The organism is Trinickia dinghuensis (assembly GCF_003367175.1).
GTDB classification, from domain to species: domain Bacteria; phylum Pseudomonadota; class Gammaproteobacteria; order Burkholderiales; family Burkholderiaceae; genus Trinickia; species Trinickia dinghuensis.
Map to the genome: position 1 here is coordinate 88,713 of NZ_QRGA01000007.1, position 56,848 is coordinate 145,560.

Here is a 56,848-nt window from a genome sequence, read left to right on the forward strand (position 1 = left end):
CGACGACAATCTTACGAAACATACAGGTCTCTCTTGTTCGTTATAGAGGATCGTATATTACGCCTGGTCGAGGGCAAATCATTGACGCGGTTGGGGGTTTCTCCGAATTTCCGGTATTGGCGCCCGGCACTATGGGCTAGGTTTCATCGGAAGTACACTAGGCGTTGCTAAAACCTAACCATTTGCTTTCCGCCGAACAACGGCCGATACCTCGGAGATCGACATGCGAACCAGCGCGCGCAACCATTTCAACGGCAAAGTCACCGCAGTCAAGGCGGGGGCCGTCAATGACGAAATCACCCTGAATGCGGACGGTGTCGAACTCGTCGCCATCATTACGCACGGAAGCGCCGCGTCGTTGGGGCTCAAACAAGGTTCGGATGCGTTTGCGCTGATCAAGGCGTCGTCGGTAGTGGTGATGGTGGGGGCGGACCCGAGCAAGGTCTCGGCCCGCAATTGCGTCGAGGGCACGGTGGCCTCGGTCGAAAAGGGCGCGGTCAACGCCGAAGTCGTGATCAAAGCGGCTGGCGGAGCGCAGATCGTTTCCATTATCACGAACGACAGCGTCGATCGCCTCGGCCTTGCCGCCGGCAGCAAGGCATCGGCGATCTTCAAGGCGTCGAGCGTGATCGTCGGCGTGGCGTGAACCCGCCCGTGAAGCTTTGCGCCGGCTACTGATATTCGGTGGCTGGCGAGTAGTGCCATCCCACCGCGTTCGACTACACTTAAGCACCCCCAGCCGAACCGTCCGCCCTCCCATGGCGCACCTCTTTTTCGCCGCTTCGATCCAGCGGCACATCGCGATGCCCGAACGCGACGTCACCGCGCGCTCGGTCGACGAGGCATTGTCCGCGGTCTTCGCCGACGAGCCCCGTCTGCGCGGCTATATCCTCGACGATCAAGGCGGCTTGCGCAAACATTTGTCCGTCTTCGTGGATGGCAGGCCGCTGCGCGATCGCCACCGTTTGTCGGATCCGGTCGAAACAGACAGTCGTATTTACGTCGTGCAAGCGCTTTCCGGCGGCTGATATCGCAGGAATGCATCGCACGAAGTCATCGCACGAAGGTATCGCAAACACACCAATTACATCGGAGACACGACCGTGAACGACGACCGCTTGATCGTTGGCACCCGCAAAGGGTTGTTCGTTTTCGAACGGGACGATGCGAGCGCGCGTCGCTGGAAGCAGGTCGCGCTTCACTTCATCGGCGAGCCCGTTACCTCGGCGCTGGCCGATCCGCGCGACGGCACGCTTTACGCCGCGCTCAATCTCGGTCACTTCGGCGTCAAGCTGCACCGTCTGCCTGCCGGTGCAACCCAATGGGAGCCGTGCACGGCGCCGGTCTATCCGCCGCAGCCTGCGGCCGAAGCGGTAGTGGATGCGGCGGCGTTTGCCGATCCTGCCGACGGATCCGCCGCTGCTGCCGCGCAACCGGCGCGCGAGGACAGCCGCTCCGATGAGCAAGAACCCCTTTGGTCGCTCGAACAGATTTGGACGCTCGAGCCGGGCGGCGCCGACGAACCCGGCACGCTCTGGGCCGGCACGATCCCAGGCGGGTTGTTTCGTTCGGACGACCGCGGCGATACCTGGACCTTGATCCGCTCGCTATGGGATCGGCCCGAACGGCGCGAGTGGGGCGGTGGCGGCTACGACCACGCGGGCATTCATTCGGTGCTGGTCGATCCGCGCGATAGCCGCCACGTGACGATCGGCGTTTCGTCCGGCGGCGTTTGGCAAACGTTCGATGGCGGCGATACCTGGCGTCCGACATCGAAGGGCATGGAAGCCGATTACATGCCGCCCGAGCGCCGGTTCGAAGAGAACGTCCAGGACCCGCATCGCGTCGTTCAATGTCTGGCCGTTCCGGAGCGGCTTTGGACGCAGCATCATTGCGCGATCTTTCGCTCGACCGACGGCGGCGAGCAATGGACGCGCATCGAGGCGCAGCCGTCGAACTTCGGTTTTGCGGTAGCCGTTCATCCGCACGACCCCGACATTGCGTGGTTCGTGCCCGCGGTGAAGGATGCGTGCCGTATTCCCGTGGATGGCGACTTCGTCGTCACGCGCACTCGCGACGGGGGCCGTACATTCGAGCGCTTCTCGCAGGGCCTGCCGACGCCACCTGCTTATGATCTGGTCTATCGCCACGGGCTCACCATCGATGCGACAGGCACCCGGCTTGCAATGGGCTCGACGACGGGCGGGCTATGGGCCTCCGACGATTCTGGAGAGCGCTGGCACGAAATCTCGGCGCATCTGCCGCCTATCTATCACGTGAGCTTTGCCGGAGCCTGACATGATTTCCAGACCGCACCGGCATGTTGCCGATTCGGGATATGCCGTGATGCGTCTAGGCGTCACGCTCGCGCTGATGACCATCGGCAGCAGCAGTATGTATGTGCTGTCCGTCATGTTGCCTGCCGTGCAGGCCGATTTCGGCAGCAGCCGTTCCGATGTCTCGCTGTCGTACACGCTGCTGATGGTCGGCTTCGGTGTCGGCGGTGTGGTGATGGGCCGCTTGGCCGATCGCTTCGGTGTGATGTGGCCGTTGCTGCTCGGCGCGGTAGGCTTGGGCTTAGGGTATCTGGCCAGCGCGATGTCCGGCAGCGTCATGATGTTCGCGCTTGCGCAGGGCGCGCTGGTCGGACTGTTGGGCAGCAGCGTCGTGTTTGCTCCGCTCGTTGCCGACACCTCGCTCTGGTTCGTCAAGCGGCGGGGCTTGGCCGTGGCCATCTGCGCGAGCGGCAATTATCTGGCCGGTGCCATCTGGCCGCCGGTGGTCCAGCATTTCGTCGGCATCGCGGGATGGCGCTCGACCTATATGGGGATGGCACTTTTTTGCAGTCTCTCGATGGCGGCGCTGGCGCTGCTGCTTCGAGAGCGGCCTCCCGCAATGGAGCCGGCGGCGCGGCAGCATGCGGATGGCGCGCCGGAAGCGGCGGCCGCGATACGACCCTTCGGCTTTTCGTTCGGCACGGCTCAGGGTCTGTTGTGCGTAGCGGGTGTGGCTTGCTGCGTTGCCATGGCCACGCCACAGGTCCACATCGTCGCCTATTGCGGCGACCTCGGATATGGCGCGGCGCGCGGTGCGCAGATGCTGTCGGTCATGCTGGGCTTCGGCATTGCAAGCCGGTTGATCTCGGGCTTGATTTGCGATCGCATTGGCGGAGTGCGTACGCTGCTGCTGGGCTCGGTGTTGCAATGCGTCGCGCTGCTGCTCTTCTTGCCGTTCAATGGGCTCGTGCCCTTGTTCGTGGTGTCGGCGCTGTTCGGCTTGTTTCAGGGCGGCATCGTCCCGTCGTACGCGATCATCGTGCGCGAGCATTTTCCGGTTCGGGAAGCCGGTGCCCGAGTCGGCACCGTGCTGATGTGCACGCTGCTCGGCATGGCGCTCGGAGGCTGGCTCGCCGGCAAGATGTTCGATCTCACCGGCAGCTATCACGCCGCATTTCTGAACGGCGTCGCCTGGAATCTGCTCAACATGGGCATCGCGCTGACGCTCTTGGTGCGGGTGCGGCGACTGTCCCGCCGCCGCGAAGCGGCATTCGCGGTGACGGGAACGTAGCAGCCCGCTCCACGCCGATTCAAGCCCGGCCCGCTGAATGAGCGGGCACTCGCGCACAAGCACTATCGCACCCCGCTGTCCAACCGACAATTCGTTGTGCATGCAACGTAAATTGTTGCACAAGCAACCAATTACCCATGCCATGCAGCACGTTCGTTCGCATTGATCTGCGACAAACGAAGCCATCGATGCGGCGACATTTTTTCTCCTCAAGTATTCGTCGTACCCGTCGTTAAAGGTACGGGAAAGGAATGTTTTACGTAATTGATAGCTAACTGCGCAGGTGTTGAGTAATGGTTTCCGATGGTGCCGTGTCAGGGAGTGCTGTACTCGACCGCTTTGCATGTTCAGCTTTGAGCACGATCGGCGCGTTGTCCTTGTGGTTCGTTGCCGGATGGCAATGGAGCACGGCGGCCGCTGTTGCCAGCGTTGTGCTGTTGATTGTCGGGCCCCTATTCGACGGTCGTCGAAGCAAACGTTTCGCGAGCGACAACGTTCAACTGCAAGCCTTCGTCGAAGGCACCGCACAGATTGGTGAAGACCTTCTCCCCGTCTGGAGCGCGCATCTGGAAAGCTCGCGCTCGCAGATGGAGGTCGCCGTCTCCGCATTGACGACGCGCTTCGCCGCGATCGTTCAACGTCTCGATCAAACGCTGAAAGCTTCCTCGCAAGACGGCGACGATGCCATCGCGCGCCTGTTCGCGCAAAGCAGCGAACAGCTCGCGAGCGTGCTCGGCGCATTGCGCGACGCCATGGCTAGCAATCAGACGATGCACGACGAAGTGAAGGCGTTGAACGGCTTCATCGCCGAGCTGCAAAGCATGGCAACGGAAGTGGCCAGCATCGCCTCGCAAACGAACTTGCTCGCCGTGAACGCGGCCATCGAAGCTGCCCATGCGGGCGAGCAGGGTAGAGGTTTCGCCGTGCTCGCCAACGAGGTGCGCAAGCTCTCGACGATGTCCGGCGAAACGGGCCGGCGCATGACGGCCAAGGTCGAGACGATCGCCGAAGCCATCGCCACTGCATCGGATGCCGCTCAAGCGTCCGAGCGCCGCGGCTCGGATTCGTCCGTGGTGGCCGAGTCGGTTATCACCGGCGTACTCGGACAACTACGCACCGTCACCGATCGGCTCGAGACATCGGCAAACACGCTTAAAGAAGAGAGCGCCGGCATTCAAACGGAGATCTGCGACATGCTGGTTCAGTTGCAGTTTCAGGATCGCGTCAGTCAACGCATGGCGCACGTGCGCGACAGCATGGATCAATTGCCGCCGCTCCTGACCGACAGCCGCCGGCAGTTCGAAGAATCGGGTGTATTGCACGCCGCCGATGCGTGCGCGCTGCTCGCCGCACTGCAACGCAGCTATGCAATGGACGACGAGCGCATCACGCATGGCGGCAGCGCAGCGCCGGCCGCCGCGACTGCGACTGAGGCCACGGACGACGTGACCTTCTTTTGATCAATCGATATAAAACGCTACGGGGAAACACTTTGGCCAAGACCATCATGATCGTCGACGATTCCGCTTCGCTGCGTCAGGTTGTCGGCATCGCGCTGCGCGGCGCGGGCTATGACGTCATCGAAGGCAGCGACGGGGTCGATGCATTGAAGAAGCTGACGGGACAGAAGGTCCACCTCATCGTCAGCGACGTGAACATGCCGAACATGGACGGCATCTCGCTGGTCAAGAAGGTGAAGGAGATGCCGGCCTACAAGTTCACGCCGATCGTGATGCTGACGACGGAGTCTCAAGAAGAGCGCAAGCGCGAAGGCCAAGCGGCCGGCGCAAAAGCCTGGGTGGTCAAGCCGTTCAATCCGCCTCAATTGCTCGCGGTGGTTCAGAAGCTCGTGCTGCCTTGAACTTGGCCAGCACAACGACACGAGCCCGTACGTCCCCTCATTGAAGGCCCCCATCTTGAACGCGTCCCCCTCAGTGTTCGCCATCGAAGGCGAGCTGACCATCTATCGCGCCGCCGAACTCCACGCCGAGTTTCAGCGGGCCGTAATTGGTACCGGTTCCTTTTTTCTCGATCTCTCGGCTGTCACGGAGTTTGACAGCGCCGGCGTGCAGTTGCTGCTGGCGGCGCGGCGGTCCGTACTCGCCGCCGGTGGCGAGTGGCGCATCGCCGCATCGAGCGATGCGGTTCGTGAAGTGTTGGACACCTTGGGCCTTTATGCGGGCCTTGCGGATACCGGTGTGAGTACCGGCGCCGATACCGGTGCCGATACCGAGACGGCGCGAGCGTCGTCCGCGCATTGCTGACCCGTGCGCAGGAGACACCGATATGGCCATGAACATGGATGACGCGCTGCAGATCTTCTTCGAGGAAGCGCATGAGCTGCTCACAGAGATGGAAGCGGCGCTTCTGCGTTTGAGCGAGCAGAGCGGCGACGCGGAATCGATCAACGCGGTGTTTCGCGCAGCGCATACGATCAAAGGTTCGGCGGGACTGTTCGGTCTCGACGACATCGTCGCATTCACGCATCGTGCGGAAGGCGTACTCGATCGGGTACGCGCCGGGCAGATCGTGCTCGACGATGCGCTGATCGGTACGCTGTTGGCGAGCGGAGACTACATCGCACGGCTTGTCGGCGCCGTCGAGACGGCCACGCCGCAAGTCGACGATGAAGTCGTGTCTGTCGGGGCGGACCTGAGCGCAAAGCTCGAGCGCTATTTGGAATCGCAGGCTCGGGCTGCGTCCGGCGGCGAGGCCGGCGAGGCATCGAACACGTCGCGGCGCAACGAGGCTGAACGCGATGGGGTGCATGGCTGCGACGCTGCGTCGTGCGCCCGTGAGGCCGAGGCCAGCATCGCTCGCTGGCGCATCGCCGTTCGCTTTGGCGCGGACGTTTTCCGCAACGGCATGGATCCGTTGTCGTTCATTCGGTACCTTGGCACCCTCGGCGAGATCGAGCGAGTCGTCACGATCGCCGATCAAGTGCCGGTGCTCGACGAGATCGACGCCGAAACCTGCTACTTGGCCTTCGAAATCGACTACGCGACGCAAGCCGATCGAGCCGCGATCGAAGGCGCGTTCGAATTCGTGGCGGACGATTGCGTGCTCGACATCGCGCGTATCGACGATCGACGTTGTGCCGGATCAGAGGCGGATCAGGGCGTATCGGATGCAACCCCCGACGTCGAGTTTGCGGGCGCTTCCGCCACGGAGCAGCTAACGACGGCGATCGCATCCGCAGCGTCTGAAGTATCGGCCGCTTTGACGGCTTCGACCGGCTCAACCGCCGCGACCGCATCGCCCGCACAAAGGCCCTCCGCTAAATCCCCGGCCGGCCCGGCGCCCGCCGAGCGCCAATCCATGCGCGTGGACGCCGACAAGATCGATCACCTGATCGACCTCGTCGGCGAGCTGATCACCGCTGCGGCAAGCGCGAGCATGCTGGCGAAACGCACGCACAACGTCGAACTGCAAGAGTCGACCGCCACGCTCTCCCAGCTCGTGGAAGGCGTGCGCGACAGCGCGCTGCAACTGCGTATGGTGAAAATCGGCGGCACGTTCAGCCGTTTCCATCGCGTGGTGCACGACGTCGCGCGCGAACTGGGCAAGGATATCGAGCTGCGCGTGAGCGGAGAGGACACCGAACTCGACAAGACGGTCGTCGAGCGCATCGGCGATCCGCTCATGCATCTCGTGCGCAACGCGATGGATCACGGCATCGAATCGCGCGAGGCGCGCGCCACATGCGGCAAGCGCGCGCACGGCACGCTCTCGCTCAATGCGTATCACGACTCCGGCAGCATCGTCATCGAAGTGAGCGACGACGGCGGCGGCTTGGACCGCGACCGAATTCTCGCCAAGGCCATCGAAAGGGGCCTCGTGGAATCGGACCGCCAGATGACCGACAGCGAGATTCACGCGTTGATCTTCGAGCCCGGCTTTTCCACGGCCGACCAGGTCACGAAGCTGTCGGGCCGCGGTGTCGGCATGGACGTCGTCAAACGCAATATCGAAGAGCTGCGCGGCAGCGTCGACATCAAGAGCCGGCTCGGCGAAGGCACGACGGTCGCCGTGCGGGTCCCGCTGACGCTCGCGATCATCAACGGCTTCCAAGTCGGCATCGGCCGCTCGGTCTTCGTCGTACCGCTCGAAATGGTGGACGAATGCGTCGAGTTCACGGCCACGGGCGAGCACGACTACACCGATCTGCGCAGCGCCGTCCTGCCGTTCATTCGGCTGCGCACGTTGTTCGAAGTCGCCGGCGAGCCGCCGGCGCGTCAAAACATCGTCGTCGTCAAACACGCGAGCCAGAAGTTCGGCATCGTTGTCGACAGTTTGATGGGCGAAACGCAAACCGTCATCAAGCCGCTCTCGAAGATCTTCGCGCAGGCGCGCGGGATCAGCGGCTCGACGATTCTCGGCAGCGGCGAGGTCGCTTTGATCCTCGACGTTCCTATGTTGCTGCAGCAAATCCAAATCCAACAGTCCACGGCGGCCCCTGTCCCCGCGGGCGATCTTTGACCCGCGCTTGTCGCCAATCATAGACCGTACCAACAAAGCGCTCCCGATCGAGAAGGAAATCGTATGTTCAAGAACATGAAGCTCGCGACGAAGCTGTTCGGCTCGTTCGCCATTCTGCTCGTCTTAATGAGCGGGCTCGGCGTCTACGCGCTCGTGCAGTTGTCGAACGTGAACGACCAGGCGACGCGCCTTGCGCAGCAGGCCGTGCCCGCCGTGCGCGACGTGACGCAAATCAAGGCCGGCGTCAACCGGATGCGCGTGCTGCAATTCCGCCGCATGTCGACGAACGACGCGGCTGAAGCCGCCTCGGCGGACAAGGAACTCGCCCAGCGCGCCAGCGAAACGCAAAAGCTGCAGGACGAGCTCGGCAAGCTGCTGGTGACCGCGGAAGCAAAACACGAAAACGACAATCTGAAGGCTGCGCTCGACGCGTTCCTTTCCGATCAAGCGACGCTCTTCAGCCTCGTTTCGCAGGGTAAGACTCAGCAGGCGGCCGACTATGCGAACGGCGATCTCCAGAAGGAATACGACGGACTGCGCACGACGTCGGATCGATTGGCCGACGCGGCCATGCAAGAGGCCGACAGCAACGCGGCCTATGCGGACGTCGTCTACGCAGGCGCGCGCGTGTGGACGATCGGCATCCTCGTCGGCTGCGTCGTGCTGGCATTGGGGATGGCGTTCCTCGTGACCCGTGCGTTGACGCGCCAGCTCGGCGGCGAGCCCGGCTACGTCGTGAAGATCGCGAACAGCGTCGCCAGCGGCGACCTGACGATCGCCGTCGACGTGCGCGCGCACGACACGACGAGCGTGCTCTTTGCGATGAAGTCCATGGTCGCGAAGCTGTTGCAGGTCGTCACCGAGGTCAACAGCAGCGCCGAAGCGTTGGCCGGTGCGTCGGAAGAAGTCAGCGCGACGGCCCAATCGCTGTCGCAGGCCTCGAGCGAGCAGGCGGCGAACGTCGAAGAGACCAGCGCTTCGATGGAAGAGATGACGGCGTCGATCGCGCAGAACACCGAGAACGCGCGCGTCACGGACGGCATGGCGGCAAAATCGGCCGGCGAGGCGACCGAGGGCGGTGAAGCGGTGAAGGCCACGGTCACGGCGATGAAGCAGATCGCCGAGAAGATCGGCATCGTCGACGACATCGCCTACCAGACGAACCTGCTCGCGCTCAATGCGGCGATCGAGGCGGCGCGCGCGGGCGAGCACGGCAAGGGCTTCGCGGTGGTGGCCGCCGAAGTGCGCAAGCTGGCCGAGCGCAGCCAAGTCGCCGCGCAGGAAATCAGCACCGTGGCGAGCACGAGCGTTGGCCTTGCCGAACGCGCGGGTTCGCTGCTCGATGCGATGGTGCCTAACATCAAGCGTACGTCGGACCTGGTGCAGGAAATCACGGCGGCTTCCGAGGAGCAATCGTCTGGCGTGTCGCAGATCAATGCAGCGGTCACGCAGATGAGCCAGACGACGCAGCACAACGCGGCGAGTTCGGAGGAGCTTGCCGCGACCGCGGAAGAGATGAGCGCGCAAGCCGAGCAGCTGCAGCAGGCGATGTCGTTCTTCACCGTGACGCGCTCGGACCGCTCGGTCGCGACCGGTACCTCGGCGCCGCGTCGTAAGCCCAGCGCGAAACGCTCCGCCGGCGGCATGTCGATGGGGATGCTGAAGCCCGCGTTTGCCGGTGCGATGGCGGTCGCCGACGACGGCGCGCCGGACGAGTCGCAATTCGCCCGCTTCTGAGAGGTTCGGACATGAGTGCATTGGCCGAAGCTCAAGCGGCCGCACCGGGTGCCGCATTGGCACTCGGCGAGCCGGCGCAGTACCTGACGTTCATGCTGTCGGGCGAGACGTTTGCGATCGGCATCCTGGCGATCAAGGAAATCATCGAATACGCGGGATTGACGGAGGTACCGATGATGCCGGCCTGCGTGCGCGGCGTGATCAACCTGCGCGGTTCGGTGGTGCCGGTCGTCGACTTGCTTGCCCGGTTCGGCCGTACGCCGAGCCCCGTGACGAAGCGCACTTGCATCGTCATCGTCGAAACCGACGTCGGCGGCGAGCGGCACGTAATCGGCGCAGTCGTCGATGCCGTCAACGAAGTGCTCGAAATCGCGCCGGGCGATATCGAGCCGCCGCCCTCGTTCGGGGCGCGGCTGCGCATCGAGTACATCGCCGGCATGGGCAAGGTGCGCGGCAAGTTCGTCATCTTGCTCGACGCGGATCGCGTTCTGGCGATCGACGAACTCGGCAGCTTGGGGACGTTGTCGCAGTGAACAATTTGACGAATGCCGAGTTCGCCAGCTTCCAGCGCTTCATCTATGCGGCGGCCGGCATCAACTTGTCGGTGGGGAAGAAGGCGATGGTCGTGGGCCGGTTGACGCGACGCTTGCAAGTGCTCGGCCTCGACAGCTTCGCGGCGTACTCGCGGCTGCTCGAAAGCGGCGCCGATCGCGAAGAGGTGCAGACGGCGATCGATCTGCTGACGACCAACGAGACGTATTTTTTTCGCGAACCGAAGCACTTCGAATTGCTGCGCTCGCTGGCCGCGAACGCAGCATCGGCGTCACAGTCGATGCGGGTGTGGAGCGCCGCGTGCTCCAGCGGCGAGGAACCCTACAGCATCGCGATGGTGCTCGCGGACCGGCTCGGCCACACAGGCTGGGACGTGTTCGGCACGGACATCAGCTACCGCGTGCTGCGGCGTGCGCGTACCGCGCACTATCCGCTCTCGCGCGCGAAGCTGATTCCGCCGGCCTATCTGAAGCGGTTTTGTTTGCGCGGCACCGGCGAGCACGACGGGACGATGCTCGTCGAGCGATCGCTGCGCACCCGCGTCAACTTCGCGCAAGTGAACTTGAACCGGGATCTGCCGCAGATCGGCAGCTTCGACATCATCTTCCTGCGCAATGTCTTGATCTATTTCGATCCGGCGACGAAGCGCGACGTCGTCTCGCGCGTGCTTACGCGCCTGAAGAACGGTGGCTATTTCTGCATCGGGCATTCGGAAAGTCTCAACGATATCGACGACACCCTTGAGCAGATCGCGCCGTCGATCTATAGAAAACCGCCGCCGGACGGTTCGAGATGAAGCCGGTCAACGTCCTGATCGTCGACGATTCGGCCGTGGTTCGCCAAGTCGTCGCGGGGTTGCTCGCGGCGACGCCCGGCATCGCGGTGATGGCGGCCGTTGCCGATCCGCTGCTTGCGATCGAACGCATGCGGCGGCAATGGCCCGATGTGATCGTGCTCGACGTCGAGATGCCGCGCATGGACGGCATCACATTCCTGCGCAAGGTGATGCAGGAACGCCCGACGCCGGTGGTGATCTGTTCGACACTGACGGAATCCGGCGCGAAGACGACGCTCGATGCGATGGCCGCCGGCGCGGTGGCGATCGTGACGAAGCCGAAACTCGGTATCAAGCAGTTCCTGCAGGATGCGGCGGACGACCTCGTGGCCACCGTGAAGTCGGCGGCGCGTGCGAACGTCAAGCGGATCGCCGTGCGCGCGGCGGCGCCCGCTGCGGCGATGCAGCCGAAGCTGAACGCCGACGTGATGCTCTCCCCAGGCGGTGCACCGGCGCCGATGGCGCGCACGACCGAACGCGTCGTGGCGCTGGGCACGTCGACGGGGGGCACGCAGGCGCTCGAAGAAGTGTTGACCGCGTTGCCGCGCGTCTCGCCGGGCATCGTGGTCGTGCAGCACATGCCCGAGAAGTTCACGGCCGCGTTTGCCGCGCGGCTTGATTCGATCTGCGCCGTGACGGTGAAGGAGGCGGAGCGGAACGACCGCGTGCTGCCGGGCCAGGTGCTGATCGCGCCGGGCGGCCGGCATATGGTGATGAGGCGCAACGGGGCGTTCTATTACGTCGATATCGTCGACGGGCCGCTCGTGAATCGGCATCGTCCGTCGGTGGACGTATTGTTCCGCTCGGTGGCGAAGGCGGCCGGCGCGAACGCGCTCGGCGTTATCATGACCGGCATGGGCGACGACGGCGCGGCCGGCTTGCTGGAAATGCGTACGGCTGGCGCGCAAACGGCCGCTCAGGACGAGCAAAGCTGCGTCGTGTTCGGCATGCCTAAGGAGGCGATCCGCCGCGGCGGCGCGGCGCGGACGATTCCGCTCGGCATGATCGCGCAGGAAATCGTGCGGCTTTGAAAGTCGATCCGCACGTGCGGCGCGTTAGCGCTTTGAGCTAGCGTGCCTTCAGTTTCCACAAGGCATCGAGCACGTGCTGCGTTGCGCGCTCGACTTGCCCCGCGCGATGGGTGATGCCGAGTTCGCGCCATAGGGCAGGACGCAGCGGGCGCATCGCGATGCGGGCATCCGATTGCGGCGCACCCGCTTCATGCGGCAGCAGCGTCGCGCCATAGCCGGCGGCGACCAGGCTCTTGATCGCGTCGTTGTAGTTCAGTTCGATTCGCGCCGTGGGCCGATAACCGCCTTGTGCGAACCACTCCGACGTGAGCCGCGAGAGCCGCGTGTTCGCATCGTTGAGAATGAGCGGCTGCGTGGCCAGCCATGACGGCGTGATGCGTGCCGGTAATTTCCAATCGGCGGGCAGGAACGCCATGACGGGATCTTTGCGCCACGGCCGGATGGAAAGCCCGGCAGCGGCCGATTGCGGCAGTGCCACGAGCCCCACGTCGAGCGTGCCTTGCGCAAGCCGGGCGAGCGTCTCCTGCGACGTGAGCACGGCGATCTGAACGTCGATTTCAGGGTGACTGTCGCGCAGTTGCGCGATGGCCTGCGGTAATAGATGCGCGATCGCGCCGGTCGATGCTCCTAGGCGCACGCGGCCCGCCAGCCCCTGCACCTGCCGGCTGACGTCGTCGAGCGTCGCCTCGACCTCGACGAGCAGCCGCCGCGCACGCGCGACCAATGCTTCTCCGATCGGCGACGGCCGCACGTTGCCGCGCTTGCGCGACAGCAGCGGCGCGCCGATCCGGCTCTCGAGTTCGGCGATATGAAGGCTCACCGTGGGCGGTGCGAGATGGAGCAACTGCGCCGCGGCCGCGAACGAGCCGTAGTCGGCGATGGCGACGAGCGTGCGCAGGCGGTCGAGGCTGATCTCTCGCATCGGGACTCTCCGGTTCTCACGTTCTTTCAGGTTCAGGAAAGCTGAATTTATCGATCATGAAATTCAACTTTTCCTATTGTAGGGCGTGGGCGCACGATACGGTCTTCTTATCCGGCTATCGAATGCGAGGGGGCGGCCACCATGCGGTTACAAACGGTTTTCATCGACGGCGACCAAGGCACGACGGGCCTGCAGATCCACGAACGTCTGCGCGGTCGGACCGATTTCCGGCTGGTGACGCTGCCGGCCGATGCTCGGAAGGATGCGCGGCGTCGAGCGGAAGCGATCAACGAGTGCGATATCGCGATCTTGTGTTTGCCCGATGCGGCTGCGCGCGAAGCGGTCAGCTTCATTCGCAATCCGGAGGTGCGCGTGATCGATGCCAGTTCGGCGCATCGGACGCAGGCGGAATGGGTTTATGGATTCCCGGAGATGGCTGAGCGGCAGGCGCGGGAAATCGCGCGCGCTCGGCGGGTCACGAATCCGGGCTGCTATCCGACCGGGGCGATTGCGTTGTTGCGGCCGCTCGTGGAGGCGGGTTTATTGCCGCGCGACTACCCGGTGACCGCTCACGCGATCTCGGGCTATTCGGGAGGCGGGCGTTCGGCGATCGACGAATACGAATCGAACGACGTAACGATCGCCGCACCCTTCAAGGTCTATGGTCTCGCACTCGAGCATAAGCACACGCCGGAGATTGAACGGTATGCGGGGCTCACGCATCGTCCGTTCTTCGTGCCGGCCTATGGGGCTTATCGACAAGGGATCGTGCTGACCGTGCCGATCGAATTGCGGCTGCTTGCGCCGGGCGTGGACGGAGAGCGGTTGCATGGATGTCTTGCGCGTCACTACGAGGGTGCGCGTCATGTCGACGTGATGCCGCTCGCCGATGCCCGCGCGATGGCACATCTCGATCCGCAGGTGTTGAACGGAACGAATGACCTGCGGTTGGGCGTGTTCGTGAATGCCGAGCGGGGGCAGGTTCTGCTGTCGGCGGTGTTCGACAACCTCGGCAAGGGCGCCTCGGGGGCGGCCGTGCAGAACCTGGAGTTGATGCTCGCGGCATGAGGCCGCGAGCTTGGGCCTTGCTACCGTGCGGCTCCGGCGAGGCTCGCTTCGCCGACGTCCGCGTCCGGCGCCGCGCCTTCTCCCGCATCCATCGGCTGCCCGCGATGTTCGCCCCCAAGCCCGATGAGCACCGAGATCACCACGGCCACAATCCCGGCCACGATGGCCATCGCCATCCCGTAGTTGTCGCCGTTACGATGCGCGATTGTGGCCTGGATCGTCGCGTTGCCCGAAGCGAGCAGATTGCCGAGCTGATAAACGAGCCCGGGAAACGTCGCCCGCACTTCCGGCGGCGACATTTCGTTCAAGTGCGCAGGAATCACACCCCAGGCGCCTTGCACCGAAATCTGCATCAGGAAGGCACCGATCGCGAGCGGAATGCTGCCGCTGGCAAAGGCCCACAACGGCAGCACGGGCAGGGCAATCAGCGCGGCAAAAGCAATCGCCTTGCGGCGCCCGATCTTCTCCGATAGCGCGCCGAACACAATGCCGCCGATGATCGCGCCGATGTTGTAGGTAATCGCGATCGCGCTGACCGTATGCGTCGAGAGCTTATGCTGCACGAGCAGGAACGTCGGATACATATCCTGCGTGCCGTGGCTGAAGAAGTTGAATGCCGTCATCAGCACGATCATGTAGACAGCCAGCTTCCATTCGCGGGCCAGCACGGCAAGGATGCTCGGACGCGCGCCGGCGCGCTGGCCGCGCTCCCACGAGGGCGATTCGGGCACGTTGCGGCGGATGAACAGCACGAGCAGCGCCGGCACGATGCCGATCATGAACATGCCGCGCCAGCCGATCGAGTCGTGCAGGAGGCCGAACACGACCGAGGCGAGCAGATAGCCCGACGGATAGCCGGCTTGCAGAATGCCCGACATCACGCCGCGCGACTTCGCCGGAATCGACTCCATCGTCAGCGCCGAGCCGACGCCCCATTCGCCGCCCATCGCGACGCCGAACAGGCTGCGCAGCACGAGCAGCATCGTCAGGCTCGTTGCGAAACCCGAGGCCAGATCGAGCAGCGAAAAGAGCACGATGTTGAGCATCAACACGGGGCGGCGCCCGAAGCGATCCGCCATGCGGCCGAAGATCAGCGCGCCGAGCGGACGCAGCGCGAGCGTGAGTGTGAGCGCGATCGTCACGCTCGTGATTTCGGTGCCGAAGGCTTTGGCGATGTCCTTGAGGACGAACACCATGAGAAAGAAGTCGAATGCGTCGAGTGTCCAGCCTAGATAGCTGGCGAGGGCGACGCTGCGTTGCTGCTTGGTCCAAACCATGAATCTGTCTCCTGTCGAATGATCGTCGTGGGTGGTCTTGGCGAGGCATTGCGCCTTTCGCCGTGGCGCCCAATAACGCAGGAGACATGCCAATGCTTATATCAAGCTAACACCTTGATTTAATGAGGCTAACAATGGACCTGAGAAAGAGGCTCGCGCGGAAATCCGCCCAGCGAGGCTCGATCGCAGGGCGGAAATCGTGATGAGTAAGGGAAGCGTAAACCCTAGAGCGAGGGCGAGCGGAACGAGGGAGAAAGCGATGATGATGGCGACAGTGACGGCCCTCGCTTCGCCGCCCTTCAACGAAAATCGTCCGACGTGATCGCGAGCCGCCGCATCTTGTCGTAGAGCGTCTTCTTCGGCAGTCCCAAGCGTTCGCAGGCGAGCGCCGCGCGTCCTTGGCAGGCGCGCAGCGCTTCTTCGATCAAATGCCGCTCGAACCGGTTCACCTGTTCCTCGAGCGTGCGCGGTGCCGCGCCGACCGATTCGTCGACGTCGCCGACATCGGCAAGCAGCCCGAGCGTGAAGCGCTCCGCAACATTGCGCAATTCGCGCACATTGCCGGGCCAGCTGCGCGACATCAGCGTGTGCATCTGCTCGGCGCTTGGGGCCTCGGGAACGGGACGTCCATAGCGCGCCGATGCCTGCAGGACGAAATGCTCGAACAGCAGCGGAATATCCTCGCGCCGCTCGCGCAGCGGCGGCACTTCGAGCACGACGACGCCGAGGCGGTAATAGAGATCGTCGCGAAACCGCTGTTCGCGTGCGAGCGCCAACAAATCGGCCTTCGTGCCGGCCACGATCCGGCAATTCATCGGCAGCAGCTCGTTCGATCCCACGCGCTCGAACATGCGCTCCTGCAATACGCGCAGAAATTTCGCCTGCAGCGACATTTGCATCGTCTCGATCTCGTCGAGAAAGAGCGTGCCGCCGTCGGCATATTCGACCTTGCCGATGCGGCGCTTGAGCGCCCCCGTGAACGAGCCGGCCTCGTGGCCGAACACTTCGCTCTCGAACAGCATCTCGGGGATGCCGGCGCAATTGATCGCGGCGAAGTTCGCATCGCGGCGGCGGCCCGCCTCGTGCAGGGAGCGTGCGACCACCTCCTTGCCCGCACCCGTTTCGCCGATGACGAGAACGTTGGTATCGGTATCCGCCAGATCGAGAATGACGCGGCGCAGGCGCTCGATCGCCGGCGATTGGCCGAGGATCTTCGCTTCGATCCGGTCGCGGCCGCTCACCTGACGCCGCAGCGTGTCGAGTTCGAGTGTCAGATGGCGCTTGTCGAGCGCGCGCTGCGCGACGTCGGCGAGATGCTCGGACGAGAACGGTTTTTCGATGAAGTCGTAGGCGCCGCGCTTCATGGCTTCGACGGCCATGGCGATATCGCCGTGGCCCGTGACGAGGATGACCGGCAACTGCGCGTCGATCTCGCGCACTTGCTCGAGCAGGGCGAAGCCGTCGATGCCCGGTAGGCGCACGTCGGTCACGACGATGCCCGGAAAGCCGAGGCGGAGGTGCCGCACGGCCTGCTCGGCCCGCTCGAACGCTTGCACTTCGATGCCGCGCAGCTGCAGCGCCTGGACGCCGCCCAGCCGCACGGCGGGTTCGTCTTCGACCAGCAGTACCTTGAGCCCCTCGTGCACCTTGTGCGCTTCCATCATGATTCCTCGTTCGCTCCGCCGTCGGCGTCGGTGTCGTCGGCGGCCGCGCGGTGTGTTTCGGTCTGCGTTTGCCGGGCGGCTTCGCCGGCGAGATCTTGCCCGCGCGCGCGGCGCAAGCGCAAGGTGAACGAAGCGCCGCCGTCCGCCGCGACGTCGTCGGCTTTCAGCGTGCCGCCGAGTTCTCGCACGATGCCGGCGGAAATGGCAAGGCCGAGCCCGAGGCCGGCGCCAGGCGGCTTCGTCGTGAAAAACGGCTCGAACAGCCGGACTCGCACCGGCTCCGGGATGCCCGGCCCGGTGTCGGCCACGACGATTTCGACGAAGGCATCGTCGGCTGCATCGTCTCGAACGGCGATCGAAAGCTGCCGCGCGGGGCGCTCGAGCATGGCGTCGAGCGCGTTGGCGAAGAGATTGACGAGCACCTGCTCGAGCCGGTTCGCATCGGCGAGCACGAGCAGCTCGCCGCGCGGCGAATCGGCATCGGGCAAATCGCGGACGACTTCGACCGCTTCCTTGCGCAGCCGCAGCTCGACGAGAAAGAGCGCATTTGCGAGCGCGCGTTCGACGGGCACGGGCGTCAGCTCGGCCGAGCCCTTGTGCGAGAAACGGCGCAACTGGGCGGTGATCTTGCCCATCCGTTCGATGAGCCCGGCGATCACGCGCAGATTGTTCTCGGTTTCGTCGGGGCGTCCGCGTTGCAGAAACAGCAGCGCGTTGTCCGAGAGCGTGCGCAGCGCGGCGAGCGGTTGATTGAGTTCGTGCGTGATGCCGGCCGACATCTGGCCGATGAGCGCCATCTTGCCCGCTTGCACGAGTTCTTCGAGCGTGGCTTTGAGCGTCGCCTCGGTACGCTTGTGCTCTGTGATCTCGTTGCGCAAGCTTTTGTTGGCGCGCGCGAGCGCCCCGGTGCGGCGGGTGACTTTGCGCTCGAGTTCGTCGTTCATGCGTTCGAGCGTTTCGCGCATGGCCAGACGCTGCGCGATGACCTTGCGGCGTTGCAGGACGTACAGCGTGCCGATGGTCGCCAGCGACAGGCCCAACGCCGCGACGAGCGCCGCGTAGCGCGCACTCTTGCGGGCGGCGGCGATATCGGTCAGCGACATGATGCGCCAATCGGTGCCGGCCACGGTTCGGCTCACGACGACGAAGTCGGTTCGGCGCTTTCCTCCCGGGCCGGGGGCGAACGGGTTCGGCGGCGACACGGCATCGATCTCGGCATTCGGTCCGAGGCTGCGGCGCCGGACGAGCCCGACTTCCTCGAGCGCGCCGGGGCCTTCGTATTGGCGCTTCGTTTCGATGCGCGCGCGCGATGCGGCCGAAAGCGGGTGCAGCGTGCGGTATTTCCAGCCGGGGTACGACGTGAGGAAGACGACGCCGTTCGCGTCGGCGACGAGCACCGTTTCGTCGCCGCGCATCCAGAGTGCTTCGATCGGATCGAGGCTGATCTTGGTGGCGACGACGCCGAGTTCGTGTCCGCCCGCGTCGATGCGGGCGGCATAGAAGTAGCCGGGCAGGTGGCTCGTCGAGCCGAGGCCGTAGAAGCGCCCGGTGCCGCTGTGCCGCGCGTCGATGAAGTAGGGGCGGTAGGAGAAGTTCTGCCCGACGAAGCTGACCGCTTGATTCCAATTGCTGGCGGCGAGGGTCGTCCCGTTCAGGTCGAGCACATAGATGGCCGCGGCTTGCGAGTCGGTGGTGACGTCGGCCAGGTAATCGTTGACGCGCGAGATCAGTGCCGGATTCGTGGGGTGCCGCAGCAGGTTCGCGATGTCCGGGTTCAGGCTCAGCAGCGCCGGCAGATAGTCGTAGCGCGTGATCTCGCCCTTGAGCGTGCTTTCGTCGACGTCGAGCCGGTGCGCGGCGCGCTCGATGATCGCGCTGATTTCGGCGCGCTCGGCATAGCGATAGGCCGCCCATGCGCCGACGGCGACGAGCGCGGCGAACGCGAGCGCCTTCGCCGTCTGCGAGGTGCTCGGGAGGTGCGAGGCGATGCGCGTGGGCCAACGCAGCGGGCGCGGCGAAGGCGCACGCTGCCGGAGTGGGTTCATTCGGAAGCGCGTCAGGCGAGCGGGTTGCCGCCGGGAGCGCGCAGTTTAGCGAAAACGGTTCGGTTGGGGGATCGGGGTAAATAGGTGGGGCGACAACGAACCTCAGGCTCGGCAATGACGGTTGAGTACAAGGGCCCAGCCGGAGTCGGGCGATAATAATGCCTGCTTTCGGTCCGAACATGTCGGCTGGGCTGCCGGTTTCCAACGCTTTCTTGATACGTTGCACGGACATCCCGATAGGGCCGGAGCCAAGAGTTACAAATCTTGGCGCCCCATCGGACTATCGATTGCTCGACAAACGGCAGGAGTATCGACGTGACCTACTATCAAGAACAAGCCCGGCGGTTGCTGCGATTGGGATCCGGGCGAGCCGATGCCGCGTTTCGCGAGGATCAAGAGGAAGCTATTCGACACCTCGTCGAAAACAAGGGGCGTTTGTTGGTGGTGCAAAAGACCGGATGGGGAAAGAGTTTCGTCTACTTCATCGCGACCAAGTTGCTGCGTAATGCGGGGGGTGGTCCCGCTCTTTTGATCTCGCCCCTGTTAGCGCTGATGAGAAACCAAGTTGCGGCGGCCGAGCGTATGGGAGTTAGGGCAGCGACGATCAACTCCGACAACGTGGCCGAATGGGCCGATGTCGAGGCTAGGCTCGCACGAGGTGAAATCGACATTCTTCTGATTTCGCCCGAGAGATTGGCCAATGAGCGATTCAGCACTCAGGTCCTGGCAGGAATTGCGGCCCAAATTTCGCTGATGGTCATTGACGAGGCACATTGCATTTCCGATTGGGGGCACGATTTTCGCCCTCATTACCGCTTGCTGGAGCGGATCGTCAGGACACTGCCGCCCAACCTGAGACTGTTGGCAACTACGGCTACCGCAAACGATCGAGTGATGGCGGACTTGAATTCAGTGCTGGGGCCCGACCTTACGGTATTTCGCGGCGACCTCAATAGAGCGTCGCTGACGCTGCAAACCATCCGCTTACCCAGTCAGGCGGAACGTCTTGCGTGGCTGGCGGAGCAACTGTCTACCTTGAAGGGCCACGGAATCATTTACACGCTCACTGTGCGTGATGCCTATCAAGTGACTGAGTGGTTGAAGACACAAGGTTTCAACGTCGACGCTTACACTGGCGAGACCGGCGATCGTCGAGAAGAGCTGGAACAGGCGCTGCTGAGCAACCGGGTAAAAGCGCTCGTCGCAACGATGGCACTGGGAATGGGCTATGACAAGCCGGATCTGGCGTTCGTGATTCATTATCAGACTCCAGGGTCTGTCGTTGCCTACTATCAACAGGTTGGGCGGGCGGGACGTGCACTGGATTCCGCGTATGGCGTGCTTCTCAGCGGGCAGGAAGAAGGCAGCATTACGGATTGGTTTATCCGCAGCGCTTTTCCGAGCCGACAGGAGGCCGCAGCTTTACTGGGCGAACTGGAGCAGGAGCCCGATGGGTTATCTGTTCCCGAGCTATTGGGCCGACTCAACCTAAGTAAGGGGCGCGTAGAAAAGGCGATCGCTTTGCTGTCGCTTGAAGCTCCCGCACCCATTGCCAAGCAGGGTACAAAGTGGCAGCTTACGGCCGCAAGGCTGGGCGAAGCCTTTTGGGAGAGAGCAGAGCGGCTCACCATGCTGAGGAGATCTGAACATGACCAGATGCAGAGCTACGTCAATCTTCAATTTGGTGAGCATATGAGCTTCTTGATCAGAGCGCTCGATGGCGACTCTAGCGCAGTGCAGCCTCCAGTGTTGCCTGAACTGTCGGCAGCGGTGGACCCTGACCGGGTGCGGGACGCAATTGCATTTCTTCGCAGAACCAACTTGCCCTTCGAGCCTCGAAAGAAATGGCCCGATGGCGGCTTGCCTCAATACGGCGTCAAGGGGCACATTCCGCAGGCCCACCATGCGCAGCCCGGCAGAGCACTATGTATATGGGGCGATGCCGGTTGGGGCGGCCTTGTCCGACAGGGAAAATCCCATATGGGCCGGTTCTCTGACGATCTTGTGTCCGCTTGTACGGAGATGATCCACAAGTGGAATCCGCAGCCTGCGCCGGCATGGGTGACCTGCGTTCCATCGCTGCGGCATCCGGAACTTGTGCCGGACTTCGCCCGGCGCTTGGCCGCCTTACTGGCTCTGCCGTTTCTTGATGTAATCGAAAAGACGGACGACCGCCCGGAGCAGAAGACGATGGCAAACAGCACGCAACAAGCTCGCAACGTCGATGGATCGCTGGCACTAAAGGATCAGTCGATTCCTGAGGGGCCGGTGCTATTGGTCGATGACATGGTCGACTCACGATGGACGCTGACGGTGGCGACATGGCTGCTTCGTATGAAAGGCAGCGGAGAAGTATGGCCGATCGCCCTTGCGCAGACAGGACATGACGAATGATGCCTACGTTGTCGCCCAACACACGGGCAATTTTGTTGCTGATAGCACCGCTGATCGCAGGGCGGAGCGAACTAGTATCCGATGATCTCCTGTCGCCCGGAGAATACAAGCGTCTCGCGCGGCACCTGCGCGAAGTGAAGTGCCAACCCGCTGACCTGCTGTCGCCGAATGCCGCGGAGCTTCTCCACGCATGCGGCTCCATTGTAGACGAGGGACGGCTACGGCGATTGCTTGGGCGCGGTTTTCTGCTGAGCCAGGTCATCGAGCGATGGCAGACGCGCGCGATTTGGGTGGTTAGTCGCGCAGATGCGGAATATCCGAGGCGCTTGAAAGTGAGGCTGCGTGAGGACGCGCCTCCCGTTCTGTACGGTTGTGGTGAAATTAGCCTTTTGGACACGGGAGGACTGGCGGTGGTCGGTTCGCGCCATGTGGACGACTCCTTGATCGACTACACATTGGATGTTGGGCGACTCGCCGCATATGCGCACAAAACCTTAGTGTCCGGCGGCGCGAGGGGTGTCGATCAAGCTGCAATGCGCGGGGCTTTGGCAGCCGGCGGCAACGTTGTTGGTGTGCTGGCCGACAGCCTGGAAAAGATAGCAATGACTCGCGAGCAACGCAATTCGCTGGTCGAAGGTTGTCTGGCGTTAATCTCTCCCTATGATCCAAGCGTCGGCTTCAACGTCGGCCGCGCAATGCAGCGCAATAAGCTTATCTACGCGCTCGGGGAAGCGTCCCTCGTAGTGAACTCCGACATGAACAGAGGAGGCACTTGGGCCGGCGCGGTTGAACAATTGGACAAGCTCAAGTTTGTTCCGGTCTACATTCGATCGACTGGCTATCCGTCGGTCGGGCTCGATGCACTACGTCAGAAAGGAGCGATTCCGTGGCCCAATCCGCAAGACGTGGAATCGTTTGAGAGCCTGTTTGATCGATCGTCCATGCCGCAGCATGGTTCAACGGATGCACCCAGTGCGGAGCATGCTGCGAAGCCTACGTCTTCGGAGACGGTGCAGGATTCCCAGATTGGCAGCGCTACATCGGCCGCCGTGGCTGGCGCGGGTCAAGAGCGGACGGAGGCTGCGGAGGAAGAGCGAGCGAGTGTGACGACGGTTCCTGCGGCTGCAACCGGCCAGATCCAAAGTTCGACTGAAGCTGACATCAGTCCAGCCGATGTCCTATTTGCGGCCGTGCGCGAATCCATTCAGCGACTCCTGAACACGCCGATGAAGGAAGTCGATGTCGCCGCAGCGCTGCAAGTATCGACCCCGCAAGCGAAGGCATGGCTGCAGCGGTTGGTTGATGAAGGAGCCGTAGAGAAGGCGAAAAAGCCGGCAGGCTTCGTTGCTAAGCAGCGCCGCTTGTTGTGAACGAAGCCGGCATTTCGCTACGGAGGGCTACTTCGTAGCTGTTGCGGCGATGGTAACATTTGTTGTCGCCGCCACCTCTACCCGCATCGCCTCATGCCCGAAACTTTCGACCAGCTTGCCGCGTCGATCCGCGCACGCTTCGCGGAGCTGAGTCCGCAATTTCAGGCCGGTGCCGCCTTCGTGCTCGATCAGCCCGACGAAGTCGCCGTGCTGTCGATGCGCAAGGTTGCGGAGCGTGCCCGGATTCAGCCGGCCTCGCTCGTGCGCTTGTCGCAACTGCTGGGCTTCCCTGGTTGGAACGAACTGCGCGATTTGTGCGTGGCACGCGTGCGAACGCGCCCCGAACCGTTGACGGTGCGTGCACGCTCGCTCGTCGCCGGAACGAAGAAGGACACGTTCACGCAGGACTTGCTCATTGCCCAGCAGCAAAACCTCGAAACGACGGCAACCCACAACGAACGCAGCGTTTTGCAAGCCGCCCGCGTCCTGCGCAAGGCGCGGCATGTGCATGTCGCGGGTTTTCGTTCGTGCTATGCGGTCGCGTTCGGTTTCGTCTATGGCTACGGACTCTTTCGTCCATCGGTGTCGCTGCTGACGGGCGAAGCGGGCACGCTCGAAATGCAGTTGCGCGGCATCACGCGCGATAGCGCGACCGTCGTGATCAGCTTCGCACCGTATTCGGTCGAAGCCGCTCGCGTCGCCGAAGCCGCGTTGGAAAAGGGCAGCCGTCTCGTCGCGATCACCGATAGCGCCGTGTCGCCGCTCGCGCTGAATGCCGACAGCGTGCTGATCTTCTCTCACGAAAGCCCGTCGTTCTTTCCGTCGCTCGTTGCCGCCACCGCGCTTGCCGAATCGCTCGTCGCGCAATTGCTGGCGCTAGAGGGAGCCGATGCCGTCGAGCAACTCGAGTTGGCCGAGCGATCGTTGCACGCGAAGGGTGCGTACGTGCCTTGAAGTGCTGGGCCGCAAGCGCCACCCAATGCTTTTCGTCTTATTGATCTGATTGTTGGCGCTCTTATCTGAGCCTCGCGTTGTCGCGCCATGGTTGACAACATATGTTGTGTAGAATTATAAATACACACCATGTGTTGTTTGTTCGATGCGGCCGCTGCGCTGAGCACGGCCTCCGACTCACCTTGGATTTGGAGGTATCGCATGTCTTATGTATTCCATCGGATGCCGAAGAAGACGCTGCCCGTGGCGGTGGCGGGCGACGGCATCGAGATCGTCGATTCCGCCGGCAAGCGCTACATCGACGCGAGCGGCGGCGCTGCCGTGTCGTGTCTCGGCCACAGCCATCGGCGCGTCGTCGACGCGATCGAGCAGCAGGCGCGCCAGCTTGCCTACGCGCATACGTCGTTCTTCACGACCGAGGCGGCCGAGGCGCTGGCCGAGCGGCTCGTCGTGACGGCACCGGCCGGCATCGGCCACGCGTATTTCGTTTCGGGTGGGTCGGAGGCCATCGAGGCCGCGCTCAAGCTCGCACGTCAGTACTTCGTCGAGATCGGGCAGCCCGCGCGCAAGCATTTCATCGCGCGCCGCCAGAGCTATCACGGCAATACGCTCGGCGCGCTTGCGATCGGCGGCAATGCTTGGCGGCGCGAACCGTTCCTGCCGCTGCTCATCGAAGCGCATCACGTCAGCCCCTGCTACGCCTACCGGGATCAACTGCCCAGTGAAACGGAAGAGGCATACGCGCAGCGGCTCGCCGACGAACTCGAACACAAGATCCTCGGCCTCGGCCCGGACACGGTGGCGGCCTTTGTTGCGGAAACGGTGGTCGGCGCGACGGCGGGCGCCGTGCCGCCGGTGCGTGGCTACTTCCGCAAGATCCGCGAGGTCTGCGACAAGTACGGCGTGCTGTTGATTCTCGACGAAGTCATGTGCGGCATGGGGCGCACGGGCCACCTTTATGCGTGCGAGGAGGAGGGCGTCTCGCCCGATCTGCTGACCATCGCCAAGGGCCTCGGCGCCGGCTATCAGCCGATCGGCGCCACGCTCGTGAGCGATCGGATCTACGAGGCGATCGTGGGCGGGTCGGGCTTTTTTCAGCACGGCCATACCTATATCGGCCATGCGACGGCGTGCGCCGCCGCGCTCGCGGTGCAGCGCGTGATCGAAGAAGATGACCTGCTCGACAACGTGAAGGCGCGCGGCGAGCAACTGCGCGCCACGCTGCGCGAACGGCTCGGCGATCATCCGCACGTCGGCGACATCCGCGGGCGCGGACTCTTCGTCGGCGTCGAACTCGTACTCGATCGCGCTAGCAAGGTGCCGTTCGATCCGCGACGCAAACTGAACGCGGGCATCAAGCAGGAAGCGATGGCGCGCGGGCTCATGGTCTATCCGATGGGCGGTACGATCGACGGCAGACAAGGCGACCACGTTCTGCTCGCGCCGCCGTTCATCTGCACTCCTAACGACGTCGATTGCATCGCCGAGCGGTTGTGCGATGCGGTGGATGCCGCACTTGCCGGCACCTGAGCATCGACGCAAGCGGGCAGGTGAGCGATACTGCCGGGGTACCGCGCAAAGAAGGACGGAAGTGAAATGACGATGAAAGGACCCACCGGCGCACGCCTGCCCGAATTCGATCGGGCGGCAGCCAGCCCCGAGCAACTGGCCGTGCTGGATGAAATCTTGACGGGGCCGCGCGGCAATCTGGCCGGTCCCTTCCTCGCTTGGATCGCGAGTCCCGAACTCGCGCAGCACGCGCAGCAGCTCGGCGCGTTCTGCCGGTATCGGACGGGCTTGCCGCTGCGGCTGTCCGAACTGGCGATTCTGGTGACCGCGGCGCAATGGCGTGCGCAGGCGGAGTGGCAGATTCACTATCCGATCGCGATCGAGGCGGGGGTGACCGAGTCGGCGGCCGAGGCGCTGCTCCGGGGGCGGCGCCCCGATTTCGCCGATGCGGACGAGGCACTGATCTACAATTTCGCGATCGAACTGTACGACGCGAAGCGCGTCTCCGATATGACGTTCGCCAAGGCCGTGCAGCGTTTCGGTCATGCAACGACCGTCAATCTCGTCGGCCTGCTCGGCTACTACGCGCTGGTTTCCATGACATTGAATGTCTTTGCCATGCGCGAAGACGACGATGCGCCGTTGCCTTTCATGGAGTGAATAAGCTGCGCGTGTTGGGACACCAAAAATCTTGAAAGATCTCAACGTGAAGCAAAGCCGAGAGACCCGTGCGATGACCTATCAGCGATGATCGATTCGAATGCGCGCTTATCGGAGATCCACCGGCATGTGCAGGCCGGAGAGCTGATCGAGGCATCGGCGCTCGTCTCCGACTGGCTGGCGCATGCGCCCGACGACGTCGACGCGGTCACCGCACAAGCGCAATTGTTGCGGCTGTGCGGGCGCTACGCGGATGCGCGTGTTTGGCTCGATCGCGCGTTCATCATCGATCCCGCCCACGCCCTCGCCTTTGTTGAGGCCGCGCGTCTAGCCGCGCAAACCGGCGCGCCGGAGCACGCGCTCATGGGCTTCGAGCGCGCGCATCGCGCGCTGCCCGATGCGACCGATTGGCTCGAAGAGTGGGCATTGCTTGCTCATTCGATGCGGCGCTCGGAGGTCGGCACGGCCGTTGCCGCGCGCTGGTGCGAGCTGGCGCCCGGCTCCGCGGTGGCCTGGTTCACGCTGGGCCTGCTAGCGCAGCAGGCCGGCTCCCTCGATGCAGCGCTGCGGGCATACGAGCGTGCCATGTCGCTCGATGCCGATCTGGCGATGCTCCGCAACAATCTGGCGGCCCTGCATTACAGCCGAGACCAACACGATGCGGCGTTGCGATTGACCCGGGAGGCGATTCGCGCGGAGCCGAATCATCATCTTGCGTGGACGAATCAGGCCAATGTCCTGCTCAAACTGTTCGAGCCGGAAAAAGCGTTGATCGCCGCGCGGCGTGCGGCGGCGCTGGCGCCCAATTTTGGTTTGGCGCAACTGGCATTGTGCAACGCGGCCCGCGAATCGCAGCAGTGGGGCGAAGCGTTCGACGCCGTCGTGCAAGCGGCGAAAGTGTCGAACGACGACCCGAAGATTCAGTTCTCGGCGGCGATGCTGCAATTGATGCACGGCGATTTCCAGAACGGCTGGATCAATTTCGAAGCGCGCTGGAACGGTTCGACGGAACTGGAAGGCGTAGAGGGCTTCTATCCCGAGCGTCGTTGGCGCGGCGAAGCGCTAGCGGGAAAGACGCTGCTCGTCTGGGCCGAGCAAGGGTATGGCGACGCCATCCAATTCATTCGCTTCTTGCCGTCGATCGTTGCCCGAGCGCGCGATGAAGGAGGCAAGGCTATCTGCTGCTGCTTTCCCCCGCTTTACGAACTCTTCAAGCGAAGCTTGGCCGCATATGACGTCGAAGTGTTGCCCAGCGATTTGCCGCAACTGCCGTCGTTCGACTATCAAATTCCGCTCGCCAGCTTACCGCTCATGCTCGGTGTCACGCTCGAGTCGCTTTCCGCTCCGCCGTCGTACTTGATCGCCGATTCGGCTCGCGCCGCACGCCGGCGCGATGAAATGCGCGGCGGCGCCAAGTTCCAGGCGGGCCTCGTCTGGACCGGCAGCCGGACTCATCAGCGCAACCCGGTCCGCGCGATCGATCCCGAACGGTATGCCGAAGCGTTCTCCGGGCTATCCGGCATCGATTGGCATAGCTTGCAGATGGGGGCGCAGGAGGACGTCGCGCGAATGGTGCGGGCGGGCTTGCCCGTCAACGATCGAACGCGCGAATTGACGAGCTTCGACGATACGGCCGCACTCATCCGCAGTCTCGATGTGGTCGTGACGGTTTGTACCTCGGTTGCGCATTTGGCCGCGGCTTTGGGACGTCCGACTTGGCTGCTGCTCGACGTCAATCCGCATTGGGTGTGGATGACCGAGCGGCGAGACAGCCCGTGGTATCCAACGGTGAAGCTCTATCGCCAGCGCGGTTACCGGGACTGGACGGTACCGCTGATCGAGATGCGCGCCGATTTGGAGCAGGCGGCGAGCCGAGCCGCGACCGGGCGCGCGCTCTAAAATCCAAGACCTAAAAGCGATACCCGATTCCGCCCAGATAGATATCGCTGTCCTTGTCGTAACTCGTCATCACGCGATTCCACGAGGCGCGCACGAACCAGTGCCGCGTGACGTTGTACGCGGCCGACATCGTTAGCAACACGGAGACTTTCCCACCCGTGTCGGTGCCGCCTTTGACGCGATGGGTATCGATCGCGTAGTACGGTCCCGCGCCGACCCCGAGGCTCAGGCGATCGTCGAAGAAGGCGCGGCGCAGCCAAATCTGCGCGGCTGCGCCCGAGCGCGTGTTGAGCGCCGTATGGCCCTCGTTGATCCAACTGACGGTGCCGTCCACGTAGGGTCCAAACCCGTGCCGATACTCGAAGCCGTATGCGGCCGCGCCGGGCGACGTCAGGCTATTGACCTCGGTCCACCCTGCCATCGCCGTGATCTGATCGCCGCTCGATACGTCATCTCCCGCGCCGCGGGTACCCGGCGACGGTGCCGATCGCTTCGGCGAATCGAATGCATAGCCGATGCCGAATAGGGCGCCGAACGTGTTGTAGCTGTGCGACCCTAAGATCTCATTCAGGCGCAACTGATAGAAAAGATGATCGCTGGCGTGCCAGGTCGCAGCCAAGCTGACGATCGGGCTCAAGCCGTGTGCATCGACGTAGCGCCTGCCATTGGCGCTTGCTTCGGTATCGAAGTAATAGTCGCCGCCGAAGCCTGCGCCGAGCGTGAGCCTCGGATCCGCGAAAGTCCCGCGCAGCCAATATTGCAAGGCGAAGCCGTCGCGATGATTGTCCCGCACGTGCCCTTCGTTGATCCACGAATAGCTGAGCGCGTTGTGCGCATCGAGCGGCTGCAAATACGTGAATCCCCACGTGTAGGTCGACTCGCCCGGAACGTTTGCGCGCAGCCATCCGCCGAGCGCCGAGATTTCTTGAGCATGGATGCTTTGGCACACGGCAATGCTGCCTGCCAGCAACACCCATCGTGAGAAGCGCATCGAACGCGCCGGTTTATTCATGTTCGTATCTCGAGTGGCGGCAAGACGCGAGGTAGGTCAGCGGCCGCCCGCACAGGGCGCGCTTACGCCATCGAGATTAACAGCAACAGTGGATACGGTTTGTTAAACGTGTAACGGAGCCACGGGCGGCTCAGGCTTGTGCCGGCGGGGGACTCGCGCCGGCGCTTATGTCCCCCGCGCAATTACGGAATATTTCCGATCATGCATAGCCCTGTCGCGACGACGGCAATCCCAATGCCTCGATCCGCATGCCACCTCGCCGGCGCGAGGCGCTCGACGGTCATCGCCGCCGTCAGCGCAGCCATCGCGGGCAGATTCATGATGCCGATGACGAGAAGGACGGCCATTAAATTGACACAGCAACAGCCGCCGTGAAGTGCTAGCCGAAATCCGAGCCGGCAGGCAGCACCCGCACCGAGCGCATGGGTTGGGTCATGAGAAAGCGCGCGGCCGCAGCAGGCGATGCGGCGCCTCTTCCACGACGTGAATTGCACGACGCCGGCGGTGACGGCCAGGATAGCCGATGAGAGCGGAGCGAGGCGCGCGAGCGAGGCCGCGTGCGGCAAGTGCGTGGCAAGCGCATTGCCGACGGCGAATACGATCGTGCCGGCGGCCGCCCACCACGACAAGTAGCACGCAGCCGTCAGCAGCGCAGGCCCCACCGCTGAGATCGGGCGTGCCGTGCACGCGCGTTCCCAAAGCCGGCGAAGTTCAGGCGCCGACGACGGCAGCATCATCGCCGCCATCATCAGCATCCACATGCGGACGAACGAGGCCGCGGCGCCGAGCCACGTTTGACCGCAAACCGGCATCCAGATCGTCGATATCGACCAACCGCCGGGCATCGGCGTCTCGCCCATCGCGGACATCGATCGGCAAGACCAGACGGTCGCAGCCGCACTCGCTACGAAGGCGAGTCCGAAGAGGCAGGCGAAAGAGGCGCGAGCAGCCGGTGAGACAGGCGACGCCCGCAAGCGCTTCGGCTCCATGCCGATTCCGCAGCAGTGTGTGTTCATCGTATCCTCCGTCGAGCGGGTTGGACTTACGCCGCGCCGCCGGTGCGTGCCGCCCGCGCATCCCCATGTCGTGACATGTCAGTGCTAGATTAGTGACCGGCATCCATCCGGGGGGAGTGACAAGTGTGTCGGGATTCGTGTCGGGATTCGTGTCGGGATTCGCATGGACTCGCTGATTGCCGTCGCGGCGCGCGCGCTCGCGGCCGGTGACGCGCTCGGCGCGCTGAACTGCGTCGCGTTGCGCGACGACGCGCACGCGCTCGCGCTGCGCGGCATCGCCATGGCCCAGCTCGGCGATCTGCCCCGAGCGAGGACGCTATTGCGCAGCGCGGCACGTGCGTTCGGGCCGAAGCAGCCGCTGGCGCGCGCCCGATGCGTCGTGGCCGAAGCGGAAGTCGCGCTGGCGTCCCGCGATCTGCGCGCTGCCGATCCGTCGTTCGAGGCGGCCTGGGCTACGCTCGAAGCCTGCGGCGATCGGCTCAATGCCGTCCACGCACGGTGTCTCGAGGCCAGGCGTCTTTTGCTGATGGGGCGCCCCGACGACGCGGAGCGCGCGCTCGGGAAGGATCCGTCCGGTCCTCTGCCCGCGGCGCTGCGCGCTTCCCGAGCGTTGCTCGCCGCAGGCATCGCGCTGCGCCGGCTGCAAGCGACCACGGCGCGCGATGCGCTTGCCATAGCTGCGCAAGCCGCGCGCGAGTCGGGCATCGCCTCGTTGACGGCCGAGGTCGAGCATGCGGCGCTTGCCCTGGCGGCGCCGGCTGCGCGCCTGATCGAGCGCGGCCGGTCGCGAAACGTCACGCTGGAACAGGTGCAGGCTTTGTCGTCGGCGAAGCGGCTCATCGTCGACGCCTGCCGCTATGTGGTTCGCGAATCGAATGTCACGATTTCGCTCGCTTCGCGACCGGTTCTGTTCGCGCTAGTTTGCATGCTGGCCGAGGCGTGGCCCGAGGATGTGCCGAGGCAGACACTCATCGCCAAGGCGTTCCGGGCCAAGCTCATCGACGAAACGCATCGCGCCCGCCTGCGCGTCGAGATCGGCCGGCTGCGCGCGTTGATGAAACCGATCGCCGATGTGACGGCGACGAAGGGCGGTTTTGCACTGATGCCGGCGAGTGCCCACGAGGTCGCCGTCTTGGGGCGCCTGTTCGACGAGAAACATGCGGCCGTGCTCGCGCTGCTTGCCGACGGCGAGTCATGGTCGAGTTCCGCGCTGGCCGTCGCTTCAGGCGCCAGCCAGCGCTCGGTGCAGCGCGCTCTTGACGCACTTGCCTCCGAGGACAAGGTTCAAGCGGTAGGCGATGGGCGGGCGCGGCGCTGGATGACGCCGCCCGTCGTCGGATTCGCGACAACGTTGTTACTCCCCACGCCGTGGTCGACCGAATAGGATGGCAGCCATGAATCGATCGAATGCCGAAATTGTCCGCGAATATGGCCCCTTGTCGGGGATCAACTCCGTTGCAGGCGTCACCTATGACGGTACGCGAGTTTGGTTCGCCGCCGGCGACAAGCTGTGCGCGCTCGACCCGGAAAGCGGGCAGACCGTGCAGACCATGGCCGTGCCCGCCGATGCCGGCACCGCCTTCGACGGCAAGCATTTCTTTCAAATCGCCGGCGACATCATTCGCAAGATCGACGCCGCGACCGGACAGGTGCTCGCCACGATCCCCACGCCGCCCAGCAGCGGCTGTTCGGGGCTCGCATGGGCCGAGGGCTCGCTTTGGATCGGCTGCTACCGCGAACGCAAGATCCATCAACTCGATCCCGTCACGGGCAAGGTGCTTCGCACGATCGAATCGAATCGTTTCGTCACCGGCGTAACTTGGGTGGACGGCGAACTGTGGCACGGCACATGGGAAGACGAGCGCAGCGAGATTCGACACGTCGATGCGGGTTCGGGAGAGGTGGTCGAGGCGCTGGAGATGCCCGCGAGCGTCATCGTGTCGGGGCTCGAATCGGACGGCGGCGACCGGTTCTTCTGCGGTGGTGGGAACAGCGCGAAGGTGAGGGTGGTGCGGCGCCCGGCGCGCAAGGCGGCATCCGTCGCCGGCAAGGAGGTTGCCGCCGACGCGCCGCGCGAATGATGGATGATGGACCCGCGGTGTGCCGGTGGTGCGAATCGTGAGCACACCGCGGGGATGGATCGGGCTCCCGATCGATTCGATTAATTCCGCGTCCGCGCTTGCATCATCCGTTGGACCAGTGCGTGGCGTTCTGCGCCCGTATCGAACGTCGTGCGCGTGTCCGTATCGATCACTTGCCGCGCGAGACCGTCGCGCACAGGGTGCACGGCCGGCCACTGCGGAGGGGTGAGATCGGCGGGCGAGCGACCGATCGTTTGCGGGTTCGTTCGTGCGCCGCCCGCGCCGCCTGGTGCGCCGGCCTCCACAAGGCGATCGACGTGCTCGGAAAAGATCTGGGCCGTGGCAACGCTCGCGCCATTCGGCGTCCCGCTCTTGACGAATTGCTCGATATATCCGGAGAAGATCCGCGAGACGGCGTAGTCGTCTGTCGTCCATCGAAAGCGCGGGTCCTGGTCGAGGTTGCCGAAGACATAGACGATCTCCGAGCGGCGCGCGGCGCCGGTGACAGGTGTCGAGTCCTCGTTCTCGATCGCCTTGCCCCCGGCGGCCACGGCAGGCGGGCGGCGATGCGCGAAGAGATAGAAATAGACCGGGGCGCGGCCCGTTTGCCGGTGCAGGTCCATCCAACGCCACGTGCTATGGCCCATCGTGAGATCGTTCGCCAGCACGGCCGCCGACCGTAGGATTTCGTCGGCGCTGTTCCCGGGGTAGAGCCGATGCGCTTCAGGCAATTCGTTGCGGAAGATTGTGCCGAGCGCGAGCGCCCAGTTTTCGGGCGTCGGTTCGTGCGGGCCGAAAATCGTCTTGAAGTGATTCTCTTGCGAATTCGAGCCGACGAGCAGCGGGACCGCTGCTTGGCGTCCGGCCTCGAAAATCGCGGCCGGCGTGTCGGTCAGAAAATGACCGTCGATGCTCGGCCAGAGAAACGGTTGAGGGTCCTTATAGGTTCCCATCGCTTGCTGTACTTTTTCCGCCGACATCTCCCGAAGGTCATCGAGCGAGTTGGCCCCGAGACGCGTGGCGAACGCCTGCGCGGCCCGCTCCGCCTTTTTGCGTGTCCAGAATGCGTTGGGCGCGAAGGCGCCGCCGCTTTCGCCGATCGCCCGTGCGAACAGGCCCCGCGACGACGTCGACGCCATGTGCGCGCTCACGGACATGGCGCCGGTGGTTTCTCCGCCGATCGTCACTTGCGCCGAGTCGCCCCCGAAACGCGCGATGTTCTCGCGCACCCAGCGCAGCGCCGCTTGCTGATCGAGCAAGCCGTAGTTGCCCGCCGCGCGCGCCTCGCTGTCGCGCTCCGCCTCGGGGTGCATCAAGAAGCCGAACACGCCGAGCCGGTAGTTGACCGTGACGACGATCATGCCGCGTCCGGCAAGGTGCGCGCCGTCGTAGCGCGGCTCCGATCCGTCGCCGAACGCGAAGCCGCCGCCGTGAAAATAGACGAGCACCGGAAGCGTCCCCTCCGAACTTTTCGCCGGTGCCCATACATTCAGATAAAGGCAGTCTTCGCTCATGCTTGGCGAGCGGAACGTCATGCTGGGCCCGTCCATCTGCATGCAGCGCGGCCCGAACTGCTTGGCCTCCCGCACGCCTATCCAGGGCGCGAGACGTTGCGGCTCGCGCCAGCGGCTCTCGCCGATCGGCGGTGCGGCGTAGGGGATGCCGCGAAAGACGTTGAGCTGATGGATGCCCGTCATCGCGCGATCGCCGGCGACGATGCCCTCGGCGAGCCGCACTTGCGGCGATGTCATGACAGGTAGTGCGGAGGCGCCGACGGGGAATGAGCAGAGCAGCGATAAGGCCGATGCCGCGACGGATGCGCACGACGATGGTCGAATCGTGAATGATCGATTCATGGTTTGCCCCTTTGGGATGGATCGAGGTTGAGGTGCGATGGCCCACCGAAGGCGGGCGAGTCGATCTTCATCCGAGCGGGGGCAGGCGCTCTCGATTTGCGAAAAAGCAGGACGCTTTGAAGTGCTCGGCGAGCCTTGGCGCGTCTTCGATACGAAACGCGATGAACCGATGCGCATCCGCGTTCGTCGTTACGCCGAGCGCGCTTTCTTCGGCAGCGATTGCAGTTGGTCGTAATGCTTTTCGGCCCACAGCCACACGCCGCAAAACGCGGCGCACAGGCTGTGTCCGAGTTCGGTCAATTGGTACTCGACGCGCGGCGGCACTTCCGGATAGACCGTGCGGATGACGAACCCGTCCTCCTCCAATTGCCTCAGCGTTTTGGTCAGCATGCGCTGGCTGATCGAGCCGACGAGGTCTCCGATCCGCGTGAATCTCAGCACGCCGTTTTGGGCGAGCACTTCGAGCACGCACATCGTCCATTTGTCGGCGATGCGTCCGATGACGTCCATGACGACATCGTCGAGTTCCGGCGTCGAAGTCTCGCCCGTTGGCGATTCGAAGACGACGGCGCGTCCCGCGGGTGGTTGCTTGGGTTTCTGCTCGGGCATGACGGGTACCTGATCCTTTACTTACCGATGTGTTCGTACAGCACACTTTGGTGCCTACTTCCTAAACGAGAGTATTGGGTCTATTCTGGCGCCAGTCAATCGTCAACTCAAGGAGAAGCATCATGCAAGTGACTGGAAACACCATTCTCATCACGGGCGGGGGCTCCGGCATCGGACGTGCGCTGGCCGAGGCATTTCATCGCCGCGGCAACGAAGTCATCATCGCGGGCCGGCGCGAGGATACGCTGCGCAAGGTGGCCGACGCGAATCCCGGAATGAAGACGGCCGTGCTCGACGTGGGCGATCCGCAAGGGATCGAGCGATTCGCCGCGCGCATGGCCGAGGAATTTCCGACACTGAACGTCGTCGTCAACAACGCCGGCATCATGCAACTCGAAAACTGGCGTGCCGAAAAGGTCGATTTATCGACGGCGGAAGCGACGATCACGACGAATTTGCTCGCGCCGATTCGCTTGGCGGCGGCCCTGTTGCCGCAATTGAAGCGTCAAGCGCAGTCGACGATCATGACCGTCACCTCGGGGTTGGCATTTCTGACGCTCGCGCACACCCCTACCTATAGCGCGACCAAGGCCGCCGTCCATGCGTTCAGCGACGCGCTGCGCTATCAATTGCGCGAGACGAACGTCGGCGTCGTCGAGATCGCACCGCCTTACGTGCAGACCGAGTTGATGGGCGAGCGGCAAGCGAACGATCCGCAAGCGATGCCGCTTGCCGAATTCATCGACGAAGTCATGAGCATTCTCGAGACGCAGCCGAACGTGCGCGAGGTGCTGGTCAAGCGTGTCTATCCGCTGCGGTTCGCGGCCGAGCAGGGATACGAGAAGTACATGGCGCAGTTCCACGGCTTCAACGACCACTTCGGCGCGGCGCTCGAAGGCTGAGGCCGCTTCGGCGCGGGCGATGCGCGCCGCCGGCTGTCCGCCGCGGCGCCGATCGTTTCACGATGCGCGGGCTTCGCCGGCCGCGCCGCCATGATCGGCTCCGTGCCGATGCTCGGCGCACGCCGCTCGCATGACGGAGGCGACGTCGACGCCGAGTTCTTCCCTGAACGATGCCGCGCCTTTCGGCGTCACCTGCACGGCGCGCGAGGCCTTCGACCGCATGAGCCAGCCGTTCTCGCAGAGTCGCTCCAGCAAGCGGGCGCCGAGCGGGCCGGCGACATGGTGCTCGCGCTCCGTCCAATCGAGGCATTGCCTCGCGAGGCCCCGGCGCGCGGGTTTGATCGACGCGATGTCGAGCCCCATGCGCGCGAACCAGTCGGCGCCGGCGGCGGTCACTTCGAATTGCTTGTCGCCCGCTTCGGCGAGGTAGCCGTGTGCCACGAGCGCTTGCGTCATGGCCACGCCGAGACGTCCCGCGAGATGGTCATAGCAGCAGCGCGCGAACTGCAGCCGCTGCGCGTCGGCGCTCAAGGGCCGCTGCCGAGGCCGGACCTCGGGACCGATCGACGCCAGCGTCTCGAGTGCGACGGCCACATGCGAGCCGGCCAATCGGTAGTAGCGATGCCGGCCCTCGGTTTCGACCGTCAGCAAGCCGCCGGCCAGCAGCTTCGCGAGGTGCGAGCTGGCCGTTTGCGCGGTGATGCCGGCGGCGAACGCGAGTTCACTCGCGGGGCGGGCACGCCCGTCGACGAGCGTCGTCAGCATGGCGGCGCGCGCCGGATCGGCGATGAGGAAAGCGGCTGACGCGACGTTCGGTTGCAGGGGCATGTCGATCTCTCCAACGAATGTACCGAATGCATCGAATTCATCGAATTCATCGAATTCATCGAACACGTACAGATACGCAATCACGATAGCAGCAATCGCGTGCGCACGATTCGATGCGCATCGAAGCATGAGGCAGTGCGCGCCGCATAGACTCGCCGCCATGACATCGATCATGGGGGCAAGCGATGAACAATCGAACAAGCAATCGAAGCAGCGATCTCAGCCGCAACGAGCCGGCGGCGGGGATCGGCCGATGATCGCGGATCTCTCGCCGCAGACCCGGCGCATTCTGGCCGCGACGAGCGTCAGCTATTTCATCGTCATCCTCGATACGTCGATCGTGAACGTCGCGCTCGAGCGGATATCGACGGCGCTCGCGATGCCGATCGCCGGCCTGCAATGGGTGACGAACGCCTACACGCTCGTCTTCGCCGCGCTGCTGCTGACGGGCGGGACGCTCGGAGACCGCCTGGGCGCACGGAACGTTTATTTGGCGGGCCTGACGTTGTTCACGCTGGCGTCGGCGCTCTGCGGTGTCGCGGCGAATTTACCGATGCTCGTCGTCGCCCGCGCGGTGCAGGGCATCGGCGCGGCGATGCTCGTGCCGTGCTCGCTCAAGCTCATCAACCAGGCTTGCCCGAGCCCCGATGCGCGCGCTCGCGCGATCGGGCTCTGGGTCGGCTGCGGCGGCGTGGCGATGGCGGCGGGGCCGATCTTCGGCGGCATGCTGATCCATCTGTTGGATTGGCGCAGCATCTTCTTCGTCAACGTTCCCGTCGGCATGTGCGGCGTCGCCATGACGTGCCGCGTTGCCCGCGACATCCCGGCGGGCTCGGCGCGCCGATTCGATCCGCTTGGGCAACTCGCCGCCATCGTCGCGCTTGCGACGCTGATCGGCGTACTCATCGAGGGCGGGCCGCTCGGCTGGCGCTCGCCGATCGTCTTGGCGGGCTTGGCCGCGACGGTGTGCGCCTGGGCAGCGTTCTTCACAATCGAATCGCGCAGCCCCGACGCGATGCTGCCCTTGTCGCTGTTTCGCAGCGGCGTGTTCTCCGGCTCCGCGTTCGTCTCGATGGCTTCGGCCTTCGTCTTCTACGGGTTGCTGTTCGTCGCCAGTCTTTACTATCAGCGCGTGCGGGCCTACTCCCCGCTCTCGACCGGCTTGGCGCTACTGCCGATGACGACGATGGTGGCCGCCGGCGGGGTGTTGTCGAATCGATTGGCGAGGGTCGGCGGGTCTCGGGTGTCGATGTGCGCGGCGTTCGGTCTCTATGCGGCCGGTGCGCTCGCGCTCATGGCGCTGGTGGCGGGCGCGCCGAATTGGGCGGCCGTCGCGCCGCTTCTTGCTATCGGGCTCGCGGCCGGCTACGTGACGCCGGCCGCGACGGCGCCCGCGCTCTCGACGGTCGAGCACCGGCATGCCGGGGTCGCGGCGGGCGTACTCAATTCGGCGCGCCAGTCGGGATCGGCGCTCGGCGTGGCCGTATTCGGTTCGGTCATCGGCGCAAGCATGCCGTTCACGGCAGCGATGCGCGGGGTGCTGTACGGCGCCGCGGCGATGGCGATCGTCGCGGCGTGGGTCTGGTGGAAAGCGACGGCCCTGCCTCGCCGGCGTGCCGAACGGCCGCGCGCGGATTCCTCCTACGGCTGATGAAAGAGCGGCGTTCGAATCGGCAAACCGATCGAGGGCCGACCGTCACCGAATCGCTTACCGAATCGCTTCAACCGATGACGCCGAACGTCTGCAGCAAAAGCACGGCGTTGAGCGCGAGAATGACGACGGTCGCTGCAATGGCCGCGATCGTCATGCGCCGGCTGTTGACGAATGCACCCATGACTTCGCGCCGGCTCGTCACGATCACGAGCGCGATCATCGGGACGGGCAATGCGAAGCTGAGCACCACTTGGCTGTAGACGAGCGCGTCGGTCGCGTTCACGCCGAGCGCCGCGACGACGAACGCCGGCGCCATCGTCAGAAGCCGCCGCACGCCGACCGGAATGTGAAAGCCGACGAAGCCTTGCATCACCATCTGTCCCGCCATCGTCCCGACGACTGAGCTCGAAATCCCCGACGCCAGCAGCGACACCAGAAAGACGGCTGCCGCGCCGGCTCCCAGCAGCGGCGTCAAGCTGCGATACGCGGTTTCGATCTCGGCGATGTCGGAGTGGCCGGCGTGAAACGCGCCGGACGCCATGATCACCATCGCCATATTGACGAGCCCCGCGACCGATAAGGCGACGACGACTTCCCGATTCGAAAAGCTCAGCAGCTTGCGGCGCGCGATAGCGTTCTTCGCCGGGGCGCGGTTTTGCGTGAGGCCGGAGTGCAGATAAATGGCATGCGGCATGACCGTCGCGCCGAGGATGCCGACGGCGACGGACAGCGCGCCGGGGCCGCGCAATTGCGGCACGAACGTACCGTAGGCCGCCGCGCTCCAGTTCACGTCCACGAGCGTCAGCTCGACCACGTAGGCCAACGCCACCGTGCCGATCAGGGCGCCGATGACGATCTCCAACTGGCGGAACCCCTGGCCCCCGGCCGCGAGAATCGCGTAGGTGACGATGCCCGTCAAACCCATGCCGACGATGAGCGGCACGTGAAGCAGCAGCGACAAGCCGAGCGCGCCGCCGAGAAATTCGGCGAGATCGGTCGCCATCGCGGCGATCTCGCTGATGCCCCACATGCCGTAGACGACGGGCATCGGAAACTGTTCTCTACTGATTTCGGCGAGATTGCGGTTCGTGACGATCCCGAGTTTGGCCGACAGCCCCTGGAACAGCATCGCGATCACGTTGGCAGCCAGCACGACCCACAGCAGCGAATAGCCGTACTTCGCGCCGGCCTGGAGGTTCGTCGCGAAATTGCCGGGATCGACGTAGGCAATAGAGGCGACGACGGCGGGCCCCGCGAACAGCAGCGCCGAACGTACTCGCGCGATCGGGCTGCGCATGCCGCGGCCGGCGAGGGCATCGCCGATCGCGAGCGTCGTCCGTTCGCTCATTCCCAGTTGCATCCGCGCAGTCGTCATGGCGTACCTCGTTAGCCTTACCGTTGGTGTTTATGATAAAAGCTATCAATTGTTTAAATACAATTGCATTTATCAATCGATGCCATACCACACCAAACCGGCTCGGCAACGCCGGGTGCTACCTACATGGCGACGTTTGCACGCGCACGCACGCTCCTACTCGGCGCGAACGCCTGCTCATTTCATTTCGCCGGGCGGCAACGGCTCAAACCGGGTCAGCCGACGGCTGCCGTCCGCCACTGCGGTGCGTACTCGACGTCGGACCACCGAAATGGCAGCGCACCCGGACTGCTCCGGACCTCGTCGACCTTGAACCGGACGAGCCGCTCGGCACTCGCGAACGCTTCGAGCAGGGCCCCCTCCCAGACGATTTCGGCATGAGCGGCCACGTAAAGCAGATCGCCGTGCTCGAAATCGATGAAGACGAGGCCCGCGCGCGGGTCGACGGCCAGGTTGCCCAGCGTGTTGAAGAACTGATTGCCGCGATAGTCGGGGGCGACGAACGTGTTTTCGTCTTCGACGCGAACGAACCCGGGCAAGCCGCCGCGGTGCGAGACGTCGACGCCCTGAGACGGGCCGTCGTCCGCCAAGCTACCGCGCGTAGCGATGAAGTAGGTGTCGCTTCGCTCGATGAGCCCACGATCGGACGCGTCAAGCGTCGTGCTCAAACGCGTGCCCGCTCGCGCCGCGGCTGCGTCGAATGCCTCGATGCGTGTCGGCGTGCGGCTCTGAATGTACTTCGCGCAGTTGCCGAAGCTTTGGCGCACCTCGACGGTCAGCCCGTCGCCGTCGATCGCGGTCACCACACCGTTGACGCGATTGCGCCGGCGCGTGGGCGGCTCGATCCCGAGCCCGCCGAGCGCCGCACCCGCGTGCCAGGACCCATCGAGCGGATCGCCGGCCAACGCCTCGCCGGCGATGCGCAGCGTCGTCGCGTCGGGCGTGGAAACAAAACCCGGTGCGCCGACGCGCAGCGTCGCCCACGGTTGCCCGTGCGCATCGATTCCACCGAGCACCATGAACGGCAACTGCCCGAAAAACTGCCGGTGTTGATCGGGCAAGTACCGCCGGATGCCTCGCCGCCCGCCGATCTCGGCTTTCTCGCGGACCCCCGCCCGCGTCTGCACGGCCGTTTCCCCGGTATGGAACGGCGCTTCGTCGAGATCCCAACCCGGCAACGGGGCGGGCGCGGTGCGTGCGGGCATGACGGTGTTCATGGTGTGCTCCTTCGGGTCTTCCGGGCGATGGGACCTTATGCGGCAGTCGCGGCGAGTTCGAACGTGGGCATGGGGACGAAGCCGGGCAGCGCTTCGACGCGCGCCAGCCATGCGCGAATGTTCGGATAGCGCGTGAGCGAAATGCCGCCCTCGGGTGCGTGCGCGATATAGGTATAAGCGGCGACGTCGGCGATCGTCGGATGCGTGCCGATCGCGAAGGGACGCTTGCCCAGTTCGGGCTCGATGACGTCGAACAGCTCGAGCGCGATGCGCACGGCCGTGTCGTAGTGGTGCGGGGCGCCGAAGACTTTGACGAGACGGGCGGCGCAGGGGCCGTACGCGATCGGGCCTGCTGCGATCGAGAGCCATTGCTCGACGCGGGCGGCGCCGACGGGATCCACCGGCAGCCAAGCGGGATCGCCGTAGCGCTTGGCGAGATAAACGAGGATGGCATTCGAATCGAAGAGCACGACGTCGCCGTCTTCGATGACCGGCACGAGTCCGAACGGATTCATCGTTAGGAATGCCGAGCTTTTTTGCTCGCCCGCCCGCAGGTCCACCTCGATCGTCTCGAACGGCAAGCCGAGCAGGCTGAGAAACAGCTTCGCCCGATGGGCATGGCCCGACAAACGTGCTGCGTGTAGACGAATCGGCTGTGCGGGGCGGGCGAGCGGCATGACTGAATCCTTGTTGCGAGGGTATCGAATGGATGCGAATGGATGCGAATGGATGCGAATGGGCAAATGCAAAGCTTTCGATGTGTAGCCTATCGCAGCACGATTGGACGCATAAGATGGATAATTGGCGAATCACAATCCACCCTGAGTGGACAATCCATACGAACGACTCCCATGGCAGAACTGCGCGATCTCAACTTCAATCGTCTCGTCGTCTTTGCTGCCGTGGTGGAGGCCGGGTCGCTGAGCGCGGCCGCCGAGCGGCTCGGCCTCGCGAAAACGATGGTGAGCGCCCACATCCAACGGCTCGAAGCCGAAGTGGGCGCCACGCTGATCGTGCGCACGACGCGCCGCTCGAATCTGACCGAGGCGGGGCGCACGCTCTATGAAGCGAGCCGCGAGTGCGTGCGTGTCGCAAGCGACGCGCTCGCCGCCATCTCGGCCGCATCGGGGCCGCTGCGCGGCGCCGTGCGCGTGGCGTCGCCGATCGATTACGGCGTACTGGTGGTGGCGCCGGCGCTGGCGGAGCTGCGGCGCATGCATCCCGCGCTCGAAGTCGAACTCGTCTGCTCGGACGGCTATGTCGATCTCGTCGCCGAGCGCATCGACGTGGCCGTCCGCTTGGGAAATTTGAAGGATTCGAGCTACCGGTCCGCGCCGCTCGGTCAATACTTGCGGTGGCTCGTCGCGAGTCCCGCATTTCTCGCGGGCAGGCAACGGCCGGTGTTGCCGAGCGAGTTGGCCGAGCTGCCGTTCGTCGCTTTATCGACGTTGACGCATCCGTACACGCTGTCGCTGCGCGCGACGAGCGGGGAGCGAGAGCGGGTGCGCTGCAAGCGCGCGTTCCTCGCGAACACGGCCAGTGCGTGCAGTGCCGCTACGCTGGCCGGTGCCGGATTCGGACTCCTAACGAATTTCTCGATCGGCGAGGACTTGGCCGCGGGGCGGCTCGTGCGCCTGCTGCCGCAATGGGCCGGCGAGCCGGCCGCCATTCAGGCCGTCTATCCGTCGACGAGCCAGCCGTCGCCGAAGGTGGCGGCGGTCATCGAGGCATTGCGGACGTATTTGACGCGTATCGATCAGCCGCGGGCCATCGCGCGGCGGTAGGCCAGCGGCGAGACACCGACCGCCGCGCGGAAGCGATGGCCGAAATGGCTCGCGTTGGCATAGCCCGTGCGGGCGGCGATCTCTTCGGCCGAGAGCGACGTCGTGCGCAATAGCTGCCGAGCCAGATCGGCACGGCGCTCGGCGATCCATGCATTCGGCGGCATGCCGAACGAGGCCCGGAACATGCGCGACAGATGGAATTCGGACAGACATGCAACGTCGGACAGATCGCCGAGCGTGACCGCCTCGGCCACATGCGCCTCGATGTAATCGCGCAACCGGCGTCTGACCGCCGGCGCGAGACCGCCCTTGACGGGCGCGTCGTCGCGGCGCACGCCTTGGCTGCGCAGCAGCTGGCTCAGGATCTCATGCGCGGTTTCGTTCGCGCGCAGGCGATCGTCGCTCGTCTCCCACGGCTGCGCGGCGAGCGAGCGGCACAGGGCGGCCATGTTGGCGTCTTCGAAATACGTGCGATCCGCGAGCGTCAGTTCGCGCGGCTCGCGATCGAGCTCGTGCACTGCGCGCCGCGTGAAGTGCTCGGGCAGGAAGTACAGGTGCATGAAGTGCATGTGACCCCGCACCCACCAGCGCGACTCGTGATCGCCGGGCAGGGCGCACAGCCGCTGCGGCGCACCATACTGGCCCGGCAGCTTCTGGCGCTCGGTCCGATAGCCGCCGTTCAGGTAGCACGACAGCGTGTGATGGCCTGGGTTGTCGTAGGCCGTTTCGTCTTCGACGATGTCGCGCCGCCACACGGCGGCGGCAAGCCGGTCGCCCAGCCACGCGAAGCGCTCGAGCGTCGCATTCGCATTGGCGAGCGTCACGCCGACCGAGTGCATGCCGAACGGCGGCGCGTCGGTCCGGGAGGCGTCGGTTGCGGTAGGGGCGAAAGGGCTCGCGTTCACGGCGTCGGCAATGCGAATCGAATCGAATCGAATCAATCAGGGGATGAGCACCGAGTATAGAGAAAGCGGGGTCGGCCTGCCGGGGCGTGCGAATAAAACCGCAAGGATAGACAACGATACGGAGGGGGCTCCGTCGCATAGTGGGGGGACCGGTGGGCCATGTCGGCCCGCCAACGTCATTCGAGTTTTTCGATGAACTTGCTGCTTTATCTGACCACCGTGCTCATTTGGGGCACGACCTGGATCGCCATCAAGTGGCAGACGGGCGTCGTCGCGCCGCCCGTCTCGATCGCGTTCCGTTTCATTCTCGCGTCCATCGTCATGCTCGCGATCGTGCGCATCATGCGCCGCCCGATGCGGCCGCCGCGCGCCGCTTGGCCGCTGCTCTTCGCCCAAGGGCTCGCGCTGTTCTGCTGCAACTTCCTGTGCTTCTACTACGCCGAGCAGATCGTGCCGAGCGGGCTCGTGGCCGTCGTCTTTTCCACGGCGCCGCTGTTCAACGCCGTCAACGGGCGGGTGTTCATGGGCCGTACGCTGCAGCCCAGCGCGATCGTCGGCGCCGTGCTCGGACTCGTCGGCATCCTGTTCCTGTTCGCGCCGCAGGTGGCGAGCCACGCCGGCGATCGCACGATGTGGTTCGGCTTGGCCATCACGCTCGTCGGCACGATGTGCTTTTCAGCGGGCAACCTGCTGTCGAGCCGCATGCAGTCGATGGGGCTGCATCCGACCGTGACGAACGGCTGGGCGATGCTGATCGGCGCGACCGTGCTGACGCTCGGCAGCCTCGCGGCCGGGTTTTCGTTCCAGCCCGAATGGACGCCGCGGTACTTGGGCGCGCTGGCCTATTTGGCCGTGCCGGGCTCCGTGATCGGCTTCACGGCCTACCTCACGCTGGTCGGGCGCATCGGTCCCGAGCGCGCGGCGTACTGCACGGTCCTGTTTCCGTTCGTGGCGCTCGCGGTGTCGACCGTCTTCGAAGGCTATCGGTGGTCGGTGTCGGCGGCGGTGGGCTTGGCGCTCGTGGTACTCGGCAATCTGATCGCGTTCAACGTGTTTCGACGGTTGCCGTTTTTGCGGGCGCACGGGCGGGCGCTGAGGTAGGTCCGGTCCGGATCGCGAGCCGGGCCGGTCGCGGTCGCGGTCGGCTTGGGTGCCGAGGCGGCCGGCCCGCGGTCCTTTTTTTCGGCGATGGCGGCAAGCGGCGCGGATCGAGCGTTACCTTCCTCGATCTTTCGCGGTGCACGTACCGATCATGGTGCGGCGCACACGTGCCGGGAGGCCCGCCATGCTCGATATTCAAGATTCGACCGAAACCGGTGCGCGCTACGACGTGCGCATTCTCGTCGTCGACGACGATGCGCTCGCCCGCTTCATCGTCGCCGATCAACTCGAGGCGCTCGGCTGCCGCCGCGTCGACACCGCGGCGGACGGCATCGAGGCGCTGCGCCTAGCGCTCGATTGTTCCTACGATCTCGTCATCACCGATCTGTGCATGCCGAAGATGGGCGGCCAAGCGCTGCTGGCCGCGTTGCGCACGCACGGTCTGGCCGTGCCGGTCGTCGCCGGCACCGCGTGGCGCGAGCCGCCGTCGGCGCGCGCGAGCGGCGTGTCGTCGCGTGGAGCGGTGTCCGGCGAAGCGCCGCCCCACGGGTTTGCCGCTGTGCTGCGCAAGCCCTTCGCCATGACGCAATTGCGCCGCTTGTTGCATGCGCACATCGACGGCTCGCGCTTCGGCCGGCGTCGTATCCCGGCGCCCGCATCGCCGCGCCGCGCATTGCATGCGGCCTTCGCGCTCGCGTGGTCCGACGACGAGAGGGCGCTGCGTACCGCGCTCGCATCGCTCGATGCCGAGGCCCTGCTCGGGCGTCTCCATCGGCTTCACGGCGCACTCTCCATGCTCGGTGAAGCGCGAGCGCGCAATGCCTGCGTGCGGTTGCAGCAGCGGATACGCTGGCTCGGCATCGAGGCGAGCGCCGCGCAAATCGAGGGTTTTCTGACCCTGTGCGCGCGCATCGGCCGCGACTAGCGCGGGCTAAAAGCGTCAAACCGTGCATGTGCCAAGCGCGTGCAGGCCGATTGCTCTGCAACGAGGCAACGCGGCAACGCCACGACGGTGGGCACTGGAATTGCTCGCCTGGCCTAACGTCCTACGCGGTCGAACGCACATGCGACGGCTGGCGCACGTACGCCGCACCGCGCACACTAACGGCGACCGCAACGCACACTAGGGACGACCGTCGCGCGCGCGAAAGTTCGCCGCGGCGCGCGAAGCCTTTTGCGAAAGGAGCAGACGATGCAAAACGACAGCGCATTGCAATCCACCATCGACGCCATCGTGCAGGACGGCAAGGGTTTGCTGGCCGCGGACGAAAGCGGCCCCACGATCGCCAAGCGGTTCAAGACGATCGAGGTGGCGTCGACCGAGGAAAACCGCCGCGCATGGCGCACGCTGCTGCTGTCGACACCGGGCCTCGGCCAATACGTGAGCGGCGTGATCCTGTACGAGGAAACGCTGGGCCAGCAGGCCGACGACGGCGAGCCGCTGCCGAGCTTGGCCGCGCGCCAGGGCATCGTGCCGGGCATCAAGGTCGACGCGGGCAAGATCGCGCTTGCGCACGCGAGTGGCGATGAAATCACGCAAGGCCTGGACGGTCTCGCCGGGCGCCTCGAAAAGTACAAGGCGCAGGGTGCGCGTTTCGCCAAGTGGCGCGCCGTCTACAACGTTTCGGACGCGCTCCCGAGCCGGCTCGCCGTCGAGGCGAACGCCGAATCGCTCGCGCGCTATGCGGCCATTTGCCAGGAAGCGGGCATTGTCCCGATCGTCGAACCCGAGGTGCTGATGGACGGCGGCCATTCGATCGAGCGGTGTTTCGACGTGACCGAAGCGGTTTTGCACGAGGTCTTTCATGCGCTGCACCGGCATGCGGTCGTGCTCGAGCATATGCTGCTCAAGCCCAGCATGGTCGTCGCGGGCAAGTCGCACGCGCGGCAGGCCGGCGTGAGCGAGGTTGCCGAGCGTACCGTCTGCATTCTCGGCCGCACGGTGCCGCCGGCCGTCGCCGGCATCTACTTCCTTTCGGGCGGGCAGACGCCGCAAGAGGCGAGCGCGAACCTCGACGCGATCAACCGGACGGGAAGGCGCCCGTGGCCTCTGAGTTTCTCGTATGGCCGCGCGTTGCAGGAGCCGCCGCTCGCGGCTTGGCGGGGCAAGCCTGAAAACGTCGAAGCGGCGCAGCAGGCGCTGCTCGAGCGCGCACGGCTAAACGGCGCCGCTGCGCGCGGATGCTACGACGCGAAGGAAGAGGCGAAGGCGTAAGCCCCTAGCACGCAGCCTCGCCGATACCGCTCAATGCATGGCCATCTGCACGACTTTGACGATCACGAGCCCGACGGCAATCACGAGGTAGCCGCGCAGCGAGCCCATCCACAAGCGCGTCGCGAACGTGAGCTTAGGCGCCGGCAGTTCGTCGAGCGGCGGCATGCGCCACGTATCGCGCAGCGCGCGGTCCGCCTTGCGCGTAGCCCCCGCTTCGAGCTTGGCCGAAGCCGCCGAGCCGTCGCGGCTCCGCACGAATTCCACGCCGAGATACCCGAGCGCGAAGAGCCCGATGCCGCCGACGAGAATCCAGACGATCGCCGTACCCGAGATGTCGGGGAAGGCCGTCGCGGCCGTCAGGATGATCGAGAGGACGACGAGTATCGCGATGACCGCGCCCGTGAAGAGGTTCAGACGCTTCGAATTGACCCACGGACCGAGCACGGCCTTGTCGTTGCACAGGAGTAGCAGGAACACCGTGGCGCTCGGCAGGAGCACGCCGGCGAGCGTTTGCACCGCCTCGGTGAGCAGGCCCAGCGGGCTGCCCGGCATCAGCACGAGCGCGGCCGCGAGCGCGACGATGCCGAAGTAGACGAGGTAGAAGCCCTTCGCATCGAGCACGCTGCGGTGCAGCGAGTGGCGGATCCCGAAGACATCGCCGATCGCATAGGCTGTCGACAGCGAGACGGCCGCCGCGCCGATGATCGATGCGTCGAGCAGCGCGACTGCGAAGATCGTGGCCGACGTTTGACCGACGTACTTGTGCAGCCCCGCGATCACGCCGCTGGCATCGGTGAATTGACCGAATTCGGGGCGGCCGCCGAACAGCGCGGCCGTGAAGGCCATCATCGCGACGGCGCCGACGATCACGAAGCCGATGCCGATCCACAGGTCGATCTTCTCGTACTTCATGAAGCGCGGCGTGATGCGCTTGTCGATAACGTAGCTCTGCTGGAAGAACAGCTGCCACGGCGCCACCGTGGTGCCGACGATGCCGATCACGAGCAGCATGACGTCGGACAGTTTCGAATCCTTGGGCCAGGTCGGCACGACGAAGTCACGCGCGATGACGCCGACCGGCGGGTGGATCGAGACGAGCACGGGCACGAGCAACAGGCTCAGCAGGCAGAGCACGATCGCGAATCGTTCGAAGCGCCGGAAATCGCCCGTGCTGACGGCGGCCATCGTCAATACCGCGGCGATGCAGACGCCGAGGACTTTCGATACGCCGAGAAAATCGAGGGCGAACGTGATGCCGATGAACTCGGTGACGATCGTCAGCGCATTGAGCAGGAACAGATCGATGACGCTGAAGGCGCCCCAGAATTTGCCGAAGCGCTGGAAGATCAGCCGCGCGTGGCCGACCCCGGTGACGGCGCCCAGGCGCAGCACCATTTCCTGGTTGACGTAGAGCACGGGGATCAGCAACGCGAGCGTCCAGAGCAGCGTCGTGCCGTAGTTCTGGCCGGCTTGCGTATAGGTGCCGAACGCGCCGGCGTCGTTGTCGCCGACCATGACGATGAGCCCCGGGCCCAGGATGGCGAGCAGCGTTCGCAAGCGCGCGGCCCAATTGCGTCGCGGCGCGGTGTCGTGGTGGGCGATCGTTCCGAAGGCCCCTTTGATATCGCCGATGTGGGCGTCGTCTAGCACGGCGCTGCGTGCGGACGAGACGTTGGCTGGCGTGGACATTGTGTCGTTTTCCCTAGTGATGCTTTTATCTTGTATTCGTGATTCGGCGCGGGCCGCCGGTGCGGCAAGCCCGCGCCCGTCGGTCAGCCGACGAGCTTGCGTCGTGCGGCGAGACGCGCGAGGCCGGCGAGGCAGCGCGAAGCGGCCTGGCGTGCGCGGTCCGTGCGCGTTGCTTGCGCGAGCGGGTTCGGATAGTGGCCGCGTGCGTCGGCCAGATGCGGCAGTTGCGAGACGAGAAGGGCGAAGTGCATGGCGATTCCTTCGATAGGCAATGGTGAAACCGGATGACGGAGGCCTGATTTCAAAGGCCCGTTCGGTTTCTGCTCGCCCGGGCCGCTATCGCGGATCGAACGGGAAGGAACGCATGCGGCCTCGATTCAGGCGATGCAGGCGGCGTGCGACAAGGGCGAACGCCGCGTCGAAGATCGACTAGGGTCGGGGTCGGTCATGGAAGACTCCTTTCGCGCAAGGTTCAGACGCGAGGCGCGTATGAACGTGTTCATCGGCACGGCGGCAACGATGCTTTAGGCGGCGAGCTCGACGTGCTCCGAGGCTCTAGGCTCTAAACCATGCGCATTGCCGGCGCGTACGTTTCGGCCGCGAGCAAAAGCCGCTCGCGGCAACGAGCCGTCGGGCGCACGCCAAGCGTGGATGAACGCAAGGCGGCACCGAACGGCACGGTGGCCATTCGAAATCGATGCGCGGGAGAAAGCTAGGAAGAGACTGCGATGCGCACCGTCTGCCAGTTGGCATGACGGCGGCTAAAAGAAGAATTCAGCTGGCGTCGTGCCGATCAGGCAAAAACACTGTTCGAAGGTCGACTACTGCAACTGTCCAAGGCATATGCCCCATTTGTGAAATTGACCGAATTTTAGTTGCCGCATCGAACATGCGTCAACCCAAGATTTCTGTGGCACTTAAAAAATTTGGCGTTATCCGTGCGTTGACGTGCGCATTCGCGTCGAGACCTTTGATGCACGGTGTCTCGTCCTCGCTTGGAGTGTCAGATGCGCGCAACAACGATGGCGCACGATGAACGTTCTGAACGAGCAAGGGGTAGAGCGTTGTCGGTTCGACCTCGCATAGGCCGCGACGCGGCGGCCGTTCGCGACGAATTTGCTCAGAAGTGCGAAATTGCGCTTGCGTCGCGAAAATGGGTACGCATAGAATCCGCGCTGTTTTAGTTCAGAGGAGAGTCCTTCGTGGACGCAGGCTCTAGTAGTCGATCTTGTTCGCCGGCCGGTGCCGGCCATTCATTTGCAATCGCGAATCAGCGACACTGAGCCTTCCCTCAGCCGCTGACCCGCATTGCGCAGGGTCAGCGCGCTTCTTTACCGGACCGTCTCCACGACGGCCCGTGTTGTAGCCCGCTCCCATTTTCACGACCGCCTGCCGCGCTCGCACGAGCGCGCGCGGCGTGTCGTTCATGCATCGCGTCCGGCTCGCGGCCGGACCCATGGGGAGTTGTTATGCACGTCGAACGTTTCCTGCGCGTCTCGCGCTTCAATCTGCATGACGGCGCGTTGTTCATCGGCGAAGTGCAATACGCGATCGGGCAAGCGCCGGCCGCCGGCGCGCCGCAGACGTCGAGCGTATTGCCGGGCACGTACAAGCTCGGCTTCTGGTACGACAACACGCGCTTTGCCGATCAGCGCGACGGCACGGACGGTTTGTCGCTGGCCGCCCCGGGCGCAGGCGCGCAGGCGCGCATGCGGCATGGCGATTTCAGCGTCTATGCCGTGGCGGATCAAATGGTGTGGCGGCCGAGCCCCGATGCCGCGCGCTCGATCGGCGTGTTCGCCCGCGTGATGGGCGCGCCCGGCGATCGCAACGTCGTGGACTTCGCCGCGAATGCCGGCGTCGTCCTGAAGGCGCCGTTCGCGGGCCGCGACAACGATTCCGTCGGCCTGGCGCTCGGCTATGCCGACATCGGCTCGCATGCGAGCGCTTTCGACCGCGATGTCGGGGCCAATACGACGCCGGGCTATCCCGTGCGGACGGCCGAGACCATGGTCGAGGCGACCTACCAATATCAAGTCGCGCCGTGGTGGCTCCTGCAGGCCGATTTCCAATACTTCTTCCGCCCGGGCGGCGGCGTGCCGAACCCGAGCGCGGGCGGCGCGCGCATCGGCAACGAAGCGGTCGCCGGGGTTAGGACGGTTTTGACGTTTTGATGACCTGATCGACCTGATCGACCTGATCGAGCTGCGTGGCCTGCTCGGGCACGAGCGAATCGATGAGTGTGCGCATGCGCTGCCAATGCGAGCCTTCCCAGAAGACGCGCCGGCAAACGTCGCAGGTGACGAACTGGGAATGGCGTTCGAGCACGCCCTCGGGGGCGCGGCCGACCGCCTGCGTCTTGTCGATGCGCCGCAGCGGGGCATTGCATGACAGGCAGAGACGGAACGCGTGGACGCTGCCGGCCAAATCGAGCCGATCGATCACCTCCCGCAACTGCACCTGCGGCTTGAGTGCCCTGACGTAGCAGCCGTGCGTGATCGTGCGGCGCTTGAGCAGCTCCCGATCGCGCGTGAGCACGATGCGGTTTTCCGAACTGGCCAGCGCCTCGATTTCGTCGTCCGCGAAGTGGTTGTCGTAGAGCGTGTCGAAGCCGGCCAGACGCAGCAGTTGCGCGAGGCCGCCGAGGTGCGCGTCGGCGATGAGCCGGATCGTGCGCAGCGGCCGCTCGCGCACGCGCAGCAGCGGCGAGATGTCGAGCGCCTCGAATTTCGGGTAGACGGACACGCGATCGCCGTCCGCGAGCACGCGGTCGAACCCGACCGATTCGCCGTTCACGAGGATCAGCTCGACTTCGGTGTGCGGCACGCCGAGCGCTTCGATCATATGTTTGGTCGTGGCGTCGCGCGCGCAGGCGCAGCCGAAGGCGCGTCCGCGCAGCGGCCGGGCGAGGAAGTCGTTCAGCTCTTCATAAAACCGGAACGTGGCGGTAACGGTCGGCATCGCACGAGTATCGCACCGGCGGCGCGAACGCGTGCGCGTCCTGTCGGCACGTTCGCGGTAATCGTGCTTTACTGCCAGCTTTGAGCGAAGGAGCCAGCGATGGACATCGGTTTTATCGGCCTCGGCAGCATGGGTCACGCAATCGTCGAAAACATGCTGAAGGCGGGCCATCGCGTGCGCGTCTGGAATCGCACGAGCGAGCGCGCGCAGCCGCTCGTCTCGCTCGGTGCCGAAATCGTCGATACGCCGGCCGCCGCGTTCGCCGGCGAAGCCGTGTTCTCGATGCTGGCCGACGACGCCGCCGTCGCCGATGTCATCGATGCGGCGCTGCTCGAGCAGGCGCCGCGCGATCTCGTCCACGTCAACATGGCGACCGTTTCGGTCGCGCTGGCCGAAGCCATGGCGCGCGAGCACGCCGCGCGCGGGATCCACTACGTCGCCGCGCCGGTGATGGGCCGGCCCGACGTGGCGGCGGCGGGCAAACTGACGATCATCACCGCTGGCCCCGCGGAGGCTGTCAATCGCGTGCAGCCGATTTTCGATGTCATCGGACAAAAGACTTGCCGCATCGGCTCGCTGCCGCAGCACGCGAGCGTGATCAAGCTCGCCGCCAACTTTGCGCTGGCCTCGGCGATCGAAACACTGGGTGAGGCGGCATCGCTGCTGGCCGGACATGGCGTGGCGATGACCGACTACCTCGACGTGATCACGGCGAGCGTTTTTCCCGGCCCCGTTTATGCCGGCTACGGCAAGCTGATCGCCGAGCGGCGCTACGAGCCGGCGATGTTCAAGGCGCGCCTTGGCCTGAAGGACGTTCGCCTGGCGTTGGCCGCGGCCGAGGCGAGCTCGACGCCGATGCCGCTCGGCAGCCTGTTGCGCGACAACTTGCTCGAGGTGATGGCGCGCGGCGAAGGCGAAAAGGATTTCGCCGTGCTCGGCGAAGTGGCCGCGCGGCGTGCGGGACGCTGAGCGCGCCGCGCAACCGTGCGTCGGCTTTCGAGCGCATAATCGCCGGCCCGTGCCCGTTACCTAAGTTCTAAGTTAAGGCGTTGCATCATGAGTCTGCATACCTGGTGGCTGTTCGTCGCTACCGTCTTCGTCATCTCCGCTATTCCCGGCCCGAATATGCTCGTCGTGATGACGAACAGCGCCCAGTACACGGTCCGCCGCGCCACGGCCACGATGGCCGGCTGCCTCTCGGCTCTCGTTCTGATGCTGTCGGTTTCGGCCGCCGGTCTCGGCGTGTTCCTCAAGGCATGGCCGACGATGTTCGATGCGCTGCGGCTGATCGGCGCCGCCTATTTGATCTATCTCGGCGTGAAGTCCTGGCGCGCGAAGGTCGACGATCCCGCAAGCGTCGAGGCGTTGCCGGCCGACGAGGCTTCGGCGAAGCCGGCGCGCTCGCTCGGCGCGCTCTACCGCAACGGCTTTCTCGTGGCGAGCAGCAACCCGAAGGCGATCCTATTCGCCGCCGCCCTGCTGCCCCAATTTATCGACGCCTCGAAGGCGACGCTGCCGCAATTCGGTGTTCTCGTTGCCACGTTCGCGGTGATCGAGGTGAGCTGGTATCTCGTCTATGCGCTCTGCGGCGCGAGGATCGGCACCACGCTCAAGAGCGGACGCGTCGCCCGGGCGTTCAACCGGCTGACGGGCGGCGTGTTCGTCGGCTTCGGCGCGATGATGGCGCTCGTGCGGCACTGATCGTCGCAACGCCGTATCGTCTTGTCGTCGATACATTGCAAACAAAAACGGGGCGACGCAGCCAATGCGTCGTCCCGTTTTTTTCGCATGCGAGATCGGGGATCAGCGATCCGAGATCCGAGATCCGAGATCCGAGATCCGAGATCCGAGATCCGAGATCCGAGATCCGAGATCCGAGATCCGAGATCCGAGATCCGAGATCAATACGCGAAATACGGCCCGGTGCCCGCCGGTGTCGGCTGCTGTTCGACGGCGACGTAGACGTTGCGGCCGTAGAAGAACGGCAGCCCCCAGTCGAACACTTGCGAGCCGACGAATGCGGGGCCCGCGAACAGCGGCATTGCCGCCGCACCGCCCGAGGACTGCCAGAGCTGCGCGGCATTGCCGACGCTGAACGTGACCGCGCTGGTCGTGCCGTTGCTGCCGGTATTGACCGCGCTGAATTGCTCGGTCGTGCTCGGGCAGTAGTAGGCCTGATTGGGGCTGGCGCAGGCGGACATCTGATTGGTCGAGAAGAAGAGCCCGGTCGACCCGCTATCGATGATGCTGCCCGAATACGTCGTCCCGTTTTGCGTCGTCGTGAATACGCCGCGCGTAGGGTCGACGCCGATCGCCTGCGCCGAACCGAGGCCGTTGTTGCTCTGCGTTCCGATGCCGAAAATCAGCGATCCGCTGACGCTCGCCGCGGCACCGCTCGGCACGGCCGGCAAGCTGACGATGACGCCGTTGCCGTCGGTGCCGAAATACGGCACCGGGTTGGCGACCTGCGACGATTCGGCCACCGCGGTCGGCGCGCAGCTCGTACCCGTGCACGCGTAATAGGTGCCGGAGACGGCCTGGCTCACGCAGGCCGCGCCGCAATCGTGCTTGAACACGCCGATGCCGAGAATCCCGTTGGCGGCCAAGGCGCTCGGCGTGTTGCGCGAGGCGCCCGTATTGGAGCAGCTGGCCGGCACGGCGGCATAGTTCGGATCGATCACTTGAATCGGGAGCGAACTGGCGAGCTCGCCGCCGATGCGCACGTCGGCGGTCCGCACCGAACCCCAGGTATAGCCGTCGAAGAACTGCATGCATTCGGCGAGTGCGTTGCCGTTGCCGATCGTTTCTTGCGGCAGGGCGACTGACGCGGGCAGTTGCGATGCGAACACGCGCAGGCCCCACGATCCTGTATCGACGAGCACGTGGTCGATCGTTTGGCAGTTCGTACCGCCGGGCGCGCAGATCGTGACGCTGACGAACGGCATGTTCGGCACGCCCGACACGCCGTGATCGACACTGATCGGCGCGACGTTGGGCTGTGCGCTGACAACCGGTGCCTGGGACGTATTGCTGACCGAGCTGGCGCCGCCGCCCGACCCTCCACCGCCGCCTCCACCACCGCCGCCGCATGCCGCAGTCAAACACGCCGCCAACAACATGGCCGCCAACATGACGACCTTCGAGCCTTTCGAGCCGGATAATCTGAGCATCGTTCCTACTCCTCAATGAACGACGCCGGCATCGACGCCGGCCGGCAGCGCTTGCGGCAGGTAGGCGTGACCCGAAAACGCGCGCAAATGTCCGCTCGAATAGACGACGAGGTCGTTCGCCGAGACCGCGAGCGGCCCGCCGCCGCGTGTCGGGCTGGCCGAAACGAATCGGTCGAATGCGGTGCCGAGCGTGGTCTTCAGATCGGGCAGCGTCGGACCCTCCCACGCGACGCCGAACACGATGCCGTCCGATGCGACGTATTCGCGTACCACCGTGCCGGACGGCAGCGTAATGGTATGAACGGTATAGGCGCCTTGCACGATGCTTGCGTGTGCGATAGCCGAGAGGTGTGTCGCGTCGGTCGCGACGCTGTCGACGTGCTGGCCGAGCGCGGCCTGTGCGCCGGGGGCGGCGATGAAGCTTGCCGCGGCGAGCGCCACTGCGATTGCGCCCGAATAAACATGCGATTTCACTGCGTTTCCTTGGCTTCGATGCGCCGGCTAGCCGGCAGGAACGCCGACCTGCGCGCGCCGAGGGCGCGTACCGCATGACGGGTTCGTGATCCGGCATGGCGCGGTCGATGTTGTAACCAGTGCGTTGAACGGACGGGCGGCGCCGAACTTTAGGTAGGAGCCTCGATTTTTATGGCGGACCCGGCGACGGCGGGGCGCGATAGGGCCGGCAGCCGTGCGAGCGGAGGTGTTTTTCGCGGAGACGAGCGAGGCCGGTGCGAAGCGGGCGGGCGCTCGATTTTGAGGGGCGGCTATGTTTGAATCGTGCGAATGAAGTGCTTTGTCGCCACCGTATTGAAAATAATTTTGCGTATGTGAGCAGAAACCCTTATTTTTAATCGAACACTGAGCTTTTTCTCCAAACGATCGTTTGATTAGGCGCCAAGATATCCGTGACAACGAGATTCATCACACGAAATACCGCCGCGCCTTTATTGCGGCGGGTCGCAACGAGCTCTGTGCAACGAGGATGAAGCAATGAAATCCGATGGGTACGGCGCGCAAGGAACGGTCGCGAACGTAGGAGGGGACGAGCCGGGTGAATCGAACGGCGAGCATCGCAAGCGTGTGCTCATTGCCGATCGGGACGACACCGCGCGCCGCATGTTGGTCAATCTGGTCGAGAGTCTCGGTTATGAGGCCGTCGCGGCGCACAGCACCGAGGAGGCCCTCGATATTGCGCGGCGCGCGCCGCCCGATGCCGCCCTGATCGATATCGGCGCTCCGATGCTCGACGGGCTGCCCGCGGCACATCGCATGCGGGAAATGGCAGGGCAATCCGCATTGCTGCTGATTGCGCTGACAGGATGGGGCCAGCCGCAGTACCGCGACATGGCGCTCGCGGCCGGCTACGACGTGCATTTGGTCAAACCGGTCGGCGTCGATCAGCTCGGTTTTTTGCTCTCGATGACGCTGGTGTGAAGGGGCCAAATCGGCAGCGCGTGTTGCGCGGCGGCAACGAGTAGCGGGTGCTTCAAAGGGGGTCTGTTGCAACGCATCAACCGGTTTGCTACAGTGAAATTGTCTCCTCCATGTCTCCTCTGATATGGATTCAGCCCGCCGAATCGGCGGGCTTTTTTTTCGCCCTTTTTTTGCCCATGTGCTCCGTGCGTTTTGCGCGTCCCATGTATCCCATGGGCCTCGCGGGCTTCGCGGCCCAAGACTAGAACGTGTACGACACCGCGACATAGGTGATGAGCGGATCGGCCGTCAACTGCGCCTGAGTCGTGCCGAGCAGCGTGCCGTCGGCGGCGCGCACGTACACCGTCGATCTCGTCTTCAGCGGAATGTAGGTGAGCGATGCGCTCACGCCCCAGTGCTTCGTGATGTTGTACGAGGCCCCCGCATTGAACACGGGCGCCCACGACGGCGACGCTTTCGCCGACACGCTCGTCGGACCGGGCTTCGCCGCGCCGGCCGCGAGCACCGCGCCGAGATTGTTCTCGGTCGACGTCGTGAAGTTCGGATTGAGCTGGATGTCGGTGAAGAAGTTGTAGGAAATGCCGACGCCGACGAATGGCCGGAACTTGGCGCTCGCCTTGTTGAAGTAATACTGAACCATCATCGCCGGGCTCCATTGGCGCACGCTCTTGACGATCGGTTCGTTGGCGGGATCGTCGAGATTTTCGGTGCCGAGCGCACCGGCCGGGCCGGGCGGCACGATCGCGCCGCGGCCCTTGAGTTGAAACGTCGGGGGCACGCCGGCCACGGTCGTCAGCGCGATGTGGTCGGTGAAGAAGTGGCTGATGATGAGCCCGGCCGTATCGGCGTTCGTCGTCGAAAGCCCGGTGCCCGACGACGTGAACGAACTGGGCAGCCGCAGCGGCGTATCGATCGGCTGCGGCGTGACGTAAGTCGTCATCGGCGTGCTCGATTGCTGCGGCATGATGTGAAACCACCCGAGCGTGACGACGTTGTCGCCCGCCTGCTGAGCGTGCGCCGCGCCGGCGAGCACGCCCAGCAATGCCGCGCATGCGGCTGTCCCGATTCTCTTGTTC

General features: G+C 64.6%; 49 protein-coding genes and 2 pseudogenes (2 of these 51 only partly in view). 31 read left to right on the top strand and 20 right to left on the bottom strand.

Going from position 1 to position 56,848, the window contains the following annotated elements; translation table 11 throughout:
- Window positions 1-22, bottom strand: the start of a protein-coding gene (locus DWV00_RS12845) for an extracellular solute-binding protein (RefSeq protein WP_115533975.1). The gene continues 854 nt to the left of window position 1, outside the view; 22 of the gene's 876 nt are visible here — the first part of the coding sequence; it begins with the start codon at window positions 20-22; its stop codon lies beyond the left edge, outside the window.
- Between the two features lie 201 nt (window positions 23-223).
- Between DWV00_RS12845 and DWV00_RS12850 the strand changes: the two genes are divergently transcribed.
- From DWV00_RS12850 to DWV00_RS12905, 12 genes are all read left to right on the top strand, one after another.
- Window positions 224-646, top strand: coding sequence for a TOBE domain-containing protein (locus DWV00_RS12850; RefSeq protein WP_115533976.1), 423 nt, complete (start codon window positions 224-226; stop codon window positions 644-646).
- A gap of 112 nt (window positions 647-758) precedes the next feature.
- Complete coding sequence (locus DWV00_RS12855; RefSeq protein WP_115533977.1) at window positions 759-1,028, top strand: MoaD/ThiS family protein; 270 nt, start codon at window positions 759-761, stop codon at window positions 1,026-1,028.
- Window positions 1,029-1,103: 75 nt separating this feature from the next.
- Entirely contained in the window at window positions 1,104-2,297 is a 1,194-nt protein-coding gene (locus DWV00_RS12860) for a WD40/YVTN/BNR-like repeat-containing protein (RefSeq protein WP_115533978.1), read from the top strand.
- 1 nt (window position 2,298) lies between these two features.
- Window positions 2,299-3,567, top strand: coding sequence for an MFS transporter (locus DWV00_RS12865; protein ID WP_115533979.1), 1,269 nt, complete (start codon window positions 2,299-2,301; stop codon window positions 3,565-3,567).
- Between the two features lie 353 nt (window positions 3,568-3,920).
- Complete coding sequence (locus tag DWV00_RS12870) at window positions 3,921-5,027, top strand: methyl-accepting chemotaxis protein (RefSeq protein ID WP_181885442.1); 1,107 nt, start codon at window positions 3,921-3,923, stop codon at window positions 5,025-5,027.
- 32 nt (window positions 5,028-5,059) lie between these two features.
- Window positions 5,060-5,428 carry a response regulator gene (locus tag DWV00_RS12875; RefSeq protein WP_115533981.1) on the top strand — a complete coding sequence of 123 codons (369 nt, stop codon included), beginning with the start codon at window positions 5,060-5,062 and terminating at the stop codon, window positions 5,426-5,428.
- Between the two features lie 73 nt (window positions 5,429-5,501).
- Window positions 5,502-5,831: an STAS domain-containing protein gene (locus tag DWV00_RS12880; protein WP_245964857.1), complete on the top strand. Its 330-nt coding sequence runs from the start codon at window positions 5,502-5,504 to the stop codon at window positions 5,829-5,831.
- Between the two features lie 28 nt (window positions 5,832-5,859).
- On the top strand, window positions 5,860-8,046 hold the full coding sequence (locus DWV00_RS12885) for a chemotaxis protein CheA (protein ID WP_115534301.1): 2,187 nt from the start codon (window positions 5,860-5,862) through the stop codon (window positions 8,044-8,046).
- 63 nt (window positions 8,047-8,109) lie between these two features.
- Window positions 8,110-9,783: a methyl-accepting chemotaxis protein gene (locus DWV00_RS12890; RefSeq protein WP_115533983.1), complete on the top strand. Its 1,674-nt coding sequence runs from the start codon at window positions 8,110-8,112 to the stop codon at window positions 9,781-9,783.
- A gap of 11 nt (window positions 9,784-9,794) precedes the next feature.
- Window positions 9,795-10,316 (top strand): chemotaxis protein CheW, encoded by a 522-nt coding sequence (locus DWV00_RS12895; RefSeq protein ID WP_115533984.1) that lies wholly within the window; start codon window positions 9,795-9,797, stop codon window positions 10,314-10,316.
- Window positions 10,313-11,131 carry a CheR family methyltransferase gene (locus DWV00_RS12900; RefSeq protein WP_115533985.1) on the top strand — a complete coding sequence of 273 codons (819 nt, stop codon included), beginning with the start codon at window positions 10,313-10,315 and terminating at the stop codon, window positions 11,129-11,131. Before DWV00_RS12895 ends, DWV00_RS12900 begins: the two co-directional genes overlap by 4 nt.
- Window positions 11,128-12,201 (top strand): protein-glutamate methylesterase/protein-glutamine glutaminase, encoded by a 1,074-nt coding sequence (locus tag DWV00_RS12905; RefSeq protein ID WP_115533986.1) that lies wholly within the window; start codon window positions 11,128-11,130, stop codon window positions 12,199-12,201. Before DWV00_RS12900 ends, DWV00_RS12905 begins: the two co-directional genes overlap by 4 nt.
- A 37-nt stretch (window positions 12,202-12,238) precedes the next feature.
- On the opposite strand, the gene DWV00_RS12910 is transcribed toward DWV00_RS12905, so the two are convergent.
- Entirely contained in the window at window positions 12,239-13,123 is an 885-nt protein-coding gene (locus DWV00_RS12910) for a LysR family transcriptional regulator (RefSeq protein ID WP_115533987.1), read from the bottom strand.
- 141 nt (window positions 13,124-13,264) lie between these two features.
- On the opposite strand from DWV00_RS12910, the gene argC reads away from it, so the two are divergent.
- Window positions 13,265-14,191 carry an N-acetyl-gamma-glutamyl-phosphate reductase gene (gene argC / locus DWV00_RS12915; RefSeq protein ID WP_115533988.1) on the top strand — a complete coding sequence of 309 codons (927 nt, stop codon included), beginning with the start codon at window positions 13,265-13,267 and terminating at the stop codon, window positions 14,189-14,191.
- Window positions 14,192-14,211: 20 nt separating this feature from the next.
- Here the strand turns inward: argC and DWV00_RS12920 are convergent, their stop codons facing one another.
- The 3 genes from DWV00_RS12920 to DWV00_RS12930 form a co-directional block, all read right to left on the bottom strand.
- Complete coding sequence (locus DWV00_RS12920; protein WP_115533989.1) at window positions 14,212-15,468, bottom strand: MFS transporter; 1,257 nt, start codon at window positions 15,466-15,468, stop codon at window positions 14,212-14,214.
- A 299-nt stretch (window positions 15,469-15,767) separates the two neighbouring features.
- Window positions 15,768-17,132 carry a sigma-54-dependent transcriptional regulator gene (locus tag DWV00_RS12925; protein ID WP_220274690.1) on the bottom strand — a complete coding sequence of 455 codons (1,365 nt, stop codon included), beginning with the start codon at window positions 17,130-17,132 and terminating at the stop codon, window positions 15,768-15,770.
- Entirely contained in the window at window positions 17,129-19,177 is a 2,049-nt protein-coding gene (locus DWV00_RS12930) for a sensor histidine kinase (protein WP_115533991.1), read from the bottom strand. The genes DWV00_RS12925 and DWV00_RS12930 overlap by 4 nt, the downstream gene beginning before the upstream one ends.
- Before the next feature lie 315 nt (window positions 19,178-19,492).
- Here DWV00_RS12930 and DWV00_RS12935 point away from each other — a divergent pair, with 315 nt between their 5' ends.
- The 6 genes from DWV00_RS12935 (at window position 19,493) to DWV00_RS12960 (ending at window position 27,963) form a co-directional block, all read left to right on the top strand.
- Window positions 19,493-21,571 (top strand): RecQ family ATP-dependent DNA helicase, encoded by a 2,079-nt coding sequence (locus DWV00_RS12935; protein WP_115533992.1) that lies wholly within the window; start codon window positions 19,493-19,495, stop codon window positions 21,569-21,571.
- A complete protein-coding gene (locus DWV00_RS12940) occupies window positions 21,568-22,941 on the top strand; it encodes a DNA-processing protein DprA (protein WP_115533993.1) in 1,374 nt (457 codons plus the stop codon). The genes DWV00_RS12935 and DWV00_RS12940 overlap by 4 nt, the downstream gene beginning before the upstream one ends.
- A gap of 93 nt (window positions 22,942-23,034) precedes the next feature.
- The gene (locus DWV00_RS12945) at window positions 23,035-23,895 is read left to right on the top strand and encodes a MurR/RpiR family transcriptional regulator (protein WP_115533994.1); all 861 of its coding nucleotides are present in this window, start codon (window positions 23,035-23,037) and stop codon (window positions 23,893-23,895) included.
- A 201-nt stretch (window positions 23,896-24,096) separates the two neighbouring features.
- Window positions 24,097-25,425: an aspartate aminotransferase family protein gene (locus DWV00_RS12950; RefSeq protein WP_115533995.1), complete on the top strand. Its 1,329-nt coding sequence runs from the start codon at window positions 24,097-24,099 to the stop codon at window positions 25,423-25,425.
- 66 nt (window positions 25,426-25,491) lie between these two features.
- Complete coding sequence (locus tag DWV00_RS12955; RefSeq protein ID WP_245964858.1) at window positions 25,492-26,064, top strand: carboxymuconolactone decarboxylase family protein; 573 nt, start codon at window positions 25,492-25,494, stop codon at window positions 26,062-26,064.
- 87 nt (window positions 26,065-26,151) lie between these two features.
- Window positions 26,152-27,963 carry a tetratricopeptide repeat-containing glycosyltransferase family protein gene (locus DWV00_RS12960; protein WP_115533996.1) on the top strand — a complete coding sequence of 604 codons (1,812 nt, stop codon included), beginning with the start codon at window positions 26,152-26,154 and terminating at the stop codon, window positions 27,961-27,963.
- 10 nt (window positions 27,964-27,973) lie between these two features.
- Here DWV00_RS12960 and DWV00_RS12965 read toward each other — a convergent pair whose 3' ends face one another.
- On the bottom strand, window positions 27,974-28,975 hold the full coding sequence (locus DWV00_RS12965) for a porin family protein (RefSeq protein WP_115533997.1): 1,002 nt from the start codon (window positions 28,973-28,975) through the stop codon (window positions 27,974-27,976).
- A gap of 182 nt (window positions 28,976-29,157) precedes the next feature.
- Window positions 29,158-29,835: a copper chaperone gene (locus DWV00_RS12970; protein ID WP_245964859.1), complete on the bottom strand. Its 678-nt coding sequence runs from the start codon at window positions 29,833-29,835 to the stop codon at window positions 29,158-29,160.
- 319 nt (window positions 29,836-30,154) lie between these two features.
- Here DWV00_RS12970 and DWV00_RS12975 point away from each other — a divergent pair, with 319 nt between their 5' ends.
- Together DWV00_RS12975 and DWV00_RS12980 are read left to right on the top strand one after the other, a co-directional pair.
- Window positions 30,155-31,375 (top strand): helix-turn-helix domain-containing protein, encoded by a 1,221-nt coding sequence (locus tag DWV00_RS12975; RefSeq protein WP_115533999.1) that lies wholly within the window; start codon window positions 30,155-30,157, stop codon window positions 31,373-31,375.
- A 10-nt stretch (window positions 31,376-31,385) separates the two neighbouring features.
- A complete protein-coding gene (locus tag DWV00_RS12980) occupies window positions 31,386-32,072 on the top strand; it encodes a Vgb family protein (protein ID WP_115534303.1) in 687 nt (228 codons plus the stop codon).
- A gap of 80 nt (window positions 32,073-32,152) precedes the next feature.
- Here the strand turns inward: DWV00_RS12980 and DWV00_RS12985 are convergent, their stop codons facing one another.
- Together DWV00_RS12985 and DWV00_RS12990 are read right to left on the bottom strand one after the other, a co-directional pair.
- Window positions 32,153-33,823, bottom strand: coding sequence for a carboxylesterase/lipase family protein (locus tag DWV00_RS12985; RefSeq protein WP_245964860.1), 1,671 nt, complete (start codon window positions 33,821-33,823; stop codon window positions 32,153-32,155).
- Window positions 33,824-34,117: 294 nt separating this feature from the next.
- A complete protein-coding gene (locus DWV00_RS12990) occupies window positions 34,118-34,537 on the bottom strand; it encodes a winged helix-turn-helix transcriptional regulator (protein ID WP_115534001.1) in 420 nt (139 codons plus the stop codon).
- A 122-nt stretch (window positions 34,538-34,659) separates the two neighbouring features.
- Here DWV00_RS12990 and DWV00_RS12995 point away from each other — a divergent pair, with 122 nt between their 5' ends.
- Window positions 34,660-35,439, top strand: a complete 780-nt coding sequence (locus DWV00_RS12995) for an SDR family oxidoreductase (RefSeq protein ID WP_115534002.1) — start codon at window positions 34,660-34,662, stop codon at window positions 35,437-35,439.
- A gap of 57 nt (window positions 35,440-35,496) precedes the next feature.
- Here DWV00_RS12995 and DWV00_RS13000 read toward each other — a convergent pair whose 3' ends face one another.
- Window positions 35,497-36,441, bottom strand: a complete 945-nt coding sequence (locus DWV00_RS13000) for an ArsR/SmtB family transcription factor (RefSeq protein WP_245964861.1) — start codon at window positions 36,439-36,441, stop codon at window positions 35,497-35,499.
- On the opposite strand from DWV00_RS13000, the gene DWV00_RS13005 reads away from it, so the two are divergent.
- Entirely contained in the window at window positions 36,428-37,918 is a 1,491-nt protein-coding gene (locus DWV00_RS13005; protein WP_245964862.1) for an MFS transporter, read from the top strand. The genes DWV00_RS13000 and DWV00_RS13005 overlap by 14 nt on opposite strands.
- A 70-nt stretch (window positions 37,919-37,988) precedes the next feature.
- On the opposite strand, the gene DWV00_RS13010 is transcribed toward DWV00_RS13005, so the two are convergent.
- The 3 genes and pseudogenes from DWV00_RS13010 to DWV00_RS13020 all read right to left on the bottom strand — a co-directional run bounded on the left by DWV00_RS13010 (window position 37,989) and on the right by DWV00_RS13020 (window position 41,190).
- A complete protein-coding gene (locus tag DWV00_RS13010) occupies window positions 37,989-39,296 on the bottom strand; it encodes an Nramp family divalent metal transporter (RefSeq protein ID WP_115534003.1) in 1,308 nt (435 codons plus the stop codon).
- Window positions 39,297-39,517: 221 nt separating this feature from the next.
- Window positions 39,518-40,501, bottom strand: a pseudogene (locus DWV00_RS13015) (pyridoxamine 5'-phosphate oxidase family protein); the annotation flags it as partial.
- Between the two features lie 47 nt (window positions 40,502-40,548).
- Window positions 40,549-41,190 carry a glutathione S-transferase family protein gene (locus DWV00_RS13020; protein WP_115534005.1) on the bottom strand — a complete coding sequence of 214 codons (642 nt, stop codon included), beginning with the start codon at window positions 41,188-41,190 and terminating at the stop codon, window positions 40,549-40,551.
- A gap of 174 nt (window positions 41,191-41,364) precedes the next feature.
- On the opposite strand from DWV00_RS13020, the gene DWV00_RS13025 reads away from it, so the two are divergent.
- Window positions 41,365-42,297, top strand: coding sequence for a LysR family transcriptional regulator (locus DWV00_RS13025; RefSeq protein ID WP_115534006.1), 933 nt, complete (start codon window positions 41,365-41,367; stop codon window positions 42,295-42,297).
- Here DWV00_RS13025 and DWV00_RS13030 read toward each other — a convergent pair.
- On the bottom strand, window positions 42,270-43,202 hold the full coding sequence (locus DWV00_RS13030) for a helix-turn-helix domain-containing protein (RefSeq protein ID WP_425452772.1): 933 nt from the start codon (window positions 43,200-43,202) through the stop codon (window positions 42,270-42,272). The genes DWV00_RS13025 and DWV00_RS13030 overlap by 28 nt on opposite strands.
- Before the next feature lie 192 nt (window positions 43,203-43,394).
- On the opposite strand from DWV00_RS13030, the gene DWV00_RS13035 reads away from it, so the two are divergent.
- From DWV00_RS13035 to DWV00_RS13045, 3 genes are all read left to right on the top strand, one after another.
- Entirely contained in the window at window positions 43,395-44,303 is a 909-nt protein-coding gene (locus DWV00_RS13035) for a DMT family transporter (RefSeq protein WP_115534007.1), read from the top strand.
- A 184-nt stretch (window positions 44,304-44,487) separates the two neighbouring features.
- Window positions 44,488-45,228, top strand: a complete 741-nt coding sequence (locus DWV00_RS13040) for an Hpt domain-containing response regulator (RefSeq protein ID WP_181885443.1) — start codon at window positions 44,488-44,490, stop codon at window positions 45,226-45,228.
- A gap of 267 nt (window positions 45,229-45,495) precedes the next feature.
- Window positions 45,496-46,518 (top strand): class I fructose-bisphosphate aldolase, encoded by a 1,023-nt coding sequence (locus tag DWV00_RS13045; protein ID WP_115534307.1) that lies wholly within the window; start codon window positions 45,496-45,498, stop codon window positions 46,516-46,518.
- A gap of 30 nt (window positions 46,519-46,548) precedes the next feature.
- On the opposite strand, the gene DWV00_RS13050 is transcribed toward DWV00_RS13045, so the two are convergent.
- Both DWV00_RS13050 and DWV00_RS34015 read right to left on the bottom strand, forming a co-directional pair.
- A complete protein-coding gene (locus tag DWV00_RS13050; protein WP_115534009.1) occupies window positions 46,549-48,207 on the bottom strand; it encodes an NRAMP family divalent metal transporter in 1,659 nt (552 codons plus the stop codon).
- A gap of 83 nt (window positions 48,208-48,290) precedes the next feature.
- On the bottom strand, window positions 48,291-48,458 hold the full coding sequence (locus DWV00_RS34015) for a hypothetical protein (protein WP_181885444.1): 168 nt from the start codon (window positions 48,456-48,458) through the stop codon (window positions 48,291-48,293).
- A 1,245-nt stretch (window positions 48,459-49,703) separates the two neighbouring features.
- On the opposite strand from DWV00_RS34015, the pseudogene DWV00_RS13060 reads away from it, so the two are divergent.
- A pseudogene (locus DWV00_RS13060) lies at window positions 49,704-50,381 on the top strand (carbohydrate porin); the annotation flags it as partial.
- Here the strand turns inward: DWV00_RS13060 and DWV00_RS13065 are convergent.
- Window positions 50,359-51,168 carry a Mut7-C RNAse domain-containing protein gene (locus tag DWV00_RS13065; protein ID WP_115534012.1) on the bottom strand — a complete coding sequence of 270 codons (810 nt, stop codon included), beginning with the start codon at window positions 51,166-51,168 and terminating at the stop codon, window positions 50,359-50,361. The pseudogene DWV00_RS13060 and the gene DWV00_RS13065 sit on opposite strands and share 23 nt — an antisense overlap.
- Before the next feature lie 99 nt (window positions 51,169-51,267).
- On the opposite strand from DWV00_RS13065, the gene DWV00_RS13070 reads away from it, so the two are divergent.
- Together DWV00_RS13070 and DWV00_RS13075 are read left to right on the top strand one after the other, a co-directional pair.
- Window positions 51,268-52,137: an NAD(P)-dependent oxidoreductase gene (locus DWV00_RS13070; protein ID WP_115534013.1), complete on the top strand. Its 870-nt coding sequence runs from the start codon at window positions 51,268-51,270 to the stop codon at window positions 52,135-52,137.
- Window positions 52,138-52,224: 87 nt separating this feature from the next.
- A complete protein-coding gene (locus tag DWV00_RS13075) occupies window positions 52,225-52,869 on the top strand; it encodes a LysE family translocator (protein WP_115534014.1) in 645 nt (214 codons plus the stop codon).
- Between the two features lie 200 nt (window positions 52,870-53,069).
- Here the strand turns inward: DWV00_RS13075 and DWV00_RS13080 are convergent, their stop codons facing one another.
- Entirely contained in the window at window positions 53,070-54,338 is a 1,269-nt protein-coding gene (locus DWV00_RS13080) for a DUF3443 domain-containing protein (RefSeq protein ID WP_115534015.1), read from the bottom strand.
- Between the two features lie 12 nt (window positions 54,339-54,350).
- A complete protein-coding gene (locus DWV00_RS13085) occupies window positions 54,351-54,812 on the bottom strand; it encodes a DUF2844 domain-containing protein (RefSeq protein ID WP_425452761.1) in 462 nt (153 codons plus the stop codon).
- A 516-nt stretch (window positions 54,813-55,328) separates the two neighbouring features.
- On the opposite strand from DWV00_RS13085, the gene DWV00_RS13090 reads away from it, so the two are divergent.
- Window positions 55,329-55,772 (top strand): response regulator, encoded by a 444-nt coding sequence (locus tag DWV00_RS13090; protein ID WP_115534016.1) that lies wholly within the window; start codon window positions 55,329-55,331, stop codon window positions 55,770-55,772.
- Window positions 55,773-56,013: 241 nt separating this feature from the next.
- On the opposite strand, the gene DWV00_RS13095 is transcribed toward DWV00_RS13090, so the two are convergent.
- Window positions 56,014-56,848, bottom strand: partial view of an OmpW/AlkL family protein gene (locus DWV00_RS13095; protein ID WP_115534017.1) — the 3' portion only. Its footprint extends 2 nt past the window's final position; 835 of the gene's 837 nt are visible here — the last part of the coding sequence; only part of the start codon is in view: it crosses the right edge, with 1 base visible at window position 56,848; the stop codon is at window positions 56,014-56,016.

Excerpts from the sequence above, each read along its gene's own strand:
- DWV00_RS12940 (WP_115533993.1), top strand. The coding sequence starts at position 21,568 with ATGATGCCTACGTTGTCGCCCAACACACGGGCAATTTTGTTGCTGATA.
- DWV00_RS12865 (WP_115533979.1), top strand. The coding sequence starts at position 2,299 with ATGATTTCCAGACCGCACCGGCATGTTGCCGATTCGGGATATGCCGTG.
- DWV00_RS13075 (WP_115534014.1), top strand. The coding sequence starts at position 52,225 with ATGAGTCTGCATACCTGGTGGCTGTTCGTCGCTACCGTCTTCGTCATC.
- DWV00_RS13010 (WP_115534003.1), bottom strand. The coding sequence starts at position 39,296 with ATGACGACTGCGCGGATGCAACTGGGAATGAGCGAACGGACGACGCTC.
- DWV00_RS12855 (WP_115533977.1), top strand. The coding sequence starts at position 759 with ATGGCGCACCTCTTTTTCGCCGCTTCGATCCAGCGGCACATCGCGATG.
- DWV00_RS12985 (WP_245964860.1), bottom strand. The coding sequence starts at position 33,823 with ATGACATCGCCGCAAGTGCGGCTCGCCGAGGGCATCGTCGCCGGCGAT.
- DWV00_RS12965 (WP_115533997.1), bottom strand. The coding sequence starts at position 28,975 with ATGAATAAACCGGCGCGTTCGATGCGCTTCTCACGATGGGTGTTGCTG.
- DWV00_RS12905 (WP_115533986.1), top strand. The coding sequence starts at position 11,128 with ATGAAGCCGGTCAACGTCCTGATCGTCGACGATTCGGCCGTGGTTCGC.
- DWV00_RS12975 (WP_115533999.1), top strand. The coding sequence starts at position 30,155 with ATGGACTCGCTGATTGCCGTCGCGGCGCGCGCGCTCGCGGCCGGTGAC.
- DWV00_RS13065 (WP_115534012.1), bottom strand. The coding sequence starts at position 51,168 with ATGCCGACCGTTACCGCCACGTTCCGGTTTTATGAAGAGCTGAACGAC.
- DWV00_RS12945 (WP_115533994.1), top strand. The coding sequence starts at position 23,035 with ATGCCCGAAACTTTCGACCAGCTTGCCGCGTCGATCCGCGCACGCTTC.
- DWV00_RS12990 (WP_115534001.1), bottom strand. The coding sequence starts at position 34,537 with ATGCCCGAGCAGAAACCCAAGCAACCACCCGCGGGACGCGCCGTCGTC.
- DWV00_RS13090 (WP_115534016.1), top strand. The coding sequence starts at position 55,329 with ATGAAATCCGATGGGTACGGCGCGCAAGGAACGGTCGCGAACGTAGGA.
- DWV00_RS13020 (WP_115534005.1), bottom strand. The coding sequence starts at position 41,190 with ATGCCGCTCGCCCGCCCCGCACAGCCGATTCGTCTACACGCAGCACGT.
- DWV00_RS12895 (WP_115533984.1), top strand. The coding sequence starts at position 9,795 with ATGAGTGCATTGGCCGAAGCTCAAGCGGCCGCACCGGGTGCCGCATTG.
- DWV00_RS13070 (WP_115534013.1), top strand. The coding sequence starts at position 51,268 with ATGGACATCGGTTTTATCGGCCTCGGCAGCATGGGTCACGCAATCGTC.
- DWV00_RS12910 (WP_115533987.1), bottom strand. The coding sequence starts at position 13,123 with ATGCGAGAGATCAGCCTCGACCGCCTGCGCACGCTCGTCGCCATCGCC.
- argC (WP_115533988.1), top strand. The coding sequence starts at position 13,265 with ATGCGGTTACAAACGGTTTTCATCGACGGCGACCAAGGCACGACGGGC.
- DWV00_RS13080 (WP_115534015.1), bottom strand. The coding sequence starts at position 54,338 with ATGCTCAGATTATCCGGCTCGAAAGGCTCGAAGGTCGTCATGTTGGCG.
- DWV00_RS12995 (WP_115534002.1), top strand. The coding sequence starts at position 34,660 with ATGCAAGTGACTGGAAACACCATTCTCATCACGGGCGGGGGCTCCGGC.
- DWV00_RS12890 (WP_115533983.1), top strand. The coding sequence starts at position 8,110 with ATGTTCAAGAACATGAAGCTCGCGACGAAGCTGTTCGGCTCGTTCGCC.
- DWV00_RS12885 (WP_115534301.1), top strand. The coding sequence starts at position 5,860 with ATGAACATGGATGACGCGCTGCAGATCTTCTTCGAGGAAGCGCATGAG.
- DWV00_RS13000 (WP_245964861.1), bottom strand. The coding sequence starts at position 36,441 with ATGATCGATGTCATGGCGGCGAGTCTATGCGGCGCGCACTGCCTCATG.
- DWV00_RS12955 (WP_245964858.1), top strand. The coding sequence starts at position 25,492 with ATGACGATGAAAGGACCCACCGGCGCACGCCTGCCCGAATTCGATCGG.
- DWV00_RS12980 (WP_115534303.1), top strand. The coding sequence starts at position 31,386 with ATGAATCGATCGAATGCCGAAATTGTCCGCGAATATGGCCCCTTGTCG.
- DWV00_RS12950 (WP_115533995.1), top strand. The coding sequence starts at position 24,097 with ATGTCTTATGTATTCCATCGGATGCCGAAGAAGACGCTGCCCGTGGCG.
- DWV00_RS13035 (WP_115534007.1), top strand. The coding sequence starts at position 43,395 with ATGAACTTGCTGCTTTATCTGACCACCGTGCTCATTTGGGGCACGACC.
- DWV00_RS34015 (WP_181885444.1), bottom strand. The coding sequence starts at position 48,458 with ATGCACTTCGCCCTTCTCGTCTCGCAACTGCCGCATCTGGCCGACGCA.
- DWV00_RS13025 (WP_115534006.1), top strand. The coding sequence starts at position 41,365 with ATGGCAGAACTGCGCGATCTCAACTTCAATCGTCTCGTCGTCTTTGCT.
- DWV00_RS12925 (WP_220274690.1), bottom strand. The coding sequence starts at position 17,132 with ATGATGGAAGCGCACAAGGTGCACGAGGGGCTCAAGGTACTGCTGGTC.
- DWV00_RS12960 (WP_115533996.1), top strand. The coding sequence starts at position 26,152 with ATGATCGATTCGAATGCGCGCTTATCGGAGATCCACCGGCATGTGCAG.
- DWV00_RS12930 (WP_115533991.1), bottom strand. The coding sequence starts at position 19,177 with ATGAACCCACTCCGGCAGCGTGCGCCTTCGCCGCGCCCGCTGCGTTGG.
- DWV00_RS12970 (WP_245964859.1), bottom strand. The coding sequence starts at position 29,835 with ATGGGCGAGACGCCGATGCCCGGCGGTTGGTCGATATCGACGATCTGG.
- DWV00_RS12920 (WP_115533989.1), bottom strand. The coding sequence starts at position 15,468 with ATGGTTTGGACCAAGCAGCAACGCAGCGTCGCCCTCGCCAGCTATCTA.
- DWV00_RS13045 (WP_115534307.1), top strand. The coding sequence starts at position 45,496 with ATGCAAAACGACAGCGCATTGCAATCCACCATCGACGCCATCGTGCAG.
- DWV00_RS13040 (WP_181885443.1), top strand. The coding sequence starts at position 44,488 with ATGCTCGATATTCAAGATTCGACCGAAACCGGTGCGCGCTACGACGTG.
- DWV00_RS13005 (WP_245964862.1), top strand. The coding sequence starts at position 36,428 with ATGACATCGATCATGGGGGCAAGCGATGAACAATCGAACAAGCAATCG.
- DWV00_RS12850 (WP_115533976.1), top strand. The coding sequence starts at position 224 with ATGCGAACCAGCGCGCGCAACCATTTCAACGGCAAAGTCACCGCAGTC.
- DWV00_RS13050 (WP_115534009.1), bottom strand. The coding sequence starts at position 48,207 with ATGTCCACGCCAGCCAACGTCTCGTCCGCACGCAGCGCCGTGCTAGAC.